Source organism: uncultured Gimesia sp. (genome assembly GCF_963976445.1).
Lineage (GTDB): Bacteria > Planctomycetota > Planctomycetia > Planctomycetales > Planctomycetaceae > Gimesia.
Window position 1 is genome coordinate 1 of sequence record NZ_CAXBKP010000006.1, and the last position, 57,671, is coordinate 57,671.

General features: G+C 48.5%; 50 protein-coding genes (1 of these 50 running past the window's edge). 12 read left to right on the forward strand and 38 right to left on the reverse strand.

What is annotated here, in order from left to right; translation table 11 throughout:
- Positions 1-138: 138 nt before the first annotated feature.
- Both AAC022_RS08345 and AAC022_RS08350 read right to left on the reverse strand, forming a co-directional pair.
- Positions 139-597, reverse strand: a complete 459-nt coding sequence (locus AAC022_RS08345; protein WP_339730047.1) for a hypothetical protein — start codon at positions 595-597, stop codon at positions 139-141.
- Between the two features lie 177 nt (positions 598-774).
- Positions 775-1,764, reverse strand: coding sequence for a DUF1559 domain-containing protein (locus tag AAC022_RS08350; RefSeq protein ID WP_339730049.1), 990 nt, complete (start codon positions 1,762-1,764; stop codon positions 775-777).
- 482 nt (positions 1,765-2,246) lie between these two features.
- On the opposite strand from AAC022_RS08350, the gene AAC022_RS08355 reads away from it, so the two are divergent.
- Together AAC022_RS08355 and amt are read left to right on the forward strand one after the other, a co-directional pair.
- Positions 2,247-3,314, forward strand: a complete 1,068-nt coding sequence (locus AAC022_RS08355; protein WP_339730050.1) for a tRNA-dihydrouridine synthase — start codon at positions 2,247-2,249, stop codon at positions 3,312-3,314.
- Positions 3,315-3,638: 324 nt separating this feature from the next.
- Positions 3,639-6,629, forward strand: a complete 2,991-nt coding sequence (gene amt / locus AAC022_RS08360) for an ammonium transporter (protein WP_339730051.1) — start codon at positions 3,639-3,641, stop codon at positions 6,627-6,629.
- A gap of 6 nt (positions 6,630-6,635) precedes the next feature.
- Here amt and AAC022_RS08365 read toward each other — a convergent pair whose 3' ends face one another.
- The 14 genes from AAC022_RS08365 to AAC022_RS08430 all read right to left on the reverse strand — a co-directional run bounded on the left by AAC022_RS08365 (position 6,636) and on the right by AAC022_RS08430 (position 18,688).
- Positions 6,636-8,171, reverse strand: a complete 1,536-nt coding sequence (locus AAC022_RS08365) for a YifB family Mg chelatase-like AAA ATPase (RefSeq protein ID WP_339730052.1) — start codon at positions 8,169-8,171, stop codon at positions 6,636-6,638.
- Positions 8,172-8,684: 513 nt separating this feature from the next.
- On the reverse strand, positions 8,685-9,329 hold the full coding sequence (locus AAC022_RS08370) for an RNA polymerase sigma factor (RefSeq protein WP_339730053.1): 645 nt from the start codon (positions 9,327-9,329) through the stop codon (positions 8,685-8,687).
- Positions 9,330-9,386: 57 nt separating this feature from the next.
- Positions 9,387-10,280: a hypothetical protein gene (locus AAC022_RS08375; protein WP_339730054.1), complete on the reverse strand. Its 894-nt coding sequence runs from the start codon at positions 10,278-10,280 to the stop codon at positions 9,387-9,389.
- Positions 10,277-12,280 carry a serine/threonine-protein kinase gene (locus tag AAC022_RS08380; RefSeq protein ID WP_339730055.1) on the reverse strand — a complete coding sequence of 668 codons (2,004 nt, stop codon included), beginning with the start codon at positions 12,278-12,280 and terminating at the stop codon, positions 10,277-10,279. Before AAC022_RS08380 ends, AAC022_RS08375 begins: the two co-directional genes overlap by 4 nt.
- 152 nt (positions 12,281-12,432) lie before the next feature.
- Entirely contained in the window at positions 12,433-12,657 is a 225-nt protein-coding gene (locus tag AAC022_RS08385; protein ID WP_339730056.1) for a PLD nuclease N-terminal domain-containing protein, read from the reverse strand.
- 52 nt (positions 12,658-12,709) lie between these two features.
- Positions 12,710-12,934 carry a PLD nuclease N-terminal domain-containing protein gene (locus tag AAC022_RS08390; protein WP_339730057.1) on the reverse strand — a complete coding sequence of 75 codons (225 nt, stop codon included), beginning with the start codon at positions 12,932-12,934 and terminating at the stop codon, positions 12,710-12,712.
- A gap of 212 nt (positions 12,935-13,146) precedes the next feature.
- On the reverse strand, positions 13,147-13,371 hold the full coding sequence (locus tag AAC022_RS08395) for a PLD nuclease N-terminal domain-containing protein (RefSeq protein WP_339730058.1): 225 nt from the start codon (positions 13,369-13,371) through the stop codon (positions 13,147-13,149).
- 56 nt (positions 13,372-13,427) lie between these two features.
- Complete coding sequence (locus AAC022_RS08400) at positions 13,428-14,099, reverse strand: FHA domain-containing protein (protein ID WP_339730059.1); 672 nt, start codon at positions 14,097-14,099, stop codon at positions 13,428-13,430.
- A 230-nt stretch (positions 14,100-14,329) separates the two neighbouring features.
- Entirely contained in the window at positions 14,330-15,136 is an 807-nt protein-coding gene (locus AAC022_RS08405) for a hypothetical protein (protein WP_339730060.1), read from the reverse strand.
- Positions 15,137-15,337: 201 nt separating this feature from the next.
- Positions 15,338-16,426, reverse strand: a complete 1,089-nt coding sequence (locus AAC022_RS08410; RefSeq protein WP_339730061.1) for a membrane dipeptidase — start codon at positions 16,424-16,426, stop codon at positions 15,338-15,340.
- Positions 16,427-16,504: 78 nt separating this feature from the next.
- On the reverse strand, positions 16,505-16,990 hold the full coding sequence (locus AAC022_RS08415) for a DUF423 domain-containing protein (RefSeq protein ID WP_339730062.1): 486 nt from the start codon (positions 16,988-16,990) through the stop codon (positions 16,505-16,507).
- A 51-nt stretch (positions 16,991-17,041) separates the two neighbouring features.
- A complete protein-coding gene (locus AAC022_RS08420; protein ID WP_339730063.1) occupies positions 17,042-17,623 on the reverse strand; it encodes a DJ-1/PfpI family protein in 582 nt (193 codons plus the stop codon).
- 27 nt (positions 17,624-17,650) lie between these two features.
- Complete coding sequence (locus tag AAC022_RS08425; RefSeq protein WP_339730064.1) at positions 17,651-18,529, reverse strand: sulfite exporter TauE/SafE family protein; 879 nt, start codon at positions 18,527-18,529, stop codon at positions 17,651-17,653.
- Between the two features lie 12 nt (positions 18,530-18,541).
- Positions 18,542-18,688 (reverse strand): hypothetical protein, encoded by a 147-nt coding sequence (locus AAC022_RS08430; RefSeq protein WP_339730066.1) that lies wholly within the window; start codon positions 18,686-18,688, stop codon positions 18,542-18,544.
- Between the two features lie 182 nt (positions 18,689-18,870).
- Between AAC022_RS08430 and dprA the strand changes: the two genes are divergently transcribed.
- From dprA to AAC022_RS08455, 5 genes are all read left to right on the forward strand, one after another.
- Positions 18,871-20,001 carry a DNA-processing protein DprA gene (gene dprA / locus AAC022_RS08435; protein ID WP_339730068.1) on the forward strand — a complete coding sequence of 377 codons (1,131 nt, stop codon included), beginning with the start codon at positions 18,871-18,873 and terminating at the stop codon, positions 19,999-20,001.
- A gap of 41 nt (positions 20,002-20,042) precedes the next feature.
- Entirely contained in the window at positions 20,043-20,720 is a 678-nt protein-coding gene (locus tag AAC022_RS08440; RefSeq protein WP_339730070.1) for a class I SAM-dependent methyltransferase, read from the forward strand.
- Positions 20,721-20,727: 7 nt separating this feature from the next.
- A complete protein-coding gene (locus tag AAC022_RS08445) occupies positions 20,728-21,564 on the forward strand; it encodes a ferritin-like domain-containing protein (RefSeq protein ID WP_339730072.1) in 837 nt (278 codons plus the stop codon).
- An 18-nt stretch (positions 21,565-21,582) separates the two neighbouring features.
- Positions 21,583-22,287, forward strand: a complete 705-nt coding sequence (locus AAC022_RS08450) for a hypothetical protein (protein WP_339730073.1) — start codon at positions 21,583-21,585, stop codon at positions 22,285-22,287.
- 365 nt (positions 22,288-22,652) lie between these two features.
- Positions 22,653-22,868 carry a hypothetical protein gene (locus AAC022_RS08455; RefSeq protein ID WP_339730074.1) on the forward strand — a complete coding sequence of 72 codons (216 nt, stop codon included), beginning with the start codon at positions 22,653-22,655 and terminating at the stop codon, positions 22,866-22,868.
- A 68-nt stretch (positions 22,869-22,936) separates the two neighbouring features.
- On the opposite strand, the gene AAC022_RS08460 is transcribed toward AAC022_RS08455, so the two are convergent.
- The 3 genes from AAC022_RS08460 to AAC022_RS08470 all read right to left on the reverse strand — a co-directional run bounded on the left by AAC022_RS08460 (position 22,937) and on the right by AAC022_RS08470 (position 28,412).
- Positions 22,937-23,401, reverse strand: coding sequence for a hypothetical protein (locus AAC022_RS08460; protein ID WP_339730075.1), 465 nt, complete (start codon positions 23,399-23,401; stop codon positions 22,937-22,939).
- A 306-nt stretch (positions 23,402-23,707) separates the two neighbouring features.
- Positions 23,708-25,225: a sulfatase gene (locus AAC022_RS08465; protein ID WP_339730076.1), complete on the reverse strand. Its 1,518-nt coding sequence runs from the start codon at positions 25,223-25,225 to the stop codon at positions 23,708-23,710.
- A gap of 52 nt (positions 25,226-25,277) precedes the next feature.
- The gene (locus AAC022_RS08470) at positions 25,278-28,412 is read right to left on the reverse strand and encodes a PVC-type heme-binding CxxCH protein (protein ID WP_339730077.1); all 3,135 of its coding nucleotides are present in this window, start codon (positions 28,410-28,412) and stop codon (positions 25,278-25,280) included.
- A gap of 451 nt (positions 28,413-28,863) precedes the next feature.
- Here AAC022_RS08470 and AAC022_RS08475 point away from each other — a divergent pair, with 451 nt between their 5' ends.
- The 5 genes from AAC022_RS08475 to AAC022_RS08495 all read left to right on the forward strand — a co-directional run bounded on the left by AAC022_RS08475 (position 28,864) and on the right by AAC022_RS08495 (position 33,712).
- Positions 28,864-29,247, forward strand: a complete 384-nt coding sequence (locus tag AAC022_RS08475) for a hypothetical protein (protein WP_339730078.1) — start codon at positions 28,864-28,866, stop codon at positions 29,245-29,247.
- A gap of 94 nt (positions 29,248-29,341) precedes the next feature.
- Entirely contained in the window at positions 29,342-30,034 is a 693-nt protein-coding gene (locus AAC022_RS08480; protein ID WP_339730079.1) for a hypothetical protein, read from the forward strand.
- A gap of 64 nt (positions 30,035-30,098) precedes the next feature.
- Positions 30,099-31,244, forward strand: a complete 1,146-nt coding sequence (locus AAC022_RS08485) for a hypothetical protein (RefSeq protein WP_339730080.1) — start codon at positions 30,099-30,101, stop codon at positions 31,242-31,244.
- 133 nt (positions 31,245-31,377) lie between these two features.
- Positions 31,378-32,751: a Gfo/Idh/MocA family oxidoreductase gene (locus tag AAC022_RS08490; RefSeq protein WP_339730082.1), complete on the forward strand. Its 1,374-nt coding sequence runs from the start codon at positions 31,378-31,380 to the stop codon at positions 32,749-32,751.
- 415 nt (positions 32,752-33,166) lie between these two features.
- On the forward strand, positions 33,167-33,712 hold the full coding sequence (locus AAC022_RS08495; RefSeq protein WP_339730083.1) for a 2OG-Fe(II) oxygenase: 546 nt from the start codon (positions 33,167-33,169) through the stop codon (positions 33,710-33,712).
- Positions 33,713-34,296: 584 nt separating this feature from the next.
- On the opposite strand, the gene AAC022_RS08500 is transcribed toward AAC022_RS08495, so the two are convergent.
- The 19 genes from AAC022_RS08500 to AAC022_RS08590 all read right to left on the reverse strand — a co-directional run.
- Entirely contained in the window at positions 34,297-35,082 is a 786-nt protein-coding gene (locus tag AAC022_RS08500; protein ID WP_339730084.1) for a radical SAM protein, read from the reverse strand.
- Positions 35,069-37,465, reverse strand: coding sequence for a glycosyltransferase (locus AAC022_RS08505; RefSeq protein ID WP_339730085.1), 2,397 nt, complete (start codon positions 37,463-37,465; stop codon positions 35,069-35,071). Before AAC022_RS08505 ends, AAC022_RS08500 begins: the two co-directional genes overlap by 14 nt.
- Positions 37,466-37,678: 213 nt before the next feature.
- A complete protein-coding gene (locus AAC022_RS08510) occupies positions 37,679-39,505 on the reverse strand; it encodes a hypothetical protein (protein ID WP_339730086.1) in 1,827 nt (608 codons plus the stop codon).
- The gene (locus tag AAC022_RS08515) at positions 39,505-41,640 is read right to left on the reverse strand and encodes a hypothetical protein (protein ID WP_339730087.1); all 2,136 of its coding nucleotides are present in this window, start codon (positions 41,638-41,640) and stop codon (positions 39,505-39,507) included. The genes AAC022_RS08510 and AAC022_RS08515 overlap by 1 nt, the downstream gene beginning before the upstream one ends.
- Positions 41,640-44,537, reverse strand: coding sequence for a hypothetical protein (locus tag AAC022_RS08520; protein ID WP_339730088.1), 2,898 nt, complete (start codon positions 44,535-44,537; stop codon positions 41,640-41,642). The genes AAC022_RS08515 and AAC022_RS08520 overlap by 1 nt, the downstream gene beginning before the upstream one ends.
- Before the next feature lie 12 nt (positions 44,538-44,549).
- Positions 44,550-45,281, reverse strand: coding sequence for a hypothetical protein (locus AAC022_RS08525; protein WP_339730089.1), 732 nt, complete (start codon positions 45,279-45,281; stop codon positions 44,550-44,552).
- Positions 45,278-47,680: a hypothetical protein gene (locus AAC022_RS08530; RefSeq protein WP_339730090.1), complete on the reverse strand. Its 2,403-nt coding sequence runs from the start codon at positions 47,678-47,680 to the stop codon at positions 45,278-45,280. Before AAC022_RS08530 ends, AAC022_RS08525 begins: the two co-directional genes overlap by 4 nt.
- Before the next feature lie 380 nt (positions 47,681-48,060).
- A complete protein-coding gene (locus tag AAC022_RS08535; RefSeq protein WP_339730091.1) occupies positions 48,061-48,507 on the reverse strand; it encodes a hypothetical protein in 447 nt (148 codons plus the stop codon).
- Between the two features lie 41 nt (positions 48,508-48,548).
- Positions 48,549-49,442, reverse strand: a complete 894-nt coding sequence (locus tag AAC022_RS08540; RefSeq protein WP_339730093.1) for a phage tail tube protein — start codon at positions 49,440-49,442, stop codon at positions 48,549-48,551.
- Between the two features lie 16 nt (positions 49,443-49,458).
- A complete protein-coding gene (locus tag AAC022_RS08545) occupies positions 49,459-49,917 on the reverse strand; it encodes a phage virion morphogenesis protein (protein WP_339730094.1) in 459 nt (152 codons plus the stop codon).
- A gap of 202 nt (positions 49,918-50,119) precedes the next feature.
- Entirely contained in the window at positions 50,120-50,572 is a 453-nt protein-coding gene (locus tag AAC022_RS08550) for a hypothetical protein (protein ID WP_339730095.1), read from the reverse strand.
- Complete coding sequence (locus tag AAC022_RS08555) at positions 50,569-50,871, reverse strand: hypothetical protein (RefSeq protein ID WP_339730096.1); 303 nt, start codon at positions 50,869-50,871, stop codon at positions 50,569-50,571. Before AAC022_RS08555 ends, AAC022_RS08550 begins: the two co-directional genes overlap by 4 nt.
- A gap of 38 nt (positions 50,872-50,909) precedes the next feature.
- Positions 50,910-51,572, reverse strand: a complete 663-nt coding sequence (locus tag AAC022_RS08560; RefSeq protein ID WP_339730097.1) for a phage head-tail connector protein — start codon at positions 51,570-51,572, stop codon at positions 50,910-50,912.
- 64 nt (positions 51,573-51,636) lie between these two features.
- A complete protein-coding gene (locus AAC022_RS08565) occupies positions 51,637-51,870 on the reverse strand; it encodes a hypothetical protein (protein WP_339730098.1) in 234 nt (77 codons plus the stop codon).
- A 53-nt stretch (positions 51,871-51,923) separates the two neighbouring features.
- Complete coding sequence (locus AAC022_RS08570; protein WP_339730100.1) at positions 51,924-52,436, reverse strand: hypothetical protein; 513 nt, start codon at positions 52,434-52,436, stop codon at positions 51,924-51,926.
- Positions 52,437-52,525: 89 nt separating this feature from the next.
- Positions 52,526-53,797, reverse strand: a complete 1,272-nt coding sequence (locus AAC022_RS08575; protein ID WP_339730102.1) for a phage major capsid protein — start codon at positions 53,795-53,797, stop codon at positions 52,526-52,528.
- A gap of 105 nt (positions 53,798-53,902) precedes the next feature.
- Positions 53,903-55,300: a hypothetical protein gene (locus AAC022_RS08580; protein ID WP_339730103.1), complete on the reverse strand. Its 1,398-nt coding sequence runs from the start codon at positions 55,298-55,300 to the stop codon at positions 53,903-53,905.
- 377 nt (positions 55,301-55,677) lie between these two features.
- Entirely contained in the window at positions 55,678-56,355 is a 678-nt protein-coding gene (locus tag AAC022_RS08585; protein WP_339730105.1) for a YkgJ family cysteine cluster protein, read from the reverse strand.
- Between the two features lie 216 nt (positions 56,356-56,571).
- Positions 56,572-57,671, reverse strand: partial view of a PLP-dependent aminotransferase family protein gene (locus tag AAC022_RS08590; protein WP_339730107.1) — the 3' portion only. 202 nt of this gene lie beyond the right edge of the window; 1,100 of the gene's 1,302 nt are visible here — the last part of the coding sequence; its start codon lies off the right edge, out of view; its stop codon occupies positions 56,572-56,574.

Below are 57,671 nucleotides of genomic sequence, written 5' to 3' on the forward strand. Positions count from 1 at the left end.
CGGTTGACAGCGTCAGGTCTTGACGCTGCGCGTCATGCCTGACGCACAATAAAAAGAACGGTCTCATAAAGACCGTTCTTTTGCCAAGCTTAAGGGAGTAGTGTATTTTGTTGAATATTTAGCCTGACACCGAACGAGTTATTTTGATGAAATCTCGTAATCGAGCGTGCCCCCTGGCGCGCTTACTGTCGCCACCGTAAGATTCATCTCCCGATTGGGATTTGTGAACTTCTCCGGGAGTAATTGAGTCGCTCCCACATCAGCTGCATCTTTCCCTTCTGGAATAGGACTACCATCGGGGAGTCCTATTTTCGAGAAGGTCACGATATATTCTCCCTCTTCAACACCAGACTGATTACTGCGGTGTGTCAGCGCATATTTTCCCTGGTTGTCGGTCACACCATAACCGCCTGTCCCTCCCGTTTTATTACTGGGATTAAAGATGACAGTAATGTTCGCTGTTGGCTTCCCGTCAAGTTTTACTGTTCCTGTTACCGGAATTAATACTTCAGGTACCTCAGGAGAGTGACTACTACAACCAGTCATCATTCCTATCATCACTAAAATAATCGCAAGATTTCGATTCGATTTCAGCATACTCTCTTCTTTCAGTAAGAACGTTTCAACGCATAACCTGATCTCTGTGAATCAGTAGTAAGCGATAACAAGAGACCATCACATTAAGTAGCTCAGTAGATCGAACACACAACCTGAGAAATGCATCCCCTGAGCGGATTTTCACCGCGGGGAATACAGACTCATTCATGCTGTTACTTAAAATTCGCCGATTACTTTTCCATCTGCGATGTTCGCTAGATTGCTACGGGTGGTTGCATCAATATTTTCGCTGATGAACCGCACAGCTCCGTCCCCCATCAAAACATGCATGCCACCAACATGTGTACTACCTGGGTCTCCCCATTCTCCAAGTCGTCCTGCTTGATATTGAGCCATCGCAGGAGACCTCCAAGTACAACAACGAAACTCATTGATTCCACGACTTGATTTCAAATTGGTTCCCAATCCCACATGTGAGGCGGCAGCCCATGATTGGCATTCACCGTCATCGACATCCAGAGTCGTCTCAGCAACGGCAACCGTATTACTTGTTCCATCTTTGATATCACGAACCTTGCAGTTCGAGTTGATGCCAAACATGGCTCGCGCCGTCTTGCCTTCACTAGTCCAGAAGTTACAGCCGCCTGTATCATGTGCGTTAGTCACACTGAAGCCATAACTGGTCCGGGCGGAGTTGGCAGCACCTGTTCCATAAGCGGAACTTGCAGGAGCGAAACGTGCGCCACCATCATCAGAAGGGCAAATCAAAATCGGTATAATGTTAGTTCCTAACACGGCATTTCCGCTGGCAACAGCTCCCCCTCCGGCCAGAGGATTGGAAGTATTGGCCGTATCCCTGCGATCTCCGGAAGCAGCACTGAAATTATACTGATTGTATAATGGTGCCTGGTCCATGAAGGGAAGCAGATAAAGCCAACCAGTGTGGTTCGTGACGAGAGCACCAGTGCCTGCGTCACACGTACCGGGATTTGCGGTAGCGTAAGGAAACACCCGATGTGTATCATGATAGTTATGTAAAGCTAATCCAATCTGTTTCAGATTATTTTTACACGTCGATCTTCTGGCTGCTTCACGCGCCTGCTGTACTGCAGGAAGTAATAAGGCAATCAGAATAGCAATGATGGCGATCACCACTAGCAGCTCAATGAGCGTAAACCCTTTTCTACGATGGATGGGTAAAGACACAGAAATCTCCTCAAGTAATAAAAGAAATCATGACATGGATTGTGCCAAAACAGAGACCTTTGATCAGATACTGGCATTAAGCACCGCCAGACATCAGGCTGTAATGGCGAACAAACAAGATAAGTATTTCTCTAATTAGCAAGCGGTGTGCCAACTGTTGAAACTGATCCGGTCCAGAGGGTGTCTCTTTACATATTGTCCGTTATTAAACAACCTTATAAATTTTTTGCTTGAAAAATTGGGGGCGTGTTCAGAATTCCGGATGCTTGAATAATAGATGTAAGCGCTATCACTGTTGCTCTCTATTTGGGCAGCAGAGAATGGAGACCTGTCCCAATAGGCACATCAACCTTTTGAACAGTACGACAACCGCATTGCATTCGGTGTATCTCTAGACATAACATACAGCAGACCAGTGAATTGCCGAATTCATTTTCAAGCTGAGTCCCGATACTTCAACAACATAAGTCGAATACAAAAGTATGTCCGTCAATCAAATTCCTGCTGTTTCTTTAGGCCCCTATCAACTGCCATCGCCGTTATTTCAAGCAGCGCTGAGCGGTTATAGCGATTACCCGATGCGCGTGATCGCTGCCAGACTAGGCGCCGCCTATACCCTCTGTGAAGTCATGATCGACCGCATGATCGTGCAATCGAAACAAGGTAAACAGCACTCGATGATGTACTGTCATCAGGACGAATTTCCCGTCGGTGGTCAGCTGATGGGCTCAGAGCCGGAAGATTTCGGACCTGCCGCACAAAGGCTGGTTGAAGCTGGCTTTCATGTGATCGATATCAACTTCGGCTGTCCTGTCAAAAAAGTTCTGAGTCGCTGTCGGGGAGGCTATCATCTGGGTCAGCCAGAAGTCGCGTTGGATATTATTTCCCGCGTGCGAGACGTGGTACCCGATCAGATTCCCGTCACTTTAAAAATGAGACGAGGCATCGACGACACCGCAGAATCGGAAGACAATTTTTTTCGCATCCTTGATGGCGCTTATGAACGCGGGCTGGCTGCGATCACCGTGCATGGACGAACCGTACATCAAAAATACGTCGGCCCCAGTAACTGGGAATTTCTCAAACAAGTCAAACAGCACGCAGGCTCCAAAATAGTCATTGGCAGTGGCGACCTGTTCTCGCCGCAGGCCTGTATCGATATGCTCCACATGACGCGCGTCGATGGCGTTTCCATCGCCCGCGGTGCAATTGGTAATCCCTGGATCTTTCAGCAAACGGCTGACCTGCTCCGCGATCAACCAATCTCCCCGCCGGATATCCACGAACAACGAGCCGTGATCACCGAACATTTTGAACTGGGACGCACGTTTTATGGAGAGAAAAAAGTCTGCAATACGATGCGCAAGTTCGGCATCTATTATTCCGAACTCCATCCCCAGCGAACTGAGGTTCGCAAAGCGTTTATCGCCGTAAAAACGTCAGAACAGTGGTTGCAGGTGTTAGAACAATGGTATCACAATAATGCACCGGGTATTTTCCCGCCCGTGGAACAACCCAATCCACTCTCTATAGAAGCACCAGCAACCTGAGTCTGCTACACGACACAATCGACTCTGTGACACTGCTAATAGAAGGCAGCGTCACACGCGTTTCCCCCATATCCGCAACAAAAGCAATCGGATTAAAGCGACTGGATCAAATCTAGCCGACATTCCAATCCTACCGATTAGCCCCGTTATGCCTATCAAAGCTTAATGTGAATCAACCAACCAAGATTCGAGGGGTTTCACTCAATTATATTTTGACTGTCTTCAATCCCAACGTAGAGTTTGAAAATTCTTGTTTTTAAAAGATGAACGATCCTTCCAAGCGCTTTGTGATTCACCAGTTATCATTTGAAGGCCTCACGTTAAATGTCCCATGAGTTAACAACCAATACAATTTGGGTGCTGACCTGTACCAGTCTTGTGTTTCTGATGCAGGCTGGCTTTTGTTGTCTGGAATCTGGTCTCTCTCGATCAAAAAACAGCATTAACGTGGCTACCAAAAACGTAGTGGATTTTTTCATCGGCGCTTTGATTTTCTGGTTGTTCGGCTACGGCTTAATGTTCGGCAGTTCCTACTATGGATTGATCGGAACGTCACAATTTGCGTTCGAAGACAACAGCCCCGCGCACTGGCCTACCGTTGTTTTCTTATTTCAACTTGTTTTCTGTGGCGCAGCAATGACCATCTCGTCCGGCGCTGTTGCCGAACGCATGCGTTTCCGATCCTATCTCATCCTGGCAGTTGGCATTGGCGCTGTTGTTTACCCTCTGTTTGGACACTGGGCCTGGGCAAAAGACATCTCTGGAGCACCGGCGGGATGGCTCGGAAAACTGGGGTTCATTGACTTTGCTGGCTCCAGTGTCGTGCATTCGGTCGGTGCGTGGTCTGCGCTGGCTGCTGTTCTGATACTCGGCCCGCGCACGGGGCGGTTTTCCAAAAAATTCAACCAGTCGCGATTCTCATCCAGTAATCTTCCTCTGGCCGCTTTGGGATTTTTAATTCTCTGGTTTGGATGGTTTGGATTTAATGGCGGAAGCACACTTGCTTTGAATGGTGAAGTGCCCTCGATCATCCTGAACACAATCCTGGCAGGGATTGCAGGGGGAGTCTGTGCTCTCACCTGGGAGTTGATCTCATCGAAACAAATCTCCGTCGAAAAGATTTTTAACGGGTCACTGGCAGGACTCGTTGCGATTACAGCATCCTGCAACGCGGTGTCGTATCCCAGCGCGCTGCTCATCGGTGGCATCGCCGGCATTGTCATGCTGGTCTCCTTGTCTCTATTAGAAAATCGATTTAAGGTCGACGATGTCGTGGGAGCGATTCCCGTACATGGTTTTGCCGGAGCCTGGGGAACTTTGGCGGTAGCTCTGTTTGCAGATGTCGAGTTATTTCAAGACGGCGTCTCCCGCATACATCAGTTAGGAATTCAAGCACTCGGTGTTGCCGTCTGCTTCATCTGGACCTTCGGGTTCATCTGGGTTTTCATGTCAATCCTGAATCGCTTCATGCCAATTCGCGTGACTGTTGAAGATGAAAAAATTGGACTGAATGTGGCGGAACACGGTGCTTCTACCGAGTTACACAGTCTGCTGGAAACGATGATTGCCCACGAAAATGGTGACAATTCCTTAAGGGCAGAAGCAGATAACTACACCGAAGCAGGAATCGTCGGCCATCAATACAATCGAGTGCTGGATGCGCAGGAAATCCTGTTATCCGATGTCAAAGATCGCGAACTGCGATATCGCTCGATCATGGATAATGTGATGGATGCGATCATTACCATCAACCTGGAAGGAAGAATCGAAGAATTTAATCTGGGCGCAGAACATCTATTCGGGTATCTGAACCACGAAGTCGTCGGGCAAAACATTAATTTGCTCATCCCTCCTCTACATCAGAATATTCAACATGAATACGCCGAGGGGGACCTCAACCCACAGCTGGTACGGGCCATCGGATCCCGGCAGGAAATCGTGGCGCAGCGAAATGATGGGTCTACTTTTCCGGCAGAACTCGCCGTCAGCTCCGTGGTCCTGGCAGATCGGGAAATCTTTACTGGCATTATCCAGGATATCAGCGAACGTAAAGAATATGAGCGATCTTTAAACGAAGCCCGCAAACGGGCGGAAGCAGCCAGTGAAGCAAAAAGTGAATTCCTGGCCAATATGAGCCATGAAATCCGGACCCCCATGACGGCCATTCTGGGTTTCACCGATATCCTGCTCGGCAATCTTCAAAATAAAGAGGACGTTGAAGCGGCCAACATTGTGAAACGTAATGGTGAATTTCTCATCGGAGTGATTAATGATATTCTCGACCTCTCAAAAATCGAAGCCCGCAAAATTGAACTGGAACAGGTCCGCATCAACACCCAGGAAATCATTTCAGACATCGCATCACTCATGCAGGTCAAGGCCGATTCCAAAGGTCTTAAAATCATTATCTCCTTTGAAAATCCAATCCCGGAAACCATCGTCACTGACCCCACTCGTCTGCGGCAAATTCTGATTAATCTGCTTGGTAATGCCATCAAATTTACCGAAACCGGTCACGTTGAATTGCGTATCAAAACCATCAACACGGAAAATGGATTCCCACAACTTCAATTTCAAGTCATTGATACCGGTATCGGAATTTCAGAAACGGCTCTCGCTCAAATCTATCAGCCTTTCACACAGGCAGACAGTTCAACAACCAGAAAATATGGTGGCACCGGCCTGGGTTTGGCGATCTCAAAGCGACTGGCTGAAATGCTCGGGGGAAAGATACACGTTGCCAGCATCATCGACGAAGGCAGTACCTTCACGATCTCAGTCAATATCGGATCACTGGAAGGAATTCGGCTGCTGCAACTGGACGAGAACGCCATCAAGAAAATCTCGACTGAAACCAAAGATGAAAATGTGCTCAACTCAAACAGCCATCTTTCTTCAAGCCGGATTCTCATCGTGGAAGATGGTCTCGATAACCAACGCCTCATCTCGTTTCTGTTGAAAAAAGAAGGCATGCAGGTCGAGCTGGCAGATAACGGCAAGATTGGTTTTGAACAGGCGATGGCTGCTTTGGAAAACGATCAGCCTTACGATTTCATCTTGATGGATATGCAAATGCCTGTGATGGATGGTTATTCCGCGACCCGAAAACTACGTGATGCCGGCTATTCAGGGCCAATTATCGCACTCACCGCCCACGCCATGAAAAACGATATGGAAAAATGTCTCAACGCTGGCTGTAATGCCTATGCCACTAAACCCGTCGATAAACAAAAACTGCTGGAGACGATCTCGCAACTTGCAGAGCCGGAAAATCATACTGAAGAACCTCAGCTAACCGCACCAGCAAATAAATAAGACGGTTCAAGACCAAAACTGCCGATCCAGCGTACGATAATTAATGGCTTCACTAATATGCGATGCAGTGATCTGGTCGCTCTGATCCAAGTCAGCAATCGTTCGGCTGATGCGTAATATTTTATCATGCGCCCGCGCAGAAAGTCCCATTTCTTCCATCGCCGATTTCAGTAACGCCTCTGCATCGGCAGCCAGTTGACAATATTTTCTCAACTGGCGCGGCGTCATTCGACCGTTGTGTGAAGCCGATTCCTGCTGAAAACGGCGGAACTGAATCTCCCGCGCTTCCAAAACCCGTTCCCGCATCGTCGTGCTGTCTGTGCCCGCTGTTTTTTCCGAAAGATCCCGAAACGGTACTGGAGGAACTTCAATGTGAATGTCAATCCGATCCAGCAACGGACCACTGATCTTGGAAAGATAACGCTCGATTTGCATGGGATTGCAGGAACACTTTCGCCGTGGATCAGAAAGATAACCACAGGGACAAGGATTCATCGCTGCAACTAACATCACGTTCGCGGGAAATGTGACACTGCCGATCGCGCGCGAAATGGTGACTTCTCCTCCTTCGAGTGGCTGCCGGAGTACCTCCAGAGTACGTCGATTAAATTCGGGTAACTCATCCAAAAATAACAGACCATTATGCGCCAGGCTGATCTCACCAGGTGCCGGCGTGGATCCTCCTCCGACGAGCCCTGCTTCACTAATCGTATGATGAGGCGTACGAAACTGCCGCAGCATGATCAACGACTGATTGTTGGATAAACGCCCCATCGCACTGTAAATTCGCGTCGTCTCTAAACTCTCTTCCTGAGAAAGGTGAGGCAAAATTGTACTCAACCGCGAAGCCAGCAATGTCTTGCCGGTACCGGGCGCCCCGATCATTAATAAATGATGCATGCCGGCAGCAGCGACCGTGATCGCCCGTTTCGAATATTCCTGCCCCTTAACATCGCTGTAGTCAATTTCGTACTGACCATGTTCATCCAGCGCGTTCTCCCAGGAAAACTCGACTGCTTCGATCGGCAAATTTCCTGTATAAAAACCGACGGCTTCTGCCAGTGTGCCCACAGCAAATACATCCAGCCCCTCGACAACGGCTGCTTCCGCAGCATTCTGAACGGGGACCAGGATTCCCTGCTTGCCCTGCTCGCGCGCCGCAATGGCCATCGATAACGCGCCGCGAACCCGACGAATTGTGCCATCCAAGGCTAACTCTCCCACGACCGCATAATCCTGAAACCGATCCGAGGCGAGCTGCCCACTGGCAGTCAACAGCCCTAAGGCAATTGGTAGGTCGAACGAAGCGGCATCCTTGGGGAGATCCGCGGGCGAAAGATTGATCACAATTCGATCAATGGGGCGATTGTACCCGCTATTCACCAGAGCCCGTTCAATCCGATGCGTGCTCTCTTTCACCGCTGCTTCTGCCAACCCCACCAAAATGGTTTTCGGCATCGCCCCCGGAGAGATATCAACTTCCACTTCGACCGGCTTGGCGTCGATGCCAAATAAAGAATAGGTAAAGAGCTTGGCCAGCATGAGGATTTTCTTCAGTTCCAATTAACGCTTATTTTGTCCAGTATTCAATTGATCCTCACCATGCTAACCAGAATCAGAACAACAGTCCACATACCTAAAGTCGGACTATCCTGTTTTTAGGTCAAAATTTCGAGAGAATTGGAAAGAATTCCGTTGCAAACCAGTGATTTTCAACCGATTGGCTTTTTTTCATCGCAGTCTTCGACTAGAATACCCGGCCCAATACCGATAACATTCTGCAGACCTCATCAGTCAATATGTGGTCTTGATTTGAAAATCTCGAAGACCATAAAGGATAAAGTCATGGCAAAAACACAACGTAAACTGAAAAAAGCAAATCACGGTCGTCGTCCTGCCAGTGCCAAAGCACGCAAGGCCAAACGCAAGCACATCAAATTCTAATTTGATGTGGCCGGTCGCGTACGACCCACAAATACAAAAACCTCGCCCTGCGATGATCAGGCGAGGTTTTTTGCTGCGCTGTTCTGAAATGGGGATCTGAGTCGCCCGACACTAAGACAATCCCAGTCCCTGCAAATCGGCATCATGAATCTGAGCAGTTTTGATCGCGTCTTTTAATTTCCCGACCACAAAATGCTTATGGTTGGCGACTGACTGTTCTGAAATCTGTAACTGTAATGCGACCTCTTTATTCGCCTTCCCTGAAACAAACAACTGCTCAATGCATTGCAGCCGCTCATACTCCCCATTTTTGATCCAGGATAAGATTAATTCCTGCAGGCTCTCACAAATGATCTGCTCTTCTTTGGATTTGCGTTCTTTACTTCGCGCCAGGCTGGATGCCACTCGTGCATGACCTGCCGGCTCACGATGGTTTTCCCGTTCGCCCTTCTCGTCCGGAAACAGAGGAATCGTGGGCCGCCTGCCCTGCTTACGGAGCAAATCCGTCAACTTATGAGAGGCAATCGCAAACAGAAATGACTCTAAAGGAGTTGCAGGATCATAATTGGGCAGACTGATCAAAAACCCCAGAAACGTTTCCTGAACGACGTCTTCGCTGCTCGCCGCATTCCGCAGACGGCTATTCACAAACGCCAGCAGGCGGCCTTCAAACCGCGCAATTAACTCGGCCCAGGCGTCAGAGTCACCGGCTTTGATTTGAGAGACCAGAAGTTGGTCGGCTTCATCGATCGGCATGAATGAATCACAGACTGCTTTGAGTTGAGAAATTTCTAAGAGGCCTTATATTGTAGCCTAATGATGGGTGACTCTCAAATAAACGGCGACTCCGGCACACAGTAATGTCATCAGGCCAAAGCCACCTCCCAGCCAGGCGACCCGTTCATTCCCAATATTCTGTCTCCATTTCGTGAACAGCATCTTCCGCACGGGAGGCGAATCTTCCACTTCGAGATAGGCGCGATACATATCCTGCTTGAATGGTTCACCGGATTTCAGAACATTGCCGAAATCATGTTCGACAGTCTGATAATATACTCTTCGGTATGCCGTATGACGCAGCAAATCCGGATTCAGCTTCCACATATTGATTTTGAACCGTGGATATCTCAGCATCAGATTCGCCTGCAGGTGTTCCATGGCTTTTGACAACGCATCATAGAGTGCGTCTTCGCGCGTCGCGAATAACCCTGACTGAAAAACGGGCTTGCTCGATTCTAATAAATTATGCTCATTCTGTTTCGTGTTTTCCAATCCGGACACGACCCAATCCGGTAACAATTCCAACGTATGACCTTCTTGTACTGCCGCAGGAACCGGAATTTCTGCTTTGGGATCATATGGTTTGCGAGCCACTAAAGGTGCTTCTGAAAAGGAATCTTGTGGTAGCAGGGGACGATCAACGATGGCTGGAATTGGAGTTTCTAACACAGATCCTGCAGGTGGTTCACTGTGCTTCTGGTAGACTGCAGATGACTGCCTGCGCTCCTGGTAGACCACCACCGGCAGTACTACTGCCAGCAAAACTAAAAGTACTCCCCCTGCAATCACTGCAGCCATCAGCGCCAGAAAACTCCCGAACGAGAAACCTCGAGCAAATTTGGCAACGATGAACAGGAAGCTAGGAACTAGAATTAACACGATCAGCAACAGCAGGCCCCATTTGAATTCAATTGGTGCGGCGTTCATTGTTTCGCCCCCTTTATCTCAACAACTCGTTGCTCTGCAGGAATCCACGAAGCAGAAAGCTGAACCACACTTGAAATAATGGCGGCCCAACTTACCGCAGCAACCACGGGAAATGCCCAGACTGCTGTGACCACGTAAGCAATAAATACCGTAAACAGAACTGACGTAATCTTGAATTTTCGCGGTCGAAACGAATCAGCGTGCCACCACCAGCGGCGGAAACAGAATAGCATTCCAAAGAAAATGACATAGGCAATCAAGCTTGGTTGGCGATCGGCTAAAGTCAATGAATAAGGGCCGATCACGTTAAACAGCGGCCTCAATCCCATTTGCATATCATGTGACGCAGGTATAGAAGTCATTAAGACATCTACTTGAATTAAATAAATCAGCGCCCCCACAATAACACCAGTCGCCATCCAGATAATCCGGCGAGTGCTGTTATCGAATGTCTTACCTTCTGTGAGTTTTGCAACAACCAAAATACTCCAGGCCGCGACCAATGTCCCAAACGTCAATAAGGCAAAAGGAGCCAGGTCAGTGCCACTCCAGAAACCTTTGGAAATCGCTCCATCAGTAAAACAGAGAATCCCCGCCATGATCACCAGCGTACAGATTACTGCTTTCACCATCGAGACCGATAAATCATACAATCGACTTTGAGGTGAAATGGATCGTGGGGTTCGCGGTGTCAGTGATCGTTGATAATAGCGTTTGTTGCGATGCTGCTCCTGCACCCGACGTTGCTCTGCTTCCGCTTTTTGTCGTTCCTGTTCTTTGAAAATCCGCGTCTCTTCCAGTACTTGTTCACGGTATTCTCTGGAAGCCGTATCCGCACGGTGATGCTTTTCTTTGTCCCAAAGATCACTGATCGGAGGCGGGCCTTTTATCAGAAATGTAAGCCCTTTGGTAAAAAACCACTTCCCGAACACACCTGTCATGACAATGCCCCCACAAAAAAGCATCATTAGAACGAGACCAAGGAAGAGCGGCAAACCGACCTTCAGACTTGCCATCGTGGCTCCCATCAGCCCGAGAAGAAACAGCATCAGGATGATCGCAGGTCCCAATAGCCAGGTATGCTCCCAATAACTCTGATTGTTCGAGACACGAGAGGTCTGTCTCACCCCATCCGAATGTTGTATCGGGTCAGCGACAGCCGCGAAGGTTTCAAATGAAGCGTCGGGGATTTCCGTAACCGTCTCACGCTGAAACAGAGCCCGTTCAAATTCCTGCTTGAAGGCTTTGATGTCGGGGATGCGTTTGTGTGGGTCTTTTTCCAATGCACGCCCCAAGACAGCCCGCAAATGAACGGGCAAACGACTCAGGTCCGGCTTTTCGGAAAGATGTTTCATCAAAATCTCAGCCGTCGATTCCCCGTCGAAGGGAACCACGCCGGTAATCATCTCGTAAACCATTACCCCGACTGCATACACGTCGACTTCTTTTCCGTAACGTCCCCGCGCTACTTCGGGCGCCATGTAATACACCGTGCCCACACTCTGAGTATTCGCACTCCGTCTGCTGTGAGAGATAAACTTGGACAAGCCCACATCACCAATTTTGATGATCTCACCATCACGAAATACATTCGAAGGCTTCAGATCCCGGTGTACCAGTCCGCGACTGTGCAGATAAGACAATCCTTCTGAAATACCCGATAGCCAATACCGCACCTGCTCCATTGGCATCCCATTCGGACACTGATGCAAGGCTTTATCCAAACCCTGGCCGGACACAAATTCCATCACCACCCAGTGGTCACCATCACGGTCTGTTTTGACATCAAAAATTGTCACCAGGTTGGGATGCTTCAGATTCAAACATTGGGTCACGCCGCGCAACTCAATATCCATGTTCTGCTGCAGCAGTTTTAACGCCACTTCCTTGCCGGAATCGCTCAGTGCATAATACACCTCACCAAATCCACCCCGGTCGATGGCGCGCTTGATCGTAAATCCTTCTAAAGGCTTCGATTCTGGTGCAAAGGTGAATTTCATGGTTCATTCCATCCGTTAAACAACGTAATTGTTGTACGGCAAACAATTTATGACTGCTGTTGACGCGTGTACTCTCACACATGCCATGATTGATTGTTAACTATTTTAAGAACGTTCGCAAAGTCACTTTGGATCATTTTATTTCTCTGAATCTACTGGCCCGTCTGTTTGATTCGCTCAGGCCGTCGGATCAGGTAATATATCAAAGCGCCAATCCCATTCAGAAAAATGATCACTAACACCCAGATAATTTTGTCGTTGCCATCTGACGGTTCATTTTTCAGACAGTCAATCAACATCCAGACCCAAAGCACAAACGCTAATACCGAAAGAATAAATCCGATGACCGTTAACATCAGGCCGACTAATAAGGCCATAATTCAAATTCCAATAACAAATTCCAATAACAAAATCCATTAGACCTCGAATTTACTGTCCCGTCTGTTTCATTCGTTCTGGACGACGAACCAGGTAATATAAAATGGCTCCGAGATAACTGAGGAACACAATCACAAGAGCCCAGATTATTTTATCATTGCCCATCGACGGTTCATTTTTCAAACAGTCAATCAGCATCCAGACCCAAAATACCGTTGCCAAAACACCAATGACAACCGAGAGTAATACAAACAACAGCTCTAAGATTCCAAACATAAATCCAATTTCCATAATAACATATCTAGTTTAGCGCGAGTAAAACCCCAAATCGTTTAACTGACGACCTCCCAGCGAAAACGCAGTTCCGGTCCACAGACCAGAGAGCCCGGGGTTAACACAGCTCCCTTTGAAGCAGACTCCTCATTCGTATCAATATTCCGTTTCAAAGTACATCGCCCCTGAGCAACCTGGCTACGTTTAGTTTTTATCTACTGTCCCAATTGATCTATTCGCTGGGGACGACGTATGAAGTAATAGAGCATCGATCCTAGAATTCCGAGGAATACCATCAAGAGTACCCAGACCACTTTATCATTACCGGTCGATGGTTCGTTTTGCAGACAATCGACAAGCATCCAGATCCACATCACCAACTGCAAGATCATGAAAGCAACCACTGCCAATATCAGCAGTCCAAATATCGCTGAATCCATGAATTTCACTTTCTTAACGACACAAACTGATTAGCGCGAGTAAAACCCCAATTCGTTTAACTGACTACCTCCCAACGAAAACGCAATTCAGGTCCACTGACCAGAGAACCCGGGGTTAACGCGGCTCCCTCAGAAGCAGACTCCTCATTCGCATAAATCTCCAACTTCGAACGACACAAAATCTGATCGCCTTGGCGATACAAAATGACCGTTCCCGGCCAATTGTGACAGACGACATGATTCTCACTGGAGGGACCAAGCAAACACGTCTCCGCCATCAAAATAATGCCATCCAGTCGCTGTTGAGGCTGATGATGACTCGTCAACTCCAGGCAGGCAGTGGCGCTCAGCACAGTTGGCTGACGAAAGGTGATTACGGTATCTGTATTCAGTCTAAGCTCTGCCTGATCGGTGAGCAAGACGCGATCATTCACAGCACGCTGATTACAAAAAACAGGGGCCTTTGCTTCCAGGTAATAGCTCTCCCCGGAACGCACAATTGAAGCATGGTGCCGGGACAGGTTTGCCAGCAATGACAAATCCGCCCAAGCCGACCCCAGGCCACCAACGGTTCCCGGCTCACCCGGGCCACCAATGCGCATTGTTTCCTGCAAATACACCAGATAGGTTCCTACCCCGTCAATCCACAACAGATAGCTCGAACCGGCGGCGGATTTCGCTGCGGGAGCCTGCTGAGAATCTTTTGAAGACGAAGTAAAAAAGCCCAAGGTTGTTCTCCTGAGAACGGATCTGATTTCAAACGAAGTGACAGGCTGTATGACTCTTTATCTTAACGTATGATTCCCCAGATTGGTCTACCGGAATCAATTTTTTTCGCCAATCATCATGCTGTTTCCTGACTGACGTGAAACTGGCACGGGGCAGGCAGCCTCGCCCAGGGACGAAAACTACCTGCCACCACGCGCGCCAATGCATCATCTCCACATCTGAAAACTACTTATTGAACAGCGACTCGATCGCCAGTCTTCGATTTGAAGTACTCATCCATTTGCTTGACGACATCCCGTTTTTCTTCCACTTTCGTATCGACGGGAATCAGGCCGGTGAATTTTCCTTCGGCATCCAGCAGTTTTTCTTTCACATCAAGCTGCTTGTTCAAATCTTTAATCAGACTCTTGGCTCGTGTGAGTTGTGAATTGTCAATTTCCAGATTACTGACAGTCTCAGCAGCCTGGACCGATTTCAAGCGTGCATCCAGTTGTTCGATCTGCACTTCCATGTCCATCTTGGCAGACAGCATGTTTTCGAGCTTCTCACGATTGGCATCCAACGCTTTTTCGCGTGCTCTTAAAATCTGTGTGTTACGCTTGACGGTGTCTGTCGCGACTTTGAATCGATCAAACCGTTGTGCCAGATCGTTGCGAATTTCATCTTTGGAATAGGTTCGACTCGCATACACAAATTCGGTGTCATTAGACTCCAGGTCAGAACGTAGCGTAAACATTGCCTCTTTCTGCTGCTTCATCGCCAACTCTGATTCATGAATCTCGTTCTGCAGCGATTCGACATCCACCTGTTGCTCGGCGATCACATGCATGCAGCGCCGGATATCCGGAACCAGATCCTCCACCATCTTGCGCGCCCGATCCACTTCAAAATCAACGGGGACTTCAGATTTGACCGCCTGCCTCACGGAGTTCCCGGCCGTCTTCACATAGCTCACAACGTCACGGCCAAATACGAAGGTTCCCAGTGTGGCCAGCACTGCAGCACCTATCACAAATTTCTTACACATAAATACCATTGTCCAGACTCCCTCTCAGTACAACAAATGTTCGATTCGGAACAGTAGGCCAAACCGATCGGCCACGTCACTGTCAGTTATTCGCCAGCCACACATCAATCTTGAAACATTTTCAAAAGATTTCTCACAAAACAAAAAAACGCCGTATCCTATTGTTTATCAATAAGATACGGCGAATCAATTATTGAGTGTAAGCCCGTGTCAGGCAGAAGTTTGAGGCAACGCCTTCATAAAGAAGTTGATGAAGTTCTGAGACATAATACCTTGAATATCTTCCGTACTGTAGCCCCGCTTCTCCAGAATCCCGATGTATCTCTCCAGATCGGCAATCGTGTCCAGATCGTGCGGCGTCTGCTCCTTACCGAAACCACCATCCAGGTCCGTCCCCATACCACAATGCTTTGCATTTCCCGCCAACTGACAAATGTGATCGGTGTGGTTGGCAATGTCTTCCATCGAAGTCGTCGCCGGATCAGAGACACCAATCGTCCAGCCTGGCTTAATCATCCAGTTATCGAAGGCACAACCAATCACGGCGCCCCGTTCAATTAACGCTTTGATTTGCTCATCCGTTAATTGACGATCTGCGTCTACCAGCGAACGACAGTTGTGATGGCTCGCCAGTACTGGCCCCTGATAGACATCCAGTGCTTCCCAGAACGACTGATCTGCCAGATGAGTCACGTCCAGCAACATCCCGACCCGATCCATCTCTTTCAGTAAAGCAGGGCCTTCCTCTTTGAGTCCCCCTGTGCTGCCTGTTCCAAAACAATAAGGGCCCGGACCATAATGCGCGGGTCCTAAAATCCGTAGTCCCGCGTCAAACCAGTCGCTAATCTGTCCCGGAGACAGAATCGGCGGTGCGCCCTCCATACTCAAGATAAAACCAATGGGAATCGAACTCCCGTCCGCCCGTGCTGCGTCTTCATGGGCTTCCCACTCCGCAACATGACTCTGCAAAGTGGCTCTGTCTGGAATCTCTCTCAAAACGCCTTTAGCAACCATCGCCCGGTAATAAGCCAGTTGGCCCATCGCCACTCCATAGGCGGCTTCGCGTGACTGAAAGTGCGACATCGCCGCATCTTTGCGGTGCAATCGAGGCAGCAACGTGGAAATCGTCATTCCCACGCCCCCTTTACGGAGCGCGTGCCACGAAACAGTTGCTTCGCCGGGGGTAATGTTTTCGAACTGCCTTTCGAATTTCCGAATTTCCGTAACTGGTAATTCCAGATCACGGTTCCATTCGCAAGCATTCCAGGCCATATCCAGGTGGGCATCAAAAATCAGCATGGGTTCATCAATCCTGAAAGTAAGGTGGGAATGATCGTTTCCAATCATTATTCTAAAATAAGCCACGCGCCGATGGCATTATATTGAGGAAGGAGTTTCGGGACCGGTCACCACATCGGAAGCGGAGCCGCCACAGCAACAGACTCCTGCTGCCAGGGAAAACCAGCCCACGATGAGCAACGTGCCTCCAATCGGCGCAATTGCTCCCCAGAAAGTCTGACCGCTGAGTGTCAAAACGTAAAGACTGCCGGAGAAAAAAATGATCCCCAGCAGAAAACACCAGCCCGCAGTATTCAACAGTTTTTTCTTCTGGGAAGTCAGTCCAGCAAAACCGACCATCAATAACGCCAGTGAATGATACATTTGATATTGCGCGCCGGTTTTGAAATCATTCATATATTTCTGCGCCGCTGGTACTTCCACGCCGGCAACCGTTTTGACCTGACCTTCGTATTTTTCTGCAAAATAACCATCGATTCCATGTGCGGCGAACGCACCTAGAATCACAGCTAGACCACCCAAAGCTGCCCCAATCGTAGACCAGTTGAGAGAACAACAAGACATCAGCGTTTCTCCGAATACAGAAAGTTTCAATAACTCATGATCTAACGTGGATTACAACTCGATTTTCGTTCCCAGTACTTCCAGAAAGGCCGCCAGCCACTGCGGATGTGCAGGCCAGGCAGGCGCGGAAACCAGATTTCCATCCACGTGTACGCCATCAATGGGCGTCTCGGCATAAGTGCCTCCCGACAGATTCACTTCAGGAGCACAGGCAGGATACGCCGTGCAGCTCTTACCCTTCAGCACACCGGCGGCGGCCAGTAACTGTAATCCATGACAGATTGCAGCAATTGGTTTATCAGCTTCAGAAAACTGTCGCGCAATCTCCAAGACACGTTCATTCAGACGAATGTATTCCGGTGCCCGTCCGCCGGGAATCAACAGCCCGGTATAATCATCGGAATTCACATCCGCAAAGGTCGCATTCAGCGTAAAATTGTGGCCCCGCTTTTCGGAATAAGTCTGATCTCCTTCGAAATCATGAATCGACGTCCGAATGATGTCCCCCGCTTTTTTATCTGGACACACCACATCGATCTGATAGCCGACCATCTGCAGCGCCTGAAATGGAACCATGATTTCATAGTCCTCGACATAATCGCCCGTTAAGAACAGGATGGATTTGTTTGCCATTGGATTCTCTCCTCTTGTGCTATTTTTTTATCCGGCCAGCAAAAACACCAGACGCGCCCCAATCATAAGAGCCACCGACAGTAATAACCAGCCAAACTGTTGTCTCAACTGCAGGCCTTTGAGTCGGGCATTTAGATCAGACCCCAGGCGAGCACCGACAGTCCCCCCCAAAAGTAGCGCGATCACAATGGCGATACTGATATTTCCATGCCAGGCATGTGCCACTGTCGACTGAAATGCCACAATCCAGACAATCACCAGACTGCAGGAAATCGCCCGATGCGTGGGAATTCCCAATCCAAAAATCAACATCGGCAATAACAAAATCCCACCACTGATGCCCAACAGACCGGAGATCAAACCCAACCCCAGTCCGAACCAGGCAATCAAAGGAATTGAAAGTTTCCCCTCAAATAAACCGGGAAAACTTGCCAGCGGAGGGAGCTGAAAACGATCTTTCAAAAGTGCTCCGGTGATTTCGGAATCGGAACGACGGGCACTTCGTAGAGACAAAATTCCCAAACTAACCAACATCACGAAATAGGCAACGAGAACAATAAAATCTGCGACGCGGATTGTCTTACCATTAATGCTGATTGCCGCTAATTCTTTCGCATGTTCCAGAATCCCTGTCCCGGTAATGACTCCTAAGAACAGACCTCCGGTAATCACCAGTGGGAAAGATAAATCCCGGACTTTGATTTTTCGGGCCAGTAACGAAGTCGTCGCCGGTCCCAATACCTGACAGGCACTGGCACCGACTGCCAATTCCATCTTGATCCCTAACACAATATGCAAGATGGGAACCAGCAGAAACCCACCCCCCACACCAAACATTCCCGCCAGGAAACCAATCAGGCCTCCGGCTAAAGAAATTGTTAAAAAATCGATCAATCCAAAGCCCATCCGCGTGCCGCCTCAGATTTGATAGTCGGGGAAAATATAGTCATCGTCCGAATTATTGTTCGAACGATCCTGCCACAGATTGAAGAGCCAGTTCACAATCACTCCCCATAAAACCGGAATGATGATGCAGGCAAAAATGAAAAATATCTTGTCCAGCATAAGCTTGACCTTTTACTGAGTGTGCTTTGGTGTGCCTTGTGTTTAGAGGCAAACCGCGGTCGCTGTCAAGCGTTAGCTACCGCTTCCCCAAGATTGATCTCCGATCTTAGTTGTTTTTTCATATCTTTTATGAGAGCATGTACGTTCGTGAATCAACCCTTTTTACTGAGGCCTTTCCGAACATGGATGATCGCCCCCCTGAATCAGAACAACCGCTTCTCGATCAGATCCAACTGAATCTGATCCACGGAGTAGGGCCGCGTCTCCGTCGCATCCTGTCGGAACATTTCGGTACCGCCTCCCAGATTTTAAAGACGCCCCGGCAGGAGCTTTTAAATGTTCCCGGCATCGGTAAGAAACTCGCCGATGCGATCTGTTATCGTTCCGCCAAGTCCACTGCCGAAGACGAACTCAAACGCTGTCGCGAGTTCGGCTATCAGATCCTGTCTGAGGAAGCAGACGATTATCCTTCTCTGCTGAAAGAGATGCCCGACCCGCCCTCTTTGCTCTACTGTAAAGGGAGCTTGTTGCCAGAAGACGAATTGGCGGTCGCCATCGTCGGCTCGCGCAAATGCACCCACTACGGCTTACAGCAGGCAGAAAAAATCGCCGGCGCCCTCGCCCGGTCCGGCATCACCGTCGTCAGCGGACTGGCACGCGGCATTGATCGCGCCGCTCATGAGGGCGCACTCAAAGCGGGCGGCCGAACCCTTGCTGTGATGGCCACCGGTCTTTCACACATTTATCCGCCCGAACATCGAAACTTAGCAGAGCAAGTCACCAATCAAGGTGCACTCGTCACCGAATTCCCCCTTGATCAGGCTCCGGTCGCCGGCCTGTTCCCGCAACGCAATCGCATCATCAGCGGCCTTTCGATGGGGGTCGTTCTGATTGAAGCCGGACGTAAAAGTGGCGCGCTCCACACCGCGCGTCATGCTTACGAGCAGGGGCGCGAAGTTTTCGCGGTTCCCGGCCGCATCGATCACCCCGCCAGTGCCGGCTGTCACGACCTGATTCGCGACGGCGCAATGCTGGTCCGCAGCGTGGAAGACATCCTGGAAGGACTTGGCCCTGTCAAAACCCCTGTGATGACGGCCCAAAGCCGTGAAGTGCATACTCCCCGTGAACTCGTATTAAGCGAATTCGAACGGGACATCCTGAATCTGGTGACGCTCGAACCACAGCATCTCAATGAAATCATTCAATCCAGTAGCCTCGACTCTTCGCGCATCCTGTCCACACTCACGATTCTGGAAATGCGAAAAGTGGTCAAACGGCTGCCCGGCGGCTTTCTCGTAAGAGCCACCGGCTGAATGGGATTCAAAAACGAGACGCATTCGATTACACTCTCACCATGAATACTGCCTCTCAAGATAGCATCGCCGGTCAAGCGGTCTACTCAAAAAAATTATTGTCGATTTATGATCTCTGGGTTCTGGGAATTTCGAATTCTCTGATCTGGAAATGTCGTACAAAAAATATCCTGCACTGGTTGAATCAAAATTTGACCAGCAATCATCTGGATGTTGGCGTAGGCACCGGCTTCTATCTTGAACACTGCACGTTTCCGGATTCTAAAGTCAGACTCGGCCTGCTTGATCTGAACCCCAATAGTCTGGAAGCGACCGCCAAACGCGCCAGCCGCTATACCCCCGAAGTCTATCAGGCCGATATCCTGCAGCCGTTACCCACTCCACCACAGCGGTTCGACTCGGTCAGTCTGAACTATCTGCTGCATTGTCTGCCCGGCGATCTAACATCCAAAGCAACACTCTTTGATCATCTCGCCCCCTGGCTGAATCCGGGTGCGATCATTTCCGGCTCTACAATTCTGCACGAGGGAGTTCCCCAAGGTCTTGCCGCAAAGCGTTTAATGCAGTTTTACAATCAAAAAAAGATCTTCAGTAACTCTGCAGACAGCCTCGATGCGTTACAATCTCAGCTCGCCAGTCGCTATACTGACGTAGAACTGAAAGTCATCGGCTGTGTCGCCCTGTTTCGAGCTCAATTCAATCCTTCTACGACGAATTAACGCCTCTATGGAAATTCGCGAATTTGCAGAACAAGTCCTGCTCAGCGACTCACTGGACGAAAAGCTGACCGCTGCTCCCGAAACGCTCACAGACGAACAACCCGGCGAACCGTTACGCATCAAGGAACCGGGGCGTCCTGCTAATTTGCAATTCGCACCACCCCGCACCGCACCTGCCATGCCGAAACCGTCCGCGCTGGTCGAACAAGACAAACGGGCGCTGGCGCATCACATTATGGCCAATCATGAGTTACAGGCACTGGAAGTGATGGCCTACATTTTGTGCGCGTTCCCCGATGCTCCCACCGAGTTTCGTCAGGGGATGTGCACGATCATGGCCGACGAACAACGCCACACCCGTATGCATAAAGAACGCGCCTCGCTACTCGGCCTCGAGTTCGGTAGTCTGCCTGTGAATTGTTATATCTGGAAGAAGGCCCTCAGCTACGAAAGCGTACTCGACTATCTGGCCGGTCTCCCGCTCACCTTCGAAGGCCGCAATCTCGATCATGCACAAGAGTTCGAACAGTATTTTCTCGACGCGGGCGACCAGCGCAGTGCCGCGTTGATGAAAGTGGTCTACCGCGATGAAATCCAACATGTTGCATTCGGCTTACACTGGCTTCGTCAGTTAAAGCCCGATCACCTCTCCGACTGGGAAGCGTACGAACAACATTTGCACTGGCCTGTCAGAGCAGCACTTTCAATCGGCGACACATTTAATCGCGAAGGTCGAATACAGACTGGCATGAGTGATGAATTCATCGAGCAACTCTATCAGGCAGCGCAAACGGATCAACGTCCTAATCAGAAACCCAAAAACCTGGATCAGGAAAAAGGGTAACAGTCAGGAGGCAATTCAATGATCCAGCCAGGATTGCCGTTGTGGGATAAAGTCATCTTGATCGACTGGCATGGCGTCTTGTCGCGCGATCCATTCTGGATCTCGATTCTCCACAATCAGTGGCATCCTCTGCATCAGCAACTATCAGACGCGACAGAAACCCTCTTCACACAAAAAAACGATCTCGTACGCGACTGGATGCGGGGAGATTTGAACGCAAACCAAATCGTAGATCGTCTGCAAGTCCCACTGGGTCAAGAATTCCCCCATGATTACCTGCAGCGAAAACTAGTCGAGGACTGCCAACTCATGCGTACCAATGGCCCGTTGATTCAGTTTTTAAAGGAAGCACAAAAAGCAGGTACAGGCATCGTCCTTGCAACCGACAACATGGACTGTTTTCATGAAGCAATACAACGAGCAAGACAGCAGAGACAACAATTGACTCAACCTGCTGAAAGTAAAACAAACTCGTTTACTGCGACTGCGCAACTGTTTGACGGCATTCTCTGTTCCAGCGAACAACACGTCTTGAAAAGAGAAAATCCACAGTATTTTTTCGCAGACTGGCTTAACCGCCATTCCCTGGATTTCAGTGACGCACTGTTGTTAGACGACCTGGAAATAAACTGCAATACATTCCGCTCCGCCGGTGGTGCAGCAATTCAAGTGACGAACGAGTTCTTTGAGAGTCATTCGAGCGAGAGACACTCTAAACGATGACTCTGTCATCACACTATGATATAAGAAAAGATCCGGCTCTAGTCACTACTTGAAACACCGGTTAGAATTTGATGCGTCCCTGAAAGATCATCTACTTCGAATCAATCAGTCGAACATGACAGCGCAATCTTGTGAAAGAATCTGCTAGCAATATGTGGCCTTTTTCGAAACCAAAACACGCGCCCGGATTTCATGGTATCTGCCCAGACTGTGAAAAAGAACTCGATGCGGTTCTCCAGGTATGTAGAAACCAACTACCTGTTCTCACTTGTCCGCAGTGCAATAAAACCTTCGATTATTCCTACCATCCATTCCATGTTTTTCAAGTGGTTCAATCGCAACGTCGGGACTGTCGTGCATCCGCTATGAAGCAACTCCTGCGCGAATCCCAGATTAAAGAACCAAAATACATTCGGGAACGTTATTGGATCGTCTACGAATTACCAGACAGAGTCATTATTTTTTACGATAGTGCAGACAATAATTATGATGTGCAAATGACAGAGAATTCTCCCGTCACCTTTGGCAGCATTCAGCAGGTCATCGACTACCTGTCTGACAAGGCACCTATCTCATCGTAATCTACAACCCAAAAAACGACTCCTTGCTTTGCCAGATCTATTCAAGGCTGAGCTAGGAGTAATATTGGTTATGCGACCGCATCAAGCCCCATCAAGCCGTCGAGCAAAGAATCTGCGGAGAGTGCGCCGCTTTCTTTTTGTTGGCTAAACAATGTTTCCAATAAACTGGAAACAGTTGATGCAGCACCAGATGTTTCTTGACCTGACTCACCGAAACCCGCTTGACTGGCGCGAGCCCCGAGAATGTCCTCTGCATCCAAGTTATATTTTTCGAAGATCGAGTCAATTGCTGAGTTCAAATCCTCTGGCTCTTTCCCACCTGAAGAACGGATCTTTTCGAAAAGCGCCTTCAGATCCTCTTTGAGTGCTTCGGCAGTATCCGTATCAACTCCAGCTTCCTGCAGTATATTAGAAATTCGTGATTCAAACCGACCAGAACCTTTTGCTTCGGGCTCCTCGATCGAATTACCCTGTGAAGACTGAATGCTCTGATAGATAGAAGGACTACTATTGATTGATCCAATACCACTCATGTCTATCTCTCCACTTTTGAAACGAAACTTTCAATACTGCGTACGAAAACAGCTCTGCCAGAAGCCGTACTTACCTAATCGGAATAATCGCTACAGTCATCCATCTAAAATGGGTGTTGCACAAGAAAAAACATGATCTAAATGCCCGTTGATGCAAATCTATCTATGGAATCAACACGTATCTCATTCCATCACAAAGAGTTTGGCATAGCAGGTACTAGAATCGTTTTCCAAAGAAATACGCAATGACAAACTTTCGTTCAGCGACCGAAACACTGTCCATGCGCACCATACATTCTAGTAAGCTTACTTCACTTGATTCTTCTTCCCTCGTTTTTTCCGTTTGACTTCGAGGCTCGGATGCTTCGGGCCGCCACCTAAATAGGGATGCTGTTCCAGTTCATCTCCCTGTCCCAGTTCGCGGGGATCGTGTGTGGCGATCAGGTGTTGGTGCATTTTTTTCGCTAACTCCGTTTTGACCTTTTGATACATCGCGTCCTGCGCGACATTCTTCAATTGATCAGGATCGTTCCGCAGATCATAGAGTTCTTCCGCGGGCAGTTTACCAAATGCCAGTTCGTACAGTCGGCGATGATTGTCATCTTTGTCTTTTTTCTGAATCATATAAGTCTTAGTCGGCCCATTATCACAGTCGCCATACCAGGTCCCGGGAATTGTGGCTTTCTGATACTCGGGCGTTCCTGCCGGCCAGCGATCAGGACGGAAATTATGAATATAGAGAAAGTCATCCGTGCGAACGGCGCGGCAGGGATAGCCACCCATATCGGGGGCTTCCTGTGAAGGGACATGCCGCTCTTTACCGAAATAGATCTCACCCCGCTCTGCAGTCACGCGTCCTGACTTCGAATTCGACAGAACAGGCATCAGACTACGTCCCGTGACATCAGCGGGAATCGTAACCCCGGCGGCTTCATAAAATGTGGGTGCTAAATCGATCAGGCTCACAAAATCGGTTACGCTTCGCCCCGCTGGAATTTTTGCAGGCCAGCGTGCCGCCAAAGGAACGCGAGTCCCCGTATCGTACAGACAACTTTTGCTGCGCGGGAAAGGCATCCCGTGATCGCCGGTCATGACAATAATTGTATTCTCCAATTCTCCCTTTTGTTCGAGCAACGCCAGCGCGTCTCCAACCAGTTTGTCAAATCGCTGCACTTCCCAGTAATAGTCGGCAACATCACTGCGCACTTCCGTTGCGTCAGGAAAACAGGCAGGCAGCTTGATTTTTGAAAGATCCATGCCACTCTTCACACCTGAGCCAGCCTGATATGGTCGATGGGGATCGCTGCTGCCGAGCCAGAAACAAAATGGTGTTTCGCCGTCTCGCTGATTCATGAAGTTCTCGAAGTTTTTATAGCGTTTCCCCGCCAGTTCTCGCGAACGTGTTTCCGTACGTCCGGGTCCCCAGGCTTTGCCAGTATGGCCGACGCGATAACCGTGGGCCTTGAGAATTTCCGGATACGTTTCAAATTTGTCCGGAAAAATGCAGTGCAGGTTGGCGCCCGCTTCCAACTGCCAATGATATTTTCCCGTCAGGATCGCACCCCGTGAAGGCGTACAGGAAGGAGACGATACATATGCGTGCTGAAACAAGACACCTTCCCGCGCCAGGCGGTCAAAGGTCGGCGTTTTAACTACCGGGTCGCCATACGCACCCGCATGTGGCCAACCCCAGTCATCGGCAATCGCGAACAGAATATTGGGCCGCTGTTGCTTCTCCGCAGCCTGCGTGTCCACGGCAAAGAACAGATTCAAAATCAGGGTCAAACAGAACAGTAGACGTAACACGACAGAACCATTAAGCATAGCGCAACCTTTAACGGTAAGTAAATTTCAGAATGAGTCTCTGAATTCCACTTTACTTACGGTTCTGGAGGTACGCAAGCAAATCCCGAATTTCCTGAGATGTGAGACGCTTTTCGAGCCCTTTCGGCATGATGGATATCGGCGATTCTTTCATCATATCAATCTCATCACGGGCAATCCGCACTTCCGACAGGTCGGCTGTTCTGAGGTAAACCATGTCCGTTGATTCACGACTGATCACACCAGTATAAATCTTGCCTTCATCGGTCACCACCAGATAGGAACGATACCCGCGGGCAAAACTCGCGCTGGGTAATGCGATCGCTTCCAGCAAGTCGGTTCCCGTACGGATCGCCCCAATTCGTGTCAAATCAGGGCCGACTTTCCCACCCAGGTCTTCGACGGTGTGACATCCCGCACAGGCGGCTTTCTTGCCGAAGAAAATCTTTCGGCCTTCCTCAATCCGGCCTTCTGTCAACAAAGGTTTCAGCGATTCTAGATGAGCTTTCTGCTGCGCCAGATCGACGCCCAGTTTTTTTAGCAACGGAGCTGCTGCGTGTTGAACCGATTCCGGATATTTTTGTAACAGACTCGCCAGTTCATCAGCGGACAGATTGGTTGCAGCTGATGAACCGTTCAATCCTGTAATCAGCGCCAGCCCCACTTCTTCATCGTTACTCTTCGTATAAGCTCTCAGCAATACAGGTAACGCCAGAGGCCCTGGTGCATCCAACTGCTTTGCTAGTTGAATCAACTGGTCTGTCGATTGTGGTAATCCGGAAAGTGCCCGTGCTGCCGACAGACGATCTAAAGGTGGATACTCTTCACTCATCCGCGACATCAGAAAATCAAATGTGCTCTGATCGACGGCTTTCAACTGAGAACCGATGGCTGAAAGCGATTCAATCCGCAAAGTCGCAGGCTGCTTCGAGTCCAGAGCCAGCGACTTCAGCAATTCGCTCAACACAGACAGATCATGCGTCTGCGCAATCCGGACAACTAAAATCTGCAAATCCGGATGCGCGGTCTTCAACGTCTGCTCCAACGCAGTTCGCCAGGCAACCGGAAATTCTTTCAAAGCGGAACGTTGAATCACTTCCAGTAAGATACTCTTGGCGGAATTCGATGTTTGAGAACCGGTCAATGACTGCGCAATCAAAGCCTGTACTTCAGGATCCGCTGATTGAGCGATCAAAAACCCTCGCAGCACGGCTGCCCGTTCTTCACTCAGTGTTTCATCACTCAACCAGGTTTTGAGTAGACTCAATGTTTCACCGGCCCAGCCTTCGTGTTCGCCGATGATGGTAAGTGCTTCCTTCTGGAGCGCGGGATCATCGGTATCCAGTAACGGGGTAACCAGTTCGCGCGTCAGATTTCCGGAATCCATTTGATCGAGGGCAATCAAAGCAGCCCGGCGCACCGCCGGGCTCGAATCACTCAAACCAGCCAATACCAGATCCCGGTGATCCGTGCGAATCAATGCGTAGATCAAAGCATGTTCCAAAGTTCGATCCGGCGATCCCGTCTTCATGGTATGGAATAGCGATTCCACAACAGCCTGCAAATCAGTTTCTGAAATCGCATCACGATGACCCGCTTCGCAAATGCGGCCTAACGCCGTCGCAGCATTCCGCTGCACCGCGGGTTTTCCATCTTTTACCAGACGCACTAAGCCTGCGAGTGAGTTACTATCTCGTAGTGACCCTAAACTTTTGGCTGACGTCATCTGCACTGTCTCAGAAGAAACCAGGCCTTTCTGGATCGCTGCTCGGGCCTTCTTGCTACCGATCCGCGTTAGTGTCCAGATCGCGTTTCGCTTGCTGGTATCATTATAAAATGAACCAGCGGGCGAAGAGACGACTTTCGCAAGCCGAGGAACTGCAAGATCTCCGGCTTGGGCTAATACTTCAATCGCCTGTTGTTGAACAAGCGGCCGTGTGTCATTTAAGAGCTGGATTTTTCGATGGGGAGAGAGCGAACTCCAGTCCAACGCAAACCCGTAAGGATCTTTGATCGCCGGCGTGCCTGTTTTTCGAATCCGATAGATGGCACCATGAATATTGGGTTTGGAAATCTGAGACTGTGGGCAACCGATACGAAACCAGCCTCCCGTATTAATCACCAGCAGACTGCCATCCGCGTCTTCAATCACATCAGTTGGATGAAAATCGGGATCATCCGAAACCAGAAAGTCTTCTTCTTTCGTTTCATACGTCGCACCGTTGCGCACCAACTGCGAACGGACCACCTTATGTGTATTAAAGATAGAGGTAAAGATATTCCCCTCGTACTCTGGTCCGAACTGTGTGGAACGATACCGTAACATGCCGGAAACAGCGACGTGTCCGAATCGGGTAATCGGCCCCAGCAGATCTCCCGTGCGTTTGAATTCCGCGACACAGTCTTCAAAGTGCGGATAGACGCCCCCTTCCTGCCAGTGTACCAGACAATCCACACGGGGCCGCGTCATCAGAATATTCACCGAGCCAATCATTTCCCCTTCGGGAGTGAAATCGATCTCGACGGGATTATCCATGCCACCGCCACAATAGACTTCGATGTCAGAGCCATCTGGCTTACAAGAGAAAATTCGCGCTGCCAGACCTTTGCTGCTCACTTTGCCGGACTTGTCTTTAAATTCATGACCATGTCGACCGTCGCACCAATACAGACGGCCTTCCGGTCCAAGAAAACAACCATGAATACTGGCCGCATTGCCGGAGAACCCAAAGGAATCGACAATAATCTTTCGTTCATCCGCCACGCCGTCATCATCGACATCGGTAAGCCGCCAGATATTCGGAGGGCTTGCTACGTACAAGGAACCTTCATGCCATAATGCTCCCATCGGCAACGTCAGCTTGTCGGCAAAAACCGTGCTCTTATCAAAGTGGCCATCGCCGTCCCGGTCTTCTAACATGCGGATCATACTTTTCGGCTCTTTAATCAATTGAGGAGCCCGTGTATTTTCTCCGGAGCTTTCCGCGATGAACAACCGACCGCGATCATCAAAGCCCGCCATCATCGGGTATTTCGTCAGCTCACTATTGGTCACACGCTCAATACTGAAACCTGGGGGAACACGAGGCAGATCTTCTGCCCGGGTCAATCCGGAGTCGACAATACTCATCAGTAACAAGGTGAGCGAGCAACTCAAAACGGAAATGCGAGGCAGTGGTTGATTCACGGCAAGTACCTTATATCGGCAGGGGAAGAATCGCTTTTAGCGACGCTGAATCAGGAAGTCAGTGCTTTAAAGATTTTATATTGTAAACAAAGTAAAGAATACTCACAAACGGGAATCTGAAGATTTCCGGTTTCCTGGCCTGAATTTCGTACCGTGAAATTCCACACACGCCGCTGTTTGACTGACGTGATGAATTCGTCGCGCCGTTTCATTCTCAATTTATCATGTCGACTACCTGTTTGGATTTCGCGTGCGGAAAAAATAAATAAAACACATCTTTTTCCGGCGACACGGATCGGAATACGGCGCCAAAAATCGGCAATTTGCGGCAACTGGCAGCATTCGTCTTTTCACTGTTTTGAGGCACCTTCTGAATAAAAGAGACCGCTTTTTTGCCGCTATAATTCCTCACGTAACGCACAGCATTCACCACTTAACCAGGGAGTCAAAGATGAAAGCAACAGAAGCACCCAGCCGACAAAAACTGACCGAAAAACAACACGCCATCTATTCCTTCATTAGGCAGGAAATCACACAACAGCGTCTTTCCCCCACAGTACGGGAAATCGGAGAGCAATTCGGAATCCGCTCTTCGAATGGCGTCATGTGTCACTTGCGTGCACTGGAACGCAAAGGCTGGATCAAACGCGATCACTATCTCTCGCGCGGTATTACTTTGATTGCAGAACCAGTCACTCAGTTTTTAACGCTCACCCCCGGAGAAGCCGGCTGCCTAGGCGAGATCTATATTGGCTGTGTCGGCGTGGAAGAGCGTAGCGTCACATTGGAACTGATCGCCCCTGACACGATGGGAGAACTTCGCAAAGATCTGTAAGAGTGGTCGCACATAAAACACAGCCGCTCTCTCTACGAAAACGCATCACACGGAATCTGAATTCATAACCACAAAACCAATGGGAATACCAGGCATGGATCACGTATCTGAAAACAATGAGAACTCCCGTTTCTTACCATTTTCAAATGCATCGGGAACCGATTCAAAAAAAGAAACGTCTGCAAATGAACGGCAATCAGAATTTCCCGAAGTATTGAAACGCAGTTATGTAAATCTGCTGACGATCGAAGATGAATATGAAGGTTTGGCAGCGGCTGAAGCAGAAACCGATGTCAAACAATGTAACGAACTGTTGCACGATCAGGAGCAGCAGATCACAAATCTGTCGCGCAAACTGAACCAGGAAAAGTCAAAAATGGAACGCTTGAAGGGTGATCTGGAAGAAGCAGAAGTCTGTCTTTCAATGGCCCAATCGTTTGAAGCTGCAGTCGCAGGCTGGCGGGAGACCATGCAAAACATGGAATCCCTTCACAATGAAACGGTCAAATGCCATCAATCGTTCTCACTGGCAGAACAAGCCTGGGAAGATTTGAAACATGCAGAGCAACAGGCCCTCGCGGAACTGGAAAGTTCATCTACCGCAGATACCATCTCTGTCCCTTATGGATCAACTTCCGTATCGAAACGGGAATTCCTGCTGCCCGATGAAGTTTCCATCGAGATTCTGGGAGACTATCTGCCCGTCTCCATTTTGACAGAGGGCGCACAACTCGCTCTCAAACAATGCCAACAGGGAACTGCAACCTACGCCGTTCACTGTCTCTGACCGTTCGATCGCGCAATTCACGTTTTTTATCCATCATTCTTTAAAACACAGGGATTTTACGTCTATGCAAAACCAGTCACCACAATCAGATTTTGTTTCCGATGCCTGCCGCACGATTAGCGGTCAACTCGCTGAATGGGATATCGATTTCAGTCAGGACCGCGTCGCACAACTCTCTCCCGACCAGCGCGAGGAATTACAGACCTGGATCAACGCGGGCGTCGATGCCGACGATGAATATCGGGAGATATTCACCTCGCTGCCTGAGTTCATGGAAAATGAGCTGCTGGAAATGAATGGTGCATTAGCGGGCGAATCCCAGGAGGCGATTATTGAACAAGCCATTAACGCGTATGAAGCAGAAGCAGCGATTACAGAGAATCCGTATCTGTTCGACACCAGTGCCTGGCACCTCTGGCGCACCGCTTACTGCCGCTGGCATCGGGGGGAATCACTCGACTCCCTTGAGGAACAAGCGGAATGTGCTCTTGAATGTGACGACCTGCAATCAATGTCAGATATCCATCAACGGTTAACACAACTCGCTCCGCAATTAAGCCACACAGAACACTCGCTGAAACAACTCCGCCGCCAGCTGAAACAAACTAAACGGCAGAGAAATACATTCCGAAAACAACAGACACAATTAATACACCAGCTATGTGAGTCCTTCGCTACTGTGATCGAAACCGTGCCAGCAGAGGAAATAGAAACGGAATCTGAATCTGCAGAGGAAGTTTCACCCAATCACGAAAAAAAAGAGACGCAGCAAACACCACGCGTTCCTTCAACGGCAGGCCAATCGAGCATTGTCCGCATTCCTGTTACCGGGCCAGAGATGAATCGGGTGGAAGTCTTTTTACTTCAGGATAGCGAAGGACTCTGGCGAGCCGGGCATCTCTGGTCGGTCGAAGCAGATACACGAACCCGCCAACTTTCGCGAGGCAGCAGACAGCCTGATCAACAACAGACAGCCTACCCGACGGAAACTGAAGCACTGATTCACGAAGTCATCAATCTCAGTCAGTCACTCAGCGGTGTGCCTGAGATCGAAAGACAAATCATTGACTACTTGAACCTGCTGGAAGAATATCCCGGTCAAATCGGAGTCTGCAGCACTTGTCAACGTCACTATATTAATGGCGGCATGTCTGAAACAGGCATTTGCCCGGTGTGTTCCGAGGAATTTGATTCAGAAGCTAAGCTGTGATCAGTCGAGATTTTCCGTGAGCCCTACCTTTTGTCTTGCCATGTCTCGCCCATCTTGCCATAGTTAAAGATAGTTAAGTAATCACATTCATGGCTTGATGGCAATTTGATATATCAGATGTGAAGGGCTCACTGTGCAAAATCAACCCGGCAAAGCGGACAAAACTCATTCCTCAATGAACCGTAGACGATTTCTGGCAACATCAGCGTCTGCTACAGCAGCCATTGGTTTTGGCGCGCCTGCCATCGTGCGTGGCACCAACCTGAATGAAAAGCTTGATATCGCTATCATTGGTTCCGGGGGACGGGGTGGCAGCAATCTGCGGTCGGTCTCTTCAGAAAATATCACCGTACTCTGCGATGTAAACGAGCAGAATCTGTTCCGCGCAGCCCAGAACCATCCCAAAGCAAAACAGTTCAAAGATTTCCGCGAGGTCTACGATCACGCTGACAAGTTTGATGCCGTCGTCGTCAGCACATGCGAGCACACACACGCGTTCGCGACCCTGCCAGCACTACAATTGAAGAAACATGTCTACTGTGAAAAACCACTCACGCACAGTGTCTGGGAAGCCCGCGTCATCCGCGAAGCAGCCCGCAAAGCAAATGTTGCCACACAGATGGGAACGCAGATTCACGCCGGTGACAACTACCGCCGCGTCGTCGAATTGATTCAATCCGGTGCCATCGGCCCCGTACAGGAAGCCCACGTCTGGGTCTCCCGCGCCTGGGGCTGGCATTCCTCTGAGGAAGAAGCTCGCAAGGCCAAGGATATTGTCTATTCGGATAAACGCCCGAGTCATTCTGATCCAGTTCCCAAAGGACTGGACTGGGATCTCTGGCTGGGGCCCGCGCCGGAACGTCCTTTCAACAACATTTATTTCCCTGGCCCCAAATGGTACCGCTGGTGGGATTTTGGAAACGGCACCATGTCGGACTTAGGCAGTCACTGGATCGACTTACCCTTCTGGGCCTTGAAGCTGGATTACCCGCTTACCATCGAAGCGGAAGGTCCGCCGATTCAAAAAGAAATCGCCCCAGCGTCCATGCAGGCCGTCTATGAATATGGTCAACGCGGCGATATGCCCCCCGTCACCGTCGGCTGGTACCAGGGCACAAATAAACCCAAACTCTGGAAAGAAGGCAAAATTCCTCAGTGGGGCAGCGGCGTTTTATTCGTTGGCGAAAAGGGCATGCTGCTGACCGATTATGGCAAACACGTTCTGCTGCCGGAAAAAGAATTCGCCGACTTCAAACGTCCTGAACCGTTCATCCCTAAATCATTGGGACATCACGCCGAGTGGATTCATGCCTGCAAAACCGGTGCACCAACCACTTGCAACTTCGAATATGCGGGTCTGCTCACCGAAGCCAACCACTTGGGCAACGTCGCCTATCGCACAGGCAAAAAACTCCACTGGGACACCCAGGCCATGAAGGCAACCAACGCTCCGGAATCCGATCAGTACATCCGCCGCGAATACCGCAAAGGCTGGAATTTGATTTAGGCTGTTGAGTGGAACTTCATTGAATGATTGCGAAACAACAAACTTACTCGTAATCCTCCAAACCGGGTATTTATAGCCCCTGTGATCACCAATGTACTATCACTGAGTGAAAGTTGCGCAACGAGTTCTATAGAACAAATGCTGGCATCTTAAAAGATCACCGTTTGTTGAACTAGAGCACGCCAACGGAATTCTTTTCCCAATCGGAATCAATTCCTAAGTTTTGACATACCTAAGTGATTCGCTAACAGACAATACACACTCTAGTTCTGATCGTTACCATAAATGAATCGCGCATCATCGATTTGTGTCTGTCAGGTAGGGGAAATAATCTAGATACGTCTGACATTTTCATTTTACCCCCTTTGCCTTTACGATTGCCACGAGTCAACCAACTGAGAGGATGTGACTTCAAATGACCATCAAAATCGAAAAAGATATCTTGCTCATCGAACATTTTCTAACTGCCGAAGAATGCACGAATTATATTAATTACAGCGAGTATCTCGGATTTCAACCTGCAGATGTTGACGTGCACGGGACCCGAAAACAGATCGATCAAATCCGAACCAATGAACGAGCCGACATCGAATCACAACAGATAGCAGATAATTTATGGGAAACGCTAAAAGACAATCCTTTACCAGAAAACAATCAGAGCAAAGCTGTCGGTTTAAGCCCTTTCATCCGATTCTACCGTTATACAGGGACACAAAAATTTAACATGCACAAAGATGGCAGGAAACACCATCAAGGTTTTGAATCACAATATACAATGCTTGTCTATTTAAACACTGTTGAACAGGGTGGTGAAACTGTCTTTCGAAAAAACGAGATCAAAATAAAACCTCAGGCAGGATACTGTTTATTATTTGCCCACGAATTATGGCATTCTGGAATTCCGGTCACAGGAGAAGATATCAAGTATGTATTGAGAACCGACGTATTGTACTCACACTAACTTTTGAGTCGGTGAATCAAAGTGATCTATTGGTGGCCCTCTCTTCAACCAATAGTGATACGTAATATCCCAAGAATATAATTCTGCTGAAAGACCTTGTAAGGTGCTTGAATAGTTTCGCTCGAAGCCAGTTTGTCCTGTCTCAACGGAAGACAAAGCGGTTGTTGTCGTCGGCTTCAACGATGAGAGACCGGACAGGATTCCGTCATTTATTTCTTGAAAAGAATTCACCTAAACCATTGGGCATCTATTTAAATCATGTGCGCTGATGAAATAGTACACACATGAATCATCCTTGCGTGCAGGCCATAAAGAAATAAAGGTGGTCAGTCTGGTGAAGTCTTATATCGTTATCACCATCGTCATTGGTCTCAGCGCAATGGCGATTACCTCATTTCAGGAACCGTCAACGAAGACGTGCCCACATTGCGAAGGCACAGGGATGGTTGAAGCTCCCAAGCAGCCTCATGAGAAGATCGTTTACGATAGGTGCGAGAACTGTGGAAGTGAAATTCGTGTGGGCAAAATACTGTGTTGGGAATGCTCCAAACTTAAACTGAGATAATTCCGTTGGAGATGGACCGCTAAATCCTCAACGGTGATGGGATTTCAAAGTGACGATGACACGACGGGCACATCGCGCAAGCTGGCTCTGCTTTCGTCTCAAAGAACTGCTGCAGCTCTGCATCAGAGCAGGTTGGATACAGGGGTCGGTACGAAAGGTACTTCTGCCACTCCTCACTGAGTTGATGCTTTATATCGACCATACCAAGATAAGCCAACTGGGGACACTTCCAGATCTTTCCCTCGTGAATTTGCGGGCAGTTCTTCGCCACACAAACCTTGTAACTCTCTTCCGGGTTCCCGTCGTTAAACGGCACCATTTCGGAACCAGATCCCTCAAACGTTGTTCGCCACTTTGACGCAGATGGTCGGTATTTAAGAACAAAATTGTATCGTGAACTCCACTGTGCAAGCAGCTCACGAACCGGCTTCAACTTCTCTGTGTACTCCTCGCCGCCATGGTGCACTGAGACCTCTAAGTCACATTCTGCCTGCTGAAGGGCAAGCGGTAGCTCTGGATGGTTCTTCAGGTAAAACCCGTTTGATATCAGTCTCAATTTAGAAAACGGCCACTGCTTCCGGCACTCCCGCACAATCTGAACCAACTGCTTATTCAACGCAGGCTCACCGCCCAGGATTGAAAACATTTTAGGCTGTATTCGCCCGCTCCACTGCATCATCTGGCTTGCGATCTCTTCCAGTGGTACGTTCTTACCGATTTGCTGATCGCTGAAATGGGAGCAGCTTTTACAGGACAGGTTGCAGGAGTAGCTTGCGTGAATTTCCAGGTTTCTAATTTGGTACATCACACAGTTCCCTAGTATTGATCGCCACTGTTTCTTTTCGCCCGTCAAAACGCGATTCGCCCCACAATCCTTTATCATTGCCATGTGTTGAAGCGACGAGCCATTTATCAGGATGTGCAATCACAACCACCTTATAAGAGTGATTGTATGTGTGGATGTAGGCCGCTATGTCTTCCATGCCTGGCAGGTTGATGTCGTCCATTGATATCCTAATATCGTCGGTGTGGAAGCCAGACAAACCGGTCCCAGGCACATCAACATAAATATCCTGCTTCACTTCCCCCTTGCCGTCGTAAACCGTTCTATTGCGGTAGTAGTTCTCTATTGGCTGTTCGTCGAGCTTTGACCCGTGCGCGCAGATCCAACATTTATGTCGGTCGATTCCTTCGATCATTTTTGCCACGTAATCCGGCGGGAAAATAAAATCATCGTCACAGGTCAAAACGTACCCATTCAGTTTATCGGCCCACAGGAATTTCGGACAGGACATCAATTCATTGGTCCCAAACACTAGTTGAATCCTCGGATCTTTTAAGAAGTCCGGCACATAATGAAAATCGTTCAAGTGGATATACAACTGGTCGACCTGTGGGAGCAGTGAATCAACCGCCTTTTCCAATGCATAAATACGACGGGGAATCGTCGTCATGCAAGCATAGACCTTCGACTTTCTCTTGTTTATCACAACCAGTTTTTCAAGTACATCGGCCTGTTGTTTTAAATTACCGTACTTTGTCGGGTCGATTTCCCCAAGTCTTTCCCATTCGTCAAATCGCTCATTCGTTGCATCCAAGATTTTCTTGCGTTCTCCAGACTGATACCCAAACCGATCCTGAGAGTTTGACAAACTGTTGGTACAAATCCTTCTCATGGATGTTACAGTTTTGTTGAAATGGATTTTCGGATTCGAACGGCTTGGTACCTGTAGCCGCTGTGTGAACTCCGTGTCAGCTCCGCAGAAGAAGAGGCCATCAAACCCGTTCAATGATTCGAACATTGACTTGCGAATCACCATTGTGGCATTGATCACTCTGGGAGAACGACAACTCTTCATAAGGATGCCTGATTTAATAAGCGGGTTCTTTTTCACGTTATTGACGTTGCGTTCGTGATGCTCCTGCAGTGGATTGAGGAACTGCATCATAGAACTACACCAGACATGCGAACCAGTGCTGTTAAGCTCATCAATGGCGGTCCTGAAGTGGTGCGGCATATAGATATCATCAGAATCAGCGATCCCAATCACATCCGTTTTCATGTGGTGAAACAAGCTATTCGCGATCGCATACGGCCCGCAGTTGCTTTTTGTTTTATACCAGGCGACATTCCCCAGATGGCCGTAGCGTTCCTTCAGTGGCGCGTCATCTTCACGCGAGCAGTCATTGACCAGATGAATAAACGGTTTTACTCCTGCTTGCCAGAGGATGGAGTCGACTGTTTGTGTGACCAGATGCAAATTCCTGTGGTACGGAATAAAAACGTCGATGTCATACAGCGAATTTTCTTCGAGACTCATTCCCGCTCTCTCGCCGAAAAACTTCGCAGCAGCTCCTTTCATTTCCCTACTTCCTGGCATCCACGAGAGAGGACCGCCTGGAGTTGATTCTATGTCGCGTTCGAAATCGAAATTGTGAGCCTTCAGAATATCATACCGCTTGATCGCCTGCCGATTCTTGTAGTCCCCATGATAGAGATGTCGGACGTCTCCTGACGTGCTCACAATCCTCAGTCCCTGATTAGCCCAGGCACGCATCATAACGCCGTCACCGCCGCCGAGAATCGATCTCTCGTAAATCCCATTGGGACCGCTCAGCGATTTCCGAAATGCGATCGCTCCACCAGGCAGACCGTGCTGAGATTTTGAGCTGTTCACAAACCCCGTGACTTTCGTTTCAACGTTGCCGGCAGTGGTTAAATATTTCACGTTCTCGAACATTTGAACCACGTCAGCAGTTTCTAGCTTCCGTTTTGTTTCAATGTACCAGTTGGGATTCTCGAACAGCAAATCAGAATCAATGATTGCGACAGCATCAACATCATCAGGCAGTGACGCAATGGCGATGTTTAGAAGCCGTTCCTTTTGCCAGATGTACTTACTTTCTGCACCAGCGTTAACCTGGATTGAGTCGGAAAAAAGAAACTTGCCATTAAAAGACAGCTCAACAAAAATCACCGGCTCACTAATTTTTCCGCGAAACTGCCGCGCGTTGTCAGTCAACCGGGGATCACCCAGCGGATTGAACAGGCACGATACGCAAGCCAATTTCTTTACCGGCGCGCGTGTTGGTTCCTGGTGTGGTGATCGATGATCACAAGGCCCGCGACTGAACGTCTGAGGTGTCTCTGGTGCAGGGATCAACGGGGGAGCCAGTCCTACCCACACAGGGCAGTGATTCTCCAAAGGTTTTGCATGGTCCGCACAGTTCGAATTGTTGACCAGGCATCGCGTATTTGCTCTGCGCGGACATCTTTCGCAGCCTTTGATTCTGGTAGTGAATTGATCTATTGAGACTTCTGAATTAGAAAACTGCCTGAATTGCCGTAAACAATGTGATAGCGAATCCGTCTCGCGTTGCATTTTATAGCCTTTTGAAATCTAGTAAGTCGTCACTCTGGAGACGTTGCCCTCTGTTACATCCATCCAGAATTCCCTCTGTTCTAATTCGGTAACGACATACCCGCCGCCGTCAACCCAGTTCGCGATACCAAACGATCCTGCAGCTGTATGCTGAAAAACGTTTCCAACGCGATTGTTTACAATTCCATGATCATTCTGGTGGTCAAGGTCGTGACTTGCATTCCCTGAGTGGAGATGCCCCCACACGCCATAGTAGGCCCATGTGTCACCATCGGCGTTTAAACCGTTAGAATTAAATCCCGCTGGATCGTACCCGTCTTTGTCGAACCCAGCTTCATTGTAACCCGATGAGTTGTAAGCGTTCGTGTTTGGAATCCGGTTCCCTTGACTATCTAATACGTTCGGTTGTGGTCCGATATGGTTCCCGTCCATGTCGTATTCGAATGGACCTGCAAAAAAACCGGAATTATATCCATTCGGACCATAATAACCATTGTTATACTGGTCGAAATAGCCGTAGCCGTTGTAGTAATTCCCACCGTAATACCCCAACGGTCCACCGCCCCAGCCGCCATAATAACCGTAGTCACCGCCACCATAGTAACCGTAGGCGTAGTTATAACCGTACCCGTACCCGCCGTAGCCAGTGCCGTACCATCTCTGGTAATGCGACATCGGCCTCGACGCTGGTGTAATCTGAACGCGATGTGTACCCGGTTTGATTCGGTAGTCGTATTCAACAATCTCGACCAATGTGATTGGTGGAACCTCTGGAACACCGCCGAGCAGGTTTGCGGGGGGAGTGCCGATCTCTATTATTCTCTGCCAGTACAGTCCGTTTACTCGAATCCCAGCGAGATCTCCAATAAACTCAATGATGAATCGACCTGTCCGCTGACCTGGAGTGCGGACCGTCACGTTCCCTTTACCGACCCATGACAATGATTCCAGCGCTGCCTGAATATCAGTTCCGTCTGATGAAATCAAAAATGGACCGACGAACGTACCGGAGCCGTCGCGGATTTCGAATGCGAATTCATGACCAAAAACGCCAGAGAATTCCAGCAGAAACTTGTGGTTCCAATTCGCAGACCGGGGATTCACATATTCCAGTAAGTCCACAGCGACTGACCCAGTTTCGAATGCCTGGTTTGTTATGGCTTCTTTCGTCAGAAACACCACGCTGGCTGGTGGAGCTGATACCGCTGGCGACACCATCACAAGCAAGTTTTTTGTTTTGTCGTCGTCGTCTTTTTTCCCGTTCGTTTTCTCGCCGGTGTTGTATTTGTAAACGCCCAGCACGTCCCAACCAGAAATGAATTGCTGATCAGAATCGTCTTCCGTCGAAGGCAGTTTTAGTGAGCCATCCGGAGAGCCGAGCAACTGCGCGCGAACGCCCGCACCAAAGATCCTTTCTTGATACTCGAATTCGTCGTACTCTGCAGGAGTATATTTTCCGCTGTTTCGCTCGGGTGCTTTGTAGCGACCATAGATCTTATCTGTATCAGATTCGTTCCCGGTAAACCGGCACATTGCAGGGCTGAATTTAATCCGCCCTTTATGGTTTATTAATAAGTCACCAGGTCCTGTGAAGGCTTGATTTGAACTTGATCCGACTGTGCTAGAATCCACTTCGTACCCTGAGTTCGTGCGCTGGCGATTTAGCCTGATTTCATGCACGAAGTGATCATCGTTAATCTTCCGAATACCGACGATTTCTACGATCGAGAACCCCGGAATCACCAATTCCTTATCCTTACGACGATCATCTTCGTCTTCATAGTAATCGCCGACATTGAGGCAGCTAAACCACTCACCGGGGCTTTCGATTGCTGGATTCAACATTACTTGTCCTTCGGCTCTACTTGTTCGGTTTTATCAACGGTTTCATTGTGATTTTTGATCATCTCTTTCAATGCAATATTTCTTTGCCGTTCGTCGAAGTCCGGAACATAGATGTTCACTTCCGTATTGCGGGCAATCGTGGTGGTCATCCCACCGGATGTGGTTCGCGTGATTGCCACTTGTTGAATCGCGCCGTCAAGGTCGATTTTCTTTAATCCTGCATAGACCCCTGAGCCAGAGTCTTTGGTAAAGATTTTGATATTCTCAACATCGATCGCGGAAAGAGCCTGTTTCTCCAACTCTTCTGTGTCAGCATTATCAACAACCTTAACCAGCTTTGTCTCTACCTTCCCTTGTGGATTCTTCTTGGTCTCATACTGTGCCTGGTACGCCTGAACAATTTCTTTTTTGATTATGACTTTGGTATCAGTTCCTCTTGGCTGCTTACGCGGGTTCCCCTGCAGGCCACTGGGGAGCTTTGCCGGTTTCGTGCGGTATTTCGGAGACAGTTCTTCTCGATGCTCATAGCGAGCTGGTTCTCCGGCTAGATTCTTGAGAGGCGTTGCAATCAAAACCCGCAAGTCTGCAGGGTAAGTAAGTTCCTGTATCTTCGTCTCGCCATCTATATTTATCTTGCCTTTTTGGTATTTAAAGATCGGCTCACTGAATCGGATGATTCCCAATTCAGGCATGACTGAGACTTTGGTTCCGTCAATCTTCTTCGTGTCCGGTCTATCGACGTTCCAGGCTTTATTATCATCAAAATAGATACCTGTCACTTCCACTGGCTTACGAATCAACTTACCAGTGTAGGAGTCGATGGCGAGTTCCGCACGGGTTTCAAAGCAAGGGAGAACCTGTTCAAACCCTTCAAGCTTGTAATCACCCAACCTGCCTGTGCGCGGGTTCTTTATTTGGGGACCTGGTATCACCGGTTCCGCTTTCTTAAACAGCTCACGTCGGGCTTCCTCGTAATCGGCTGCAAGCTTATCGTATCCCGAATCACCACGACGAGCACCAAAATCCACGGCGAGACCTAATAACTTTCCCAGTGTGTCAACCTTTGTTCTATTGCTGAATCCCTCATCTGTGCCCACCGGATACTTTAGCCTGTAGCAGCGATAAACGGTGCTCGTGGCAAGCCCATGTTGCTCATTGAGTTTACGGTATTCCAGGTCTGTTTTTGGCTTCAGATTATCCTCGACATCTTCCAATCGTTGTTTCAGCTCGTCGAATACGCCTGGCTGTGTTCTTCTCCAGTCCACTTCCCCCTTATACCGAGGTGCATAGCTTAAATAGTCGATCGGTCGCCAGTCCCCGTCCAGATCGAGCCCCACTGCTTCCAGTTCCCACATGGCTTCATGCATCGTGATCCCACCCAGTACTGTAATTGAGTCGGGACTCTCTGGGAGTTGCGCGTCAAAGCCTCCTGACATCAGGTCTGAGGTCGGGAGAAATGCACCTTCGCCGAATTTCTCGATTCGTACGACTTCATCCCATCCCAGACACACACGGTACCCCAGAGGCGTCACCAACTCGTTCAATGCCTGTGCTGGGGGAATGCGATCCCAGTGGACTTCAGGACGAACCTGTTTACGGTAGGGTAACTTCTTGAGCTTCTCCAATTGGTCAAGGGCTTTAGTCTCGTAGTTGGTTTCCCGCATGGCATCGAGGCACATGTCGGCTAGTTCACGAGGCGTTTTCTCTTTACGTTTTTCAATCACTCCGTTTTTCTTGATATTCCAGTGACCTGAGAACGAGCCGAATTTCCATTTCCAACGCCTGTCGTAAATGGGTATCGTCCAATTAATCGAAGTCGCAGAACGTCTCACAGACGCTTTGTCAGGACGACAGCTCTGCATCAGGATTTCGACTCGCTTATTGGTTGTGGAACTGATGCCATTCCCGTCCGTCACCGTCTTGGCAGTGTCGAAGCGAAACAGTAAATACCCGTCCGGCTCGATGGGAACATAGTCAGAATCTTTGGCATCCAGTGTTTGCGGAGCCATTTCAATCTGGCAGACATCCGGAGTGATTCCATGCGAACGCGAATAAGATGCGCTCACAATCTGCTTGATCCCCGGATAAATGACGGACCCAACACTCTCATAATCCGTAGTGTTTGCAACTGGCATTACGTTGTGGCTCCGATTGTTACTTTGAAGTCTTGACCCATATTGAGCGTGCTCAGATCGCCGCATTTATGCAGGTCAATAATGGGGTTCACGATACTACCTGATACGTCATAGATTTCTGAGTCATCCGTGTACTTGTTAATCTTCGTAACAGTTTTGGGTCGTGCGTCCTGATCAAATACCAGGACGGTATCGCCAGAGATATTCGCGACAGTCAGTGCGCCCGTAGAATTGTAATTCAGCAGACCGGCCAGAATATTGAGTGCGGCATGTGCCCCGGAATGAACCGTGGTTGTTCCGGCCGTCTGTTTGAATGTGGTTGTTGCTGAATTGATATCAAGAACGCCCCCAGTCTTGACAATGTCGGTGATTGTCACACCAGACCCAAGATAAACATTCGTGTCATCCGCGGAGTCATCAAAGAACGCTTGACGTAACGTAGCGATCGTTGAAACTTCCGTGGGGTAGTAAGCCAAACCCAACGATCCACGGTTAATATTGATCACGTTATTTGCGTGCGTTCCGAGCAAGAGAATCGCCGGGGTGTTTCCATCAGGTCCATCACCTGAATCAGTAATCAGGGAAGTCATCTGAACAGATCCGAAATCGATTTTGATACGATCCGATCCGTCACCCTCTTTATCTCCTATGAACAGATTTGTAACACCGATTTGTAAATAATTGTCCCGATACTCGAAGTACGAAGTCGCTCTAGATGAATTGAGACGAGGTAGCCCGATTGTGCCAGAGAATGTTTGTTCGACGTGCAGGGCTGCCAGAGTTACCGCGCTCTGGTCGAGACCGTACAAAATACTGGTGTCGGTGTCGCTGATATAAACCGTATCACCGTTAACCGGCAGAGTATTCAGGTTCCAATTCTCTGAAGTATCCCAGTGATTCGGACCTTCACTGACTGTAACCGTTGAAAAGTCAAGCGGCTCCTGTAATGTCGCAATCCCGACGCTCGGCGTATTACTGCCCTGAACAGTCTCAAGCACGACTCCGTCTGGAGTTTCAATATCATCCAGGTCGACACCTGACAGCTCGCCAGCAAATGTAATCACAATCGGTGTATCCGGCAGTGCTCCACCAGAACAGATAACGTTACCTGCCCCTATCGTGCTTAATGCCTCTAGTGCGGACTGCACAGCTGCGGCATCTGCATTGTACGCGATATTCCCCGTCGACTGGCCAGCATAGGTCAAGCTGAATGTTCCTGATGATGGTGATCCTGTGATCGACAGTTCTTGAACTTCTGCCGTTCCGGCGTTGCCTATAGTGGTGTAAAACTCGTCTTCTTCAATTCCTCCGATTCCAGTATTATGTGTTGCGATGTTGATCACCAGTCCGGTGTCTTGATTGGCCAGATCACCAACGAATGCAATTCTCAATACAAACGGGTCGTATGTATCGAGCGGATTTGGGCTTGAGGTTGTGACAGTCACATTTCCGACACCGACATTGCTGAGCGATTCAAGTGATGCCTGGATTGTAGCCGCCGAAGCATTGTGCGGAATGTCTCCCGTCTCCTCACCGCTGACATTAATGTAGAATGAAGTGAATAGAGTTGGCTCAGCTTCAGTAAGTCCTCCCAAGCCTCCCACCCCGGACTCAGCGTAGACCCCACCCACCAGAGACGTGCTGTCAATAGTTAAGGTGTAACCTGATAATGCCCCCCCCACTACTGGATGCCACCATAGAAGATAATCATTGCCATCTGATAAATTCCCCGAGCCCAATGACTCCTGATGACTAACTGCGAAACAAAGAGGATACTCCCCACCGACAGCTTTGCCAAAATCAGTCGCCTCAAATGCATCCATCACTTCCTGAGGAGTCGCGTCGAATGCGATCGGCCCCGTCTGCATTACAGTATTAGAACCGGCCTGTAGTTGAATCGTAAACGCTCCAGACGTTACGTTAACGCTTCCTCCTATTCGCGCTGATCCGGAAAGGCAACTTTGATTATACATGCTCAGATGCCAGATCTCACTCGCGCCGCCTGCACCTGATGTTGTCTCTGAAATAGAAGCGGCAACTGTTCCTGTCAGGTTTGTTCCATTCAGAGTAATCAGGTTCACATTGGTTGATCCGAGCGTGCCTATAAATGTGATCGTATAAGGACCGCCATCAGAACCAGCGACGGATACATTGCCCGATCCGATATTCGACAGCGCCTCTAATGCGGTTTCGACTGTTGCGGCACTGGCATTGTATGCGATGTTTCCAGTCGTCTGACCAGCATAGATCAACGTGAATGTTCCACCAGTCGCTGAGTTAAGTGTGACAGCCTGTTGTTCATTGGTTCCTGTCAGACCTGATGCATCTGCGGTAAGATCAGCGACATTAGCTGCGGCCAGGGCTCCGGTGAATTCGACAGTCCATGGTCCTCCGTCGGAACCTGTAACTGTGACGTCCCCCGATCCGATATTTGACAGCGTCTCCAATGCAGAATCGACGGTTGCTGCACTGGCATTGTACGCGATGTTTCCAGTCGTCTGACCAGCATAGGTCAACGTAAACGTTCCACCGCTTGGAGCATTTCCAAGCGTGACTGTTTGAATTTCGTTTGTTCCAGCACCCAAAACGAAAGTAACAATAAACGGCTTGCCAGCAGTTCTTGCAGTCAATTTAACTGTTCCATCGGGATTACCCTCTATATCTAACCCGAGGGATGCCACGATTTCCGCAAACTCTGGAATCAGAGAAGCGTTCCACATCGCCACAATTTCCTCTGAGACACTCAGCCTAGTCGGGCCTGCAGGGAAAACGTAAGTCAAATTTTTAAACCCAATTGACGCCGTGAAGATCTGCCCCTCATCCACGTCTTCTGGAATAGTGACTGAGTCTACTTGTGGGACTTCGGGGGCTCCCCCGATCCAAATATGTGAAGCCATGACTCTACTCCTTTATGTAGCCGTTGGGAACGGTTGATTCCGTTCGAATGTGTATGTCCAGAAGATCGGGTATTCGATCACATAGTTATTGATTCTGCGGGGATTGCCTTGCCGGAAAACTCGGCGATCCTGCTTCTCATAATCTGCCAAATGCTCAAGCGGTGGGTCTGGTATTGCGTAAGCGTTTAAACTCACCTTACTGCCGGACTGCTGGCATGTGACGATGCTTGACTCTGTTAGAATTTGCTTTTGATGCAAACCTGTAATCGTTGGCAGATGGCCGAATGTCGGACCCCCATTTCCGGTAAACGAAAGCGACTGCTCGTAATCCAAAATATATGGATCGGCAATGGTTCCTCCCGCTGCGATATCAAAGAGGTACGCCGCTTCGAGTGTGATTTGATACTGCCTGCGGTTGACCAGTTCCCCTGGAGCTGCGCCTTGGGCAAAGCTGGGAGGGTTCACCACTCGCACGCCATAGAGGGTCTGGCTGGATTGGATCTGGTAAACTACATCGCTCCCAGATCGCCAAAGTACGTTCTGATCCTGAAGCTGATAGGCTGATTGAAGAGCCGACTGTTTTGCCAACAGAGCTGCAAGCGAGTCGGCCTGTAAGATCCCGGTAATCACCCACGTCTCAGCTACGCCGTATACGTAGCCAGTCTGGTTCTCTAAACCACGCATATTGATGTTGACGGTGACTTCGTTTTCGGCGTGCTGGTAATTGCCGTAGGAGAAGATCATTTGTTGTAACTCCCCTTCACTAATTCGTGGTTATCCATCGCCTCACGCATTTTAGCAAGGTTCGCTGCGACCGCATCAAGTACCACCTTGAGTGATTGCGTGACTTCAATGGACTCTTTGGTTATGGTGTCTACGGCTTCACCTGCGGCGCGTTGGGGGTTTCGATTTCCGTTCTGATTATTGACCGCAGGACGCTCGGGGTTGTTTTGTCTGAATATTGATCCTTGCAGGTCTAGTTGTGGTTGATCCTCGCCACCACTAATCGACTGTCCAATGCGGTCTGAAATTAATCGATTAATAAACAGCAGCGGAGAAACTGTCGCTTCTGCTACTCGTGGGGCTAATCCACTATTGTAAATCTCTTTAGGGATGTTTCGTGATGGCTTATTGAATAGTTCATTAAAAATTGTGGTTTCAGGCTCTGCATTATCTCTATCCGTTTTTATTTTTGCACGGAGTGACTTTCCATTTTGTGCAGCCGCGGACCGCTCTTCTGCCTCGATTCGTCCAGCCCGAGCCACCTTCTGCTGCTTTGCGCTTGCCCTTGTGTTATCAACAGCCGATTTCATTTCAGCGTCATTGGTTCGGTTGATGGTGTCCTGATTCTTTTGTCTCGCCTTGTCTTCAGCTTCAAGATTCCCTGATTTTCGCAGTAATTCTACGCCACCAGCCTCTCTCCCTTTGTGTGCTAGTATCTCGGTAACCATTTTGCTACCGAGAGGGCCAAACCTCTTTAACTGGCGTACTTCAACGCCTGACATACCCTGCGGACCAACCTGGTTATACTTCTCCGTTAATTCTTCGAAACGCTTCCGCCTGGGTCTGCTCAATTCACCAATCTGAGCTTCCTTGGACTTCTGTTGTTGGTCAATCGTTTTTAATTGATCTTCTGCATTTTGCTTCTGATCGCGCAACACCTGCAGGCGTTGACGGTCTTTGGCCAATAGACGTTGTCCAGCATCCTCCAGATTCTTGGCAGTGCGCACTCTGGCCGCCTCGTCTTGCGGTTGACCAAGCTTGAAAAGCTCCTGATTCCTAATCAATACAGCTTGGTACTCTTCCTCTGCTTCACGAACGGCGATGATTGCCTGTTCTCGCTGCTCGTTAACAGCCTTGATTGAGTCACGATTATTACCGCTGATCTCAAACTCGACTTGGCGAACTAATGCCGTCGAACCTCGTGCAGTCTGCCGGCCTGCGAATTGTCTCGAGTCTACCTGGCTTCGTATTGCCAGTTGTTCTTCCTGCTCTCGCCGTCGATTATATGCTTTTTCGAGTTGCTTCGTTGACTCTTCTGCCTCTTTGGCGGCTTCACGATACGACATGATTGCGCCAACGAAACTTTCGGTAGAATCACTAGCCCCGAAGATACCGCGCCGTAAAGCCTGAAACCCTTCAAACGCAACCAATCCAGCAGCAGCAATACCTGCAGCGACTCCAGCGGCAGCAGCCGCACTCCCTACGGTTATGCCTGTTCCGGCCACACCAACCGCGCCCAGTCCTGCGGCACCGCTACCGCCTACTCCAGCAGCCCCCGCTGCCGTTTTCATTACTGTTTGAGAAGCAGCAGTACGATAATTGCTATTTGAGAGTAACGCATTCGAAGCGGCTTGTGCCTTGGTTGCCGCACTCATTGCAACCAGAGCCTCACGTCCCTTCCAGACCAGTTCGGTAAAGCCTTTTAGAGCTTTAAATCCCGCTTCAACTTTCTGAAAGCCTTGTTCGAACTCCTTGAAGCTTTCTTCACTGATCAGTCCCATATTTGCCAGACCTTCGGCAAGGTCCATCGTCCCCTGCAAAGCACCTAAACCAGCCTCAGTTGCCTTGCGGTATGAATCGATTTTAGTCCGATTCAGTTTTTCCAGTTTTTTAACATGACCCGTCTCTTTTTCTCGTTTCTTCTTCCTTTTTTGCGACTCTTTTTCGGTAATCTCAGTAATTTTTTTCTCCATTTTTTCCAAAATGGATTCTGTCTTTTTTGCCATGTCTTCGATGGTGGCTACAAGAGCTTTATTATTCTTTTTCGATTGTTTAATTTGTTTTTTTTGTAATTTTTCATACTTCTTAGTGCTCCCTATAATTGCAGCTTCCAACTTTTTTGACATCGTGTCGACGGAATCCACAATCTCTTTATTCGACTTCTTGACTTGCTTAACTCGTTTCTTCTCTGCTGCTTCTGTCGATTTGACAAATTCTTGAAAAGCCTGATTGCCTTTTTTAAGCTCATCAAGGATTGAATTCAAACGAAGAGATGCTCCTTCTATCGCGGCCTTTGTGATGGTTTGTTGCGCAGCCAGAATCTGCTTCACTTCCTTTTGTACAACTGCCTGATTTCCGGGATTAGCAATCATTGTAAGATTGATCGCAATATTACGTTGTGCTTCGGCTGCTGCTATCATGACCTAACTTCGAACTCCCATTAGAGTAATTAACTCATCGATTCGTTTTTTCTCAACCGCCTGATCGATTACACTTTTGATTAGCCGCGCGTTCATTCTGACAATTGGGTCATCTGGAAAGTTGCCAACCGCCTTACATTCGAGGTAATGGATATAAGCTTGCATGTTTTTCACGCTTAATGTATTTAGTTTGTTTGGTGCCCCTTTTGGGCATCCAGCAGGAGTTTGGCAGAGTGGTGGATTTTTCGGATGACGCGGTACTGGTTTTCCGTGAAACTTAACTGCTTCGCCGGTCTGCTCGTTGTACTCATATTTCAAGCAATGCTGACAATCGCGGCTGCAGAAATGGGGATAGAGCACGATCAACCCTACCCCGTTTATTAGTTTTTTGCATCTTGTTCCTGCAGACTAAACTTGACCGAGCTGTCGGCTTCACCAGAGAGAATTTTATCAAAGTCTAGAGCGTCTCCCTGCTCTTCTACCTTCGCAGACTCGGCTTCGTCGCCCGCTTCGTAACAGGTCACGATATTGAAGAGGCGATCCTTCAGAGGCTTCTTGATACGCTGCAGATTCTCAACTGTTAAAGCAACCGATTCGCTCTCGTGGTCGCGTAAATCCCATTCAACTAACTGGCGTATGAGTGTTTGATTGACGATATCCCCCTGCTGTTTCGCCGATTTGTCAAAATAGCTATGCATCAGAGCCCGTATTGGCTCCGGTAAAACGGGCCGAAACTTGAAACGGACAACTTCGTGAATACCGGGTAATTCATTAATTAGACAATCCTGTGTGTAGCCGTCTGGTATAAATGCTCTGGCCTGAGACATCGTTTTGTTTCTCCATTTAAAGTTAAATTTTTGAGTTTTAATTAAGCATGGGCGTTGGTAACAACGAGACTAGCTGTAGTTCCCACTTTGCGAACCATACCTTCTAGAGGTAACCGTGTAACCTGAGCCTTTTGCGTACCAGGTGTTTTCGTCGGATACTGAATTGCTCCGAGGGTAAATGTGAGAACGTTGCTGCTCAATTCAGTATTTGTCAGTACCAAAGAACCACCGGCCCCCGCTAAATCCTGTTTGATCAGGTCCAGGTTGGCCGTACTCCAAGGGTGATTGGTACCCAATGTGATGATGCGATCAAGAAGCGGGATATCCACTCGCGTAAGGTTGTTCTCAAATCGCTCAGTGTCGAGTTGGTTCTCAATGACCAGGCTGAATTCGTTGAACTCGCGTGTTGAACTTTGCAAGGTCAGCACACCATCTTCAAACCGATACGGCGTTTCTGTTGGCGTTTCTAGCGCGGGGAATGTACCGGCATCTCCTTCCGTTTCCGTTTCGGCCTCAATGTCGAGTCCGATCATTACCATTTGCCCGGAAGACCCGGAGAAGGTAGCGCGGGCAATCCGGCAACCTGAGTAAGTATAGACCTTCTCATCTCGGTCGATCATCATGACGAACTCGGGGAGAGTGTCCGCAAGAGCAAATACGTTCGAACTCTCTGCTGCCCCCAGAATCAACGGGAGAAGCGTGTCGAGGGCCAAACGACTGGCAGGCACTTGAATTGTCCCTGAACAGCGTTTCTGCCCCAATCTGGTTCGCTCAGAGATGTGCTCTGTGGTCCCAGTAGTCCCACCGGTTTCGTCAATCGTTTGAGTTTCAACCAATGATTCAGCTCCAACGATTTCAATCGGGATCGAACTCGTATCAAAAGGCAATGCTGAATCGATCGCCACTCGTGTAAATGTTCCGATTCCTAATGTCATGACTTAATCCTTTATATTAAATGGCATCAATAACAGTGATGAAGTGGTGTGACAGCATTTCTTCCGCTGTGTTTAAGCTTTTATCTGGAATACCCATCAAGGGTCTTGGCGGGATGTTTTTCTTTTTCAATCCGAACTGATGAACACCCGCGTAACCAATGCTGGTGCCGAATGTCGTTGAGTCTTGCGTCACGATTTCAATGTGTCCGGTCCCATCGGAGACAACACTTCTCATCAAAGCCCCGGTATCAATTAACGGCCGTGTTCCCTGATTATGTCCCTTTGGTCGCGGATACTTTAATGGTGCCCAGCCTTTACCATCGGGGGTTTTGCTGCTCAGAATGCTTTCGGCCAGATCCCCGGCAAGCTCGTCATTCCACTCAGCCAGCACACCCGCTGCCTGCGGCTTCTCTAAACTGTCGACGACTCCGGTGAGGAAGTCTCCGAGTTCTTCGATGGTGATGGTTTTAGACATCGCGTCACATCCTTGACTGTAGTTACTTTAAATCCGGACAGCGCCCGTACTTCTTTCGCTGTATATGATTTCCGGCCCGTGCTGATCTGCTCGGCATACATCTTAATGGCATCGGCCTCGTTCTTCGTTTTGAATCTCAAGCCGCCATACTGATTTGTGGAGACCTTCAGGAACTCCGTATCTTTCACTTCGATTTCATGTGTCACGTTCTCGACTCCCAACTAACAAACCACAGGATCATCCCTGCGTGATACTCCCCCACTTCAAACCAACTCGGATCGACTACCGCTCCGGGGGTGACATAACTGTTGACGACTGAAGCCACACCCGACAAGCGTGGTGTGCGGAACTTCTTGGTGATTTCTTGGTACCAGGTGAGATACTTATCCCGATTTAAAGTCTGGTTCTGCTCGTCGGCATCGACGATAAATACACCCACCTGATATTCGATCTGATCTCTTAAATTCGTTCCCAATGTGGGGTTATGTTTTGGTGTTCCTGGTGCAATCAAAATGGCCGGAAAGTCGGCACTGGTAAAATTCTGTGTACTGGGCACTTTCTGAATGATGATCGAATCGTCGACGATATCAGTCAAAGCCAAAGACTCAATCTGCGTTTTCACGGTCGTCAGGATCGTTTCCAGAATCGCGGTCATTTTTCCCTCCGACAGATACAACGCCAGTGGGTTCGTAATCTGACGCGAGAAACAGACATCACCGTCCAGACCACGCTGTTCGAATCTGTAATCGTGTCCCCTGTCTCGATTTCTTTGCCAGCCAGTAAGACGTTGGGAATGTTCCAGATAATCCCCTCCGTTGCTGAGGAAACTAACCCCCGCTCCACGTCATCCCGGGAGATATCCCGTATCCAGGCATGTGAGACAGACTGTGTCGTGGTCATGTCGTTATTCACACCCCGCTTTGTCGTGATTGTGATCGGTTCCGTTCCCGGCATTATTAAATACAGCCTGTTCAATCGGTGTATGGATACCATCAGATCACTACCCTCTTATAGCGAGACAGTGAGCCCTTGATAGAATCGAGGAATTTCCCTGCCGCTTCAGCACCTGAAAGGGTGTATGAGTAGTCTTCAATGGATTCAGATTCTAAACGTCCGCCAGCATCGATAGATTCCAACATGGAAGTCACCAGCTTATTTGCTGCGAACTGAATGTCAGCGGGCACTGTGGCCCATCCAGCAACGTAGACGACCTTGAGATTGCCCAACCCCAAACCGGGAGCACTCGACAGCTGTCCGCGTAACCGTGAAGAAGGACGCGGCCAGGCTTTCCCGATCCGGTATAGAATGCCGCTTTTACTCACCTCTGTTGCGGTGGCGTCATCCTTTCGGAGCACATAATCCGTTCCCTCAAACAACAACGACGTGGCGGGGAAAGCATCCGTGCCATCCCCGAAGTAACCGTCTGAGTCCTCATTGACTGAGGTGATCGACTGCACCGGAGTTTGGTTGAGAACAATCACCTGGTTGCCACTGCCGCTGTAATACTCGGTATAGGTCGCTTGTTCGATTTCCCGTTGGAGATACCCTTTGATGATCGAATCGGCCTGAGGAATCAATACAGCCAGCACCGTATCCAGTGAGGTGTCACTGATACCCAAAAGCGTTTTGATTGTTACGGCGTCTGTCAAAGCCATTGTGAATCTTACTTTCTACACATACAAAGCATTGGACTGCTTTAAAGTTCGTGTCAGGAACTCGCTAAAGAGGTTGGTTCCCAGGCACATTCTTTGTTACAGAGTTGCTCTTTGAATTTGATGCCTTTTTTAGGACATCCATGTGTTGATGAAAAACCTTTGCCAATTCATAAGATTTTTTCACGTAGTGCGTTGCATCAAAACCATGATGACTTGTGACACACATACGAATAAAGATCTGCTCTGCTAAGGAATCGATTTTCGAATTATTGTCTACTTGTTTTAATTCTGATTTCATCCGTATGTATTCCAGCCAGCAATTTTAGAATTGAATCGAAAGTTAACTCATCTTTATGCAAGGGCAGACTGCTTGACTTCATTGACGTAATCAGCCCCCTGCAGAATGTAAAAGCCTGCTCCGACCTGTGAATTCGCACCGACATCTGCCACATTGAATGAAACAAATGTGTAACCATTCTCAGAATCTAAATTTTCTGCCAAGACTTCGATGGCAATCAGTATTTCGTTTTCTGCCCCATCAATTGTGGCGGTATCTAAACTAGCTGCCGCCGATTGTTTCAGCAGAGTAAACTGGCCTACGGCGTCTATATCAGTTGCGCCGACTTTATGTCGAATCCGCGTGAAATCCAGTGCCTTCGAATTACCTGATGAAGCCGCATCGTGCTGTTGTGCTGAAATCACAGGATCGTCACCTGCTGTCCCGATGGAAGCCATCAATACAAATATGCAACGGTCGTAGCTCTGAAGATTGATGCGGTCCCCAGCATTAGTAGTCGTTGACAGATCGACGGGCATGAAGGCAGGAATGATATCGTGACTTTCAAAGAATTCTTTATTGAACATAAAATGAGTTCCTTCTCGATTTAAAAACAGAATTGGAATCTAGAGAACGGATTTCAGGATCACAAAATCCGTTCTGTTTGAATTAGTCTCTAAGCCCGGGTGCCCAGGGTGACAAAACTGGATTGAGTGGCTGTTCCTTTATAGGGAGTCAATGGTTGAGTCTCCCAAGGCTTGCCATCAATTCGCATAATAAACCTCAGGGCTAACTGATCAGTCAGAAACTCGACATGCATCGACTCAGCCTGTTCGATTCCCCCTTTACTGATCGTGATGTAATCATCCAGACTAGCCAGCAGAACATCTCCCTCAGTTCCCAGAGTTTCGTTGAACTCGGTAGGAATCACTGGGCGTCCCATGAGAGTTGCATAGGAAGCACCAGACAATCCGGATGGAGGCATGTAAACTAATTGACCACCGGCTGTAGACACACCTAAACTCATCTGATGGAGTTGTGGTTCCGTATCCTGATTGATGAACCAGGCTGCGTTCATACGCGAAGAGGCCTTCATCCGACTCCACATATTGAGAATATTTTCTGCAACGACCGTATTGGCGGCTTGACCGGCCTCCTTGGGAACAGTGACACGTGCCGCCGATTGCATCAGGCCCAGGGGTTTCCCGACACCATTCCCATTAAAGATGGATTCACCTAACATGAACTCCATTTCTTCCGTCACTTTTTTATTGACGTATGATTCGAGAGCCATGCCATTATCATTTATCAGCTCCTCAGTCAGGTAAACCAGGACTGCCAGTTTATTGAGTTTGAGCGTTGTTTCTCCGAGCTTCGGTGAGTTGCCAGTCAGAGGATCGCCTTCACCTACCCAGTAAGCTCTCAGCCCTCCTGCTCGTGCTCCATCTGCTCGACTTGTCTCTGAATCTGTTGGAAATGTCATATTATTTCCAGCGACCTGATAGTGATCTGTCCGGCTGAAAATATCGTTTTGGTAAATGCGGGTCAGGATTTCCTGATGAAACTCCGGCAGGATGGCAATCCCACCATCCGCGCCGACAATTTCCGACATTCCCTGGATTGCCTTACACATACCCCATGATTTTTTAGTCTTTGCGATGACTTCGCTTCGGTCTTTAAAACCGCATCGAATAAACTCACCAAACGATTGAAATTCAGAAAATGGTTTATAGCCCGCAGGAAGACTTCGAGAACTTTTGGAATGGGATTTATTGAATGAGATTTGATTCGTTTGGCTCTCATCTGTTTCCCAGTAACTGGATAACCGTCCCTGCGAGTCATGGTGAATCCCACTCATATCAGGACCATTTAACTGATCAACACTTTTCGTCAGGTTTTCAATGTTTGCTGAGAGAGACTTCACTTTTTCTTCCAATGTTTCAGACATAAAAATGCCCTTTCTACAAATAGTTTTTGTCTTTCGACAAATCGATCATTTCCCCAGAATTTCTGGACATTCTTCTTTCGTGTTTTGCTTTTGATCACATTTTTTTCAGGCAGGTAAAAGGTCAGACAATTTTTGCTGTAACTCTTCGACTGCTTGAGAAAGCGTTTCAACATTCTGCTCAAGTTTCGATTGATCGAAAGTGGGCCGACTTTGATGAACAGGTTCTACATGTTTTAAAATTTCCGTTACGACCTGCCGTTGCTGAAGGGTTAAATTCTGTGACTGGGACAATGATTTCAAATGTCTGTACTGGTCAGAGTCTTCTTGATGGCTAATCGTTCCGGAGTCCGGACAGGGTTTTGCAGGTTGAGTCGCTAATTTACTTAAGAAGTCATTCCTATGATTGTCAGCTTTATTTTCGACAGGACAGTTCAAATGGGCATAGTTCTGTGCATATAAGTTCTCTAAGGAGTTACGTTCTGATTCAAGGGATTGCAGGAACGTTTTCAAATAGGATTTCACGTGTTCGTTTTCCAGCACAATGGCTGTGGAATTCACACCTGACACCAAGTCCAGTATTGAATCTCGAATGGAATTCAATACTTGTGCACCCAACGGGATCAATTCACTGGGGTATTCTGGGTTACCAGATACGGAACCATTTTTGTTGATTGCTTTGAGTTGGTCTCCATCATTACTTTCAGACGGCTTCACCTTTTTCTTTTTCACGGATTTATTTTTGTGACGAATATGACGGCCCATTTTTTCCTTGTCATGTATTCGACCTGTAGGTATTTCGAGAGTATTTTTCGGTGACTGGTATTTTGCAGGGGGCGTCCAGCCAGGCAGCGTTTGATTTTTGGGAGGAAGAACTGCTTTAAGCGATTTCAAAAGAGGCTCCATGATTTGGCGACCTTCAATCGTCCCTCGATCGATGGTTCTCGCAATTGCATCAGGATTCACTCCCAATGCCCCCCAAGACCATTCAATTAGTTCCCATTCCTCAAGAACAATACCAACCCCATCATTCGATGTTTTGCGAGTAAATGATTTGATCGGAACCGCCCGAACTGATGTTGCCCTTACCAGTCCTTCCGCAATGAGATGAAATATTTGCACAGACTCCAGACATTTCTCCGTGAAGTAAGAAGTTGCTGAAATATGTGCTTCTTTCACTTCTAATGCCAAGCGGCCATCGGGATGTTGACACTTGGCAATCGGGCGTGTCAGTTCCCCTAGTCCGTGTTCCCAAAGTACGACTGGGTTCTTTCGGAAATTTTCAAGCTGGACGCCCTGGGGTACGATAATATCCCCTTCACGATCCTCACGCGGGGTATTGATAATTGCACGTGCCGACATTAATTGCTCGTCGACCATAGGCTGTGTTTGACACGTCAAAGAAAGATCAGAGGACTCCCCAGCAATGCTGCAGAAAGTGCCAATTTTTTTCTGCCGATGTTTGAGAGCAGCCAGCAGCGAGTTGGGTATTGTTTTTGTATTCACAGTATGCCCCGGAAAGAAACAAAATCATGTTTGCGACAGGGCAGTGTTTTAAGGTTCGGGACCTGCTGGTCAAGCTGATAGAAAACCGTTTTTTGATTTTTTATGACCGAAGAGCTTCTTGATCTTCACTTATTTCTAACTGAAAGCGGTCGTTAGAGCCTGCCGATGAGAATTATTGTGCCGATTTCCTGACTTTGAAAAAAGCACAAATGATTGCAGGCAGAAGAGAATACTGGCTCAAAACAGAAAAACCAGATCTTGGAATAGCTGGCCCAAATACAAGGCCTGTATTTGTTACTCAGCAATTTGATCGTTTCAAATTGCTTCTCTGAGATAATCAGGACAAAAGCTTATTGGGACAGCAACAAAAGACATACTCAGGCTGCTTTGCGAACCGGTTCCGAGTCCTGAGCAGTATCCGAATTACTTTGAGGTCCTGAAGTGATTCGATTTGAATAGACGATATCGATGAATTCCGGAAAATCATTCCATTCGCCCGGGGTCTGATTCCAAATCGCTGCAATTTTGCTGAAATATGTCATTTCATATTGGGCGAGCACCAGACTCTGAATCGTATCATTTGGTTCTAAATCGGAAGCATTCCACTGCCGAGGACATAAGTCATAGGCTGCTTCCCCATTCCGACCATTACTGGGAATTTCGTATAGAATTGCCAGTTCATTGGAATCGTTTAATTTCGCAGGGAAACTACGGCAGGTATGCGGACGACTTCCATAAATACTGCAGCGACCTAATCCTTTAGGGTGTTCCTCATCTGGTACACATTCTGTCAGAAAGCGACACTTGGTTGTTCCCGGGAATGAGACACTCGGTATGTGTTTTAAACAAACCACAAAAGGAACAGTCGGATCATCAGCAAAAAAGAAATGCGGAGCAAGATTACGTGAAATCAAACCTTCGGAATCTTCCCAGCGACAGGCAAAATCCCAAAACGCCTTATTCTCATGATGGGTAAAGCGATGAATGTCCGCACCAGAAATCGGGACTGCGAAAGATCGACAACACCCAGAATGGCAGGAATCACAAATGCCCATTAATTTTCTTGCTCTTAGAGGAAATCCTGGAGGTATTGTTTTGTGATTTCATATCAGAACCATATTTGAATACAGCAATCAGTGCTATTATCAAAAAACAAACCACAAAACCCTGCCTGCCTTATCGGCACAACCGTCAAACTCACTTGAGTCGATTTCCGAACACAGGAGCTATTTACCATGCCCACTGTCTCAACAAACAAGCTCTAATCTATTTCACAATAAGGACTTGACTGCGTGTGCGAGCCTCTTCATACCCTCCTGAATCCCGTCCAGGTTTTGTACACCAAACGTCAGCCGCATATGATTCTTTTGAACGGGAGGCTGTTCGGTATCGCCTCGTCCTGAATCGATGGCATAGCATAATTCGCCGGGGACATACATAACCTTATCTTCGTGAATTGCTTTCTGGAACAAGGGGCTATTGAACCCTGTTTCGATTCTTTCAGGCAATGTCATCCAGACATACAACCCCCCCTTCGGATGTACCCAATGCACGTCAGGAATATTTGAAAAATGAAGATCGGCGGCTTGTAGCATACAATCCCGCTTCGCGCGATAAACCGTTTTTAATTTTTCCACATGGTCATAGTAGAGATTTTCACGAAAGGCCGTGGCTAAAATATGCTGACTCAAATTTGTTGAACCGAAATCATCATTTCCTTTCTTATCTCGTATTGCTGCACAAACTTCATCCGGAGCAACACCAAAGCCCACTCTTAAACCCGGTGAAAAACTCTTCGAAAAAGTCTGAGTCAAAATCACGGTCTCTCCCGTTGTATCAAAACTTCTGATACTCGGAGCCACTCGACCATCGTAGCATAGTTCACGATACGCCAAATCCTCCAAAACAAAAATACGCTGTTGTCTGGACCAGGATCGTGCGATTTCCACAACCTGTTTACGACGATCCAGCGCCAGAGAAACACCAGACGGGTTTTCATAATCACTCACAAGATAGATCATCTTAACTCGATGTAATTGCCCTTCTGCCTCCAGCATGTCGAGAGTTGCTTCAAGTGAATCCATGCGCATTCCAAATTCATCCGTTTCGACAGAAACGATTCGCGCACCTAGTCCCTGCAAAACTCCGAGAAAGACAAAATAGGTTGGAGCTGCTACCAGGCAGATATCACCTGGATCAAGCAATACTTCCCCCAGTAATGAAAGGTACTGCTGAGAACCTGTGGTAACAATCATGTTATCAACAGTGATCCCTAATTCTTCGGCGGATTTTTGTTCAAGACGGGATAAATGTTTCAGCAAATGTGACCGTAATGCCAATGATCCTGCAGTTGTTCCATATTGCAATGCCT

Coding starts and splice junctions, on each gene's coding strand:
- dprA (WP_339730068.1), top strand. CDS start 18,871: ATGGATGATCGCCCCCCTGAATCAGAACAACCGCTTCTCGATCAGATC.
- AAC022_RS08520 (WP_339730088.1), bottom strand. CDS start 44,537: ATGGCTTCACATATTTGGATCGGGGGAGCCCCCGAAGTCCCACAAGTA.
- AAC022_RS08430 (WP_339730066.1), bottom strand. CDS start 18,688: ATGCTGGACAAGATATTTTTCATTTTTGCCTGCATCATCATTCCGGTT.
- AAC022_RS08365 (WP_339730052.1), bottom strand. CDS start 8,171: ATGCTGGCCAAGCTCTTTACCTATTCTTTATTTGGCATCGACGCCAAG.
- AAC022_RS08425 (WP_339730064.1), bottom strand. CDS start 18,529: ATGGGCTTTGGATTGATCGATTTTTTAACAATTTCTTTAGCCGGAGGC.
- AAC022_RS08500 (WP_339730084.1), bottom strand. CDS start 35,082: ATGTACCAAATTAGAAACCTGGAAATTCACGCAAGCTACTCCTGCAAC.
- amt (WP_339730051.1), top strand. CDS start 3,639: ATGTCCCATGAGTTAACAACCAATACAATTTGGGTGCTGACCTGTACC.
- AAC022_RS08575 (WP_339730102.1), bottom strand. CDS start 53,797: ATGTCTGAAACATTGGAAGAAAAAGTGAAGTCTCTCTCAGCAAACATT.
- AAC022_RS08535 (WP_339730091.1), bottom strand. CDS start 48,507: ATGTCTCAGGCCAGAGCATTTATACCAGACGGCTACACACAGGATTGT.
- AAC022_RS08545 (WP_339730094.1), bottom strand. CDS start 49,917: ATGTCTAAAACCATCACCATCGAAGAACTCGGAGACTTCCTCACCGGA.
- AAC022_RS08525 (WP_339730089.1), bottom strand. CDS start 45,281: ATGATCTTCTCCTACGGCAATTACCAGCACGCCGAAAACGAAGTCACC.
- AAC022_RS08465 (WP_339730076.1), bottom strand. CDS start 25,225: ATGCTTAATGGTTCTGTCGTGTTACGTCTACTGTTCTGTTTGACCCTG.
- AAC022_RS08515 (WP_339730087.1), bottom strand. CDS start 41,640: ATGCCAGTTGCAAACACTACGGATTATGAGAGTGTTGGGTCCGTCATT.
- AAC022_RS08455 (WP_339730074.1), top strand. CDS start 22,653: ATGAAGCAACTCCTGCGCGAATCCCAGATTAAAGAACCAAAATACATT.
- AAC022_RS08380 (WP_339730055.1), bottom strand. CDS start 12,280: ATGAAATTCACCTTTGCACCAGAATCGAAGCCTTTAGAAGGATTTACG.
- AAC022_RS08540 (WP_339730093.1), bottom strand. CDS start 49,442: ATGACATTAGGAATCGGAACATTTACACGAGTGGCGATCGATTCAGCA.
- AAC022_RS08495 (WP_339730083.1), top strand. CDS start 33,167: ATGACCATCAAAATCGAAAAAGATATCTTGCTCATCGAACATTTTCTA.
- AAC022_RS08415 (WP_339730062.1), bottom strand. CDS start 16,990: ATGTCTTGTTGTTCTCTCAACTGGTCTACGATTGGGGCAGCTTTGGGT.
- AAC022_RS08445 (WP_339730072.1), top strand. CDS start 20,728: ATGGAAATTCGCGAATTTGCAGAACAAGTCCTGCTCAGCGACTCACTG.
- AAC022_RS08420 (WP_339730063.1), bottom strand. CDS start 17,623: ATGGCAAACAAATCCATCCTGTTCTTAACGGGCGATTATGTCGAGGAC.
- AAC022_RS08565 (WP_339730098.1), bottom strand. CDS start 51,870: ATGAAATCAGAATTAAAACAAGTAGACAATAATTCGAAAATCGATTCC.
- AAC022_RS08460 (WP_339730075.1), bottom strand. CDS start 23,401: ATGAGTGGTATTGGATCAATCAATAGTAGTCCTTCTATCTATCAGAGC.
- AAC022_RS08440 (WP_339730070.1), top strand. CDS start 20,043: ATGAATACTGCCTCTCAAGATAGCATCGCCGGTCAAGCGGTCTACTCA.
- AAC022_RS08345 (WP_339730047.1), bottom strand. CDS start 597: ATGCTGAAATCGAATCGAAATCTTGCGATTATTTTAGTGATGATAGGA.
- AAC022_RS08530 (WP_339730090.1), bottom strand. CDS start 47,680: ATGATAGCAGCAGCCGAAGCACAACGTAATATTGCGATCAATCTTACA.
- AAC022_RS08570 (WP_339730100.1), bottom strand. CDS start 52,436: ATGTTCAATAAAGAATTCTTTGAAAGTCACGATATCATTCCTGCCTTC.
- AAC022_RS08585 (WP_339730105.1), bottom strand. CDS start 56,355: ATGGGCATTTGTGATTCCTGCCATTCTGGGTGTTGTCGATCTTTCGCA.
- AAC022_RS08385 (WP_339730056.1), bottom strand. CDS start 12,657: ATGGCCTTATTAGTCGGCCTGATGTTAACGGTCATCGGATTTATTCTT.
- AAC022_RS08405 (WP_339730060.1), bottom strand. CDS start 15,136: ATGGTATTTATGTGTAAGAAATTTGTGATAGGTGCTGCAGTGCTGGCC.
- AAC022_RS08390 (WP_339730057.1), bottom strand. CDS start 12,934: ATGTTTGGAATCTTAGAGCTGTTGTTTGTATTACTCTCGGTTGTCATT.
- AAC022_RS08480 (WP_339730079.1), top strand. CDS start 29,342: ATGGATCACGTATCTGAAAACAATGAGAACTCCCGTTTCTTACCATTT.
- AAC022_RS08550 (WP_339730095.1), bottom strand. CDS start 50,572: ATGACCGCGATTCTGGAAACGATCCTGACGACCGTGAAAACGCAGATT.
- AAC022_RS08510 (WP_339730086.1), bottom strand. CDS start 39,505: ATGTTGAATCCAGCAATCGAAAGCCCCGGTGAGTGGTTTAGCTGCCTC.
- AAC022_RS08375 (WP_339730054.1), bottom strand. CDS start 10,280: ATGAACGCCGCACCAATTGAATTCAAATGGGGCCTGCTGTTGCTGATC.
- AAC022_RS08370 (WP_339730053.1), bottom strand. CDS start 9,329: ATGCCGATCGATGAAGCCGACCAACTTCTGGTCTCTCAAATCAAAGCC.
- AAC022_RS08355 (WP_339730050.1), top strand. CDS start 2,247: ATGTCCGTCAATCAAATTCCTGCTGTTTCTTTAGGCCCCTATCAACTG.
- AAC022_RS08555 (WP_339730096.1), bottom strand. CDS start 50,871: ATGCCGGGAACGGAACCGATCACAATCACGACAAAGCGGGGTGTGAAT.
- AAC022_RS08475 (WP_339730078.1), top strand. CDS start 28,864: ATGAAAGCAACAGAAGCACCCAGCCGACAAAAACTGACCGAAAAACAA.
- AAC022_RS08410 (WP_339730061.1), bottom strand. CDS start 16,426: ATGCTGATTTTTGATGCCCACCTGGATATGGCCTGGAATGCTTGCGAA.
- AAC022_RS08450 (WP_339730073.1), top strand. CDS start 21,583: ATGATCCAGCCAGGATTGCCGTTGTGGGATAAAGTCATCTTGATCGAC.
- AAC022_RS08395 (WP_339730058.1), bottom strand. CDS start 13,371: ATGGATTCAGCGATATTTGGACTGCTGATATTGGCAGTGGTTGCTTTC.
- AAC022_RS08560 (WP_339730097.1), bottom strand. CDS start 51,572: ATGGCTTTGACAGACGCCGTAACAATCAAAACGCTTTTGGGTATCAGT.
- AAC022_RS08485 (WP_339730080.1), top strand. CDS start 30,099: ATGCAAAACCAGTCACCACAATCAGATTTTGTTTCCGATGCCTGCCGC.